Genomic DNA, 56831 nt, shown 5'->3' on the forward strand with positions numbered 1-56831 from the left:
CCCCCACCCCCCCCGGGCCCCCCCGCCCCCCCCCCCGGGGTCACCCCCCCCCCCCCCCCCCCCCCGGCCGGGGGGGGGGCCCCCCCCCCCCCCGCGCCGGGTTCCTGTACTCGTCTCAGATGTGCACGCCATAGTCGCGGGCGATACCCGCGAGACCGGACGCGTAGCCCTGGCCGATGGCGCGGAACTTCCATTCCGGGCCGTGCCGGTACAGCTCGCCGAACACCATCGCGGTCTCGGTCGACGCGTCCTCGGTGAGGTCGTAGCGAGCCAGCTCCGCGCCCGTGACGGCATCTATGACACGGATGTAGGCGTTGCGGATCTGCCCGAACGACTGCCCTCGGGCATCCGCGTCGTGGATCGAGACCGGGAAGAAGATATTGGTGATCGACGGCGGGGTCGCGGCCAGGTCGACGTTGATCGTCTCGTCGTCGCCGTCGCCCTCACCGGTCAGGTTGTCACCGGTGTGCTCGATGGTGCCCTCCGGCGAGCGCAGGTTGTTGTAGAAGATGAAGTGCTGGTCGGACAGCACCTTCTGATTCGCTCCGGTGGCGAGCGCGCTCGCATCGAGGTCGTAGTCGGCCCCGGTAGTGGTGCGCGTGTCCCAGCCGAGCCCCACCGAAACCTTGGTCAGGTTCGGGGCCTGCTTCGACAGCGAAACATTTCCGCCCTTGGCCAGTGTGACGCTCATGATCCCCTTCCGTTCGGCGCGTTCGCGCCGCCTTTCCGCACGATAAATATCGTAGTGGTCCCGATTATTGTTGCGCCGGCTTTCAATTGGTGGAGCACTGTTCGAGAAACCGGCTCATAGTTAATTCTCGGCCCATTCCCGCGAAGTCGCCACCCCGCGCCGCGACGCACGCGGTTCGCTCGCATCCGGTACGGCAAACGGGCGATCCGCCCGCCGGTCCTGTCGCGCCGGGTTCGCCTCGCCTGCCATCTCGTTCACCTCGTGGATCGCCGCGCGCGACGACCGTGCCGAGCGCTACCGCCAGTCTAAGGCGCTGAGGCGCCGCACCGCCCACACGCCGGGGTCGATCCTCAGGTGGTTATCAGGCGCGGACCCGCGCTCGGCGGTGGCGAACGCGCTCACTTCGCGCGCCACATCCCGCACCCGGACCTCGGTGGACGCGTCGCGGCGGGCGCGCACGCCGAACTGGTTCGCCCCGCGCGCGATCAGCTTTCCTGCCGCTATCTCGCCACCGCGATTAGCAGGTGACCCGAATCGCCGAGACCGAATACGGCAAAAGGCAATCCGGTCAGATCGGGCATCCGGCGATCGAGCGCATCGAAGAACGGTTCGGCGCCGGTCGGGAATTCGCCGTCGCCGTAGGTGCAGCGCGATGATGCGCGGAGCGCGCGCGTCGAGATCATCGACATCGAAATCGGACTTGTCGCACACCGACACATCCGAAAAACCGGACAATTCGTCCGCGATGCACTCGGCGGCCGATTCCGCGGTCCCCATACCGGAGAGGCGCGGTCACCGCCAGTGCGTGCGCCAGTCCGTCGCGGCGAGGGGCAGTCGAGCACCGCGCGCGGATTCGGCCGCGTCCTCGGCTTCTCGAATGCGAGCGGCGAAGGTCAGCGTGGCCTTGCGTAGGCGTTCCTCGGCGCTGTCCGCGCCGCCCAACCGGACCACCCGCAGATCGTCGGGCACAAGGTCGTCGGGCAAGCCCGCCTTGGTGGCGCGGGCGACGACCTTCTCGGCCAATGCCAGCGCGGGCTGCGCCACGGCGATGCCGTCCAGGCAGGAACGGCGCGCCTTCTCCGCGGACTTGCGCTGCTCCCACGCCGCCTCCTGGGCGGCGATCTTGTCGGCGACCGACGCGCTCACATCCGCGCCGGAGTCCGACAGATGCGGACTGCGGTGCACGAGCTTGGCGACGAGGGCGGCGGCCACGTCGTCGACGGTGAATTCACCTGCCGCCTCGGCGATCCTGGAGTGGAACAGCACCTGGAGCAACAGGTCGCCGAGTTCCTCCTTGATCGTCGCCGCGTCCTCGTGCTGGATGGCGTCGAGCAGCTCGTAGGTCTCCTCGAGCAGATACGGCCGCAGCGAATCATGAGTCTGGGTGACCTCCCAGCCGCCGAAATTCCACAACCGGTCCATCACATCGACGGCATCGGTCAGACTCGCCGCGAGCACAGCGGTATCCCGACCGCCGACCTCACCACGGTCCGCGCCGCGCACGTCCGGTGTGCGTCCCGACTCACCCGGTGCGCCCATCAGCTCGCGGACACCTCGGTCGCGACGGTCAAATCCACCGCGCCTTGCGCCTTACCGTCGAGGGCGAGCAGCAGATCGGCGACGTACTGCAGCAATCGCACGTCGCGTACGCGATCGGCGCCGACGCTGTCCTGCACACGCGGCAACGGCAGCTGCACCACGCCGCTGGCCGCCTTGTAGCCGGCGCTCGGGTAGATGCGCTTGAGCCGCAGCTGTTTGGAGTCGGGCAGGTTCAGCAGCGGCGAGATCTTCAATGTCGTTCCGGTGACGGCGATCTCGGTGACATCGTATTCGCGGGCGAGCAACCGGAGTTTCGCCACCGACACCAGGCGCCCGACCTCGACGGGCAGCGGGCCGTAGCGGTCAACGAGTTCATCGACCACCGCCGCGAGCGCCGAATCATGCTGTGCCGCCGCGAGTTTGCGATACGCCTCGAGCCGCAGCCGGTCGCTGGCGATGTAGTCGGGCGGGATGTGCGCGTCCACCGGGAGATCGATGCGGACCTCCTTGACCTCCTCGGTGGTGATCGGTTTTCCGTCGGCGGCAGCGCGATACGCCTCCACCGCCTCGCCGACCAGCCGCACATACAAGTCGAACCCGACACCGGCGACGTGCCCGGACTGTTCGGCGCCGAGCACGTTGCCCGCGCCGCGGATCTCCAGGTCCTTCATCGCCACGGCCATGCCGGCGCCGAGATCGGAGTTCTGGGCGATGGTCGCCAGCCGGTCGTAGGCGGTCTCGGTGAGCGGCTTCTCCGGCGGGTAAAGGAAGTAGGCGTATCCGCGTTCCCGACTGCGCCCGACCCGGCCGCGCAGCTGATGCAACTGCGAAAGACCGAGCGCGTCCGCGCGTTCCACGATCAGGGTGTTGGCGTTGGAGATGTCGAGTCCGGTCTCGATGATCGTCGTGCACACCAGCACGTCGAATTCGCGTTGCCAGAAGCCCTGCACGGTCTGCTCCAGCAGGTCCTCGTTCATCTGCCCGTGCGCGACCACCACCCGGGCCTCCGGCACCAGATCGCGAATCCGCTTGGCGGCCTTGTCGATCGAGGACACCCGGTTGTGCACGTAGAACACCTGGCCGTCACGCAGCAGTTCGCGCCGGATGGCCGCGGTGACCTGTTTGTCGTTGTACCCGCCGACATAGGTGAGCACCGGGTGGCGCTCCTCGGGCGGCGTCAGGATGGTCGACATCTCGCGGATGCCTGCCAAACTCATCTCCAGGGTGCGCGGAATCGGGGTCGCCGACATGGTCAGCACGTCCACGTGGGTGCGCAGCGCCTTGATGTGTTCCTTGTGCTCGACGCCGAAGCGCTGTTCCTCGTCCACGATCACCAGCCCGAGGTCCTTCCAGCGCACCCCGGTCTGCAACAGCCGGTGCGTGCCGACCACGATGTCGACCCCGCCCTCGGCCATGCCTTCGAGCACCTGGCGGGAGTCGCCCGGATCGGTGAACCGCGACAGTCCCTTCACGGTGACCGGGAACCCGGCGACCCGCTCGGTGAAGGTCTGCAGATGTTGCTGGGCCAGCAGGGTGGTCGGCACAAGGACAACCACCTGTTTGCCGTCCTGCACCGCCTTGAACGCCGCGCGCACCGCGATCTCGGTCTTGCCGTAACCGACGTCACCGCAGACCACACGGTCCATCGGCACCGCCTTCTCCATATCGGATTTGACCTCGGCGATGGCCGTCATCTGGTCGACGGTCTCGGTGAACGCGAACGCGTCCTCCATCTCCTGCTGCCACGGCGTGTCCGCTCCGAAGGCGTGCCCCGGCGCCGCCTGGCGCGCCGCGTACAGCTGCACCAGTTCACCGGCGATCTCACGAACCGCCTTGCGCGCCTTACGTTTCGTATTCGCCCAGTCCGAGCCGCCGAGCTTCGACAAACTCGGCATCTCGCCGCCGACGTAGCGGGAGAGCTGATCCAGCGACTCCATCGGCACGAACAGCCTGTCCCCCGGCTGCCCGCGTTTACCCGGCGCGTATTCGATGACCAGGTACTCCCGGCGCGCGCCGCCGACGGTGCGTTCGATCATCTCGACGAACTTGCCGATGCCGTGCTGATCGTGCACGACCATGTCGCCCGCGTGCAATGCCAGCGGGTCGACCTGATTGCGGCGTTTGGCGGGCAGCCGCTTGCCCTCGGCGGGCGCGGTGACCCGGTTTCCGGTGAGATCGGATTCCGCGACCACCACGAGTCCGGCGTCGTCGAAGACGAGTCCGTCGTGCAGCGACCCGCACAGGACCCCGACCACACCCGACTCCGGTTCCGCACCCGCCGCCAGCGTGCCCGCGGGCACTTCGGCGTCGGCGAGCCGTTCGAGAATGCGCTGCGCGGTGCCGTGACCGGCCACGACGACCACAGCGCGGCCGCCGGTGGCGACATGCGCGCGCAGCGAGGCGAAGATCGTCGCCACCAGCTCGTCGGACCCGCGCGCCGTCGGACCCGCCTGCACCGGCAATACGACTTCGGCGGGATCACCCGAGGTCAGCGGACTCAACGTCCACCACGGCAACCCGAGCCGGTCGGCGCTCTCGTGGATCTCGGACAGCCCGCGATATCCGGAAGCGGCCAGGTCGAGCCCGTGCCCGCCGAGCGGTGCGGCGCCACCGAAGGACGCGGCCGTCCACGACGCCTCGAGGAACTCCTCACCCGTGCGCACCAGGTCGGCGGCCCGAGTACGGATCTTCTCCGGATCACACAGCAGCAGATGCGCCCCGTGCGGCAGCACCTCGGTCAACAGGCACAGCTCACCCGGTTGCAGGACGGGCAGCAAAGCCTCCATCCCGTCCACCGGAATCCCCTCGGCGAGTTTCTCCAACATCTCCACCAACGCCGCGTCGGCGGCGTTGTCGGCGGCCACCGCGGCGGCCCGATCCCGCACCGCCGCCGTGAGCAGCAACTCCCGACACGGCGGCGCGACCACCACATCCACCGCGACATCGGTGAGCGACCGCTGATCCGCGACCCCGAACGGCCGCACCTCGCTGATCTCGTCCCCCCAGAACTCCACCCGCACCGGATGGTCGGCCGTCGGCGGAAAGAGATCGAGGATCCCGCCCCGCACCGCGAACTCCCCGCGCTTACCGACCATGTCGACCCGCGTATACGCGAATTCCACCAGCCGCGTGAGCAATTCGTCGAAGTCGAACTCCGCCCCCACCCGCAACACGATCGGCGCGATGTCCCCGAGGCCCGCCGCCATGGGCTGCATCAACGACCGAACGGTGGTCACCACCACCCGCAACGGCTCGGCGAAGACGGGGTCCTCAGGATGGGCCAACCGCCGCAAAACCTCGAGCCTGCGCCCCACCGTATCCGCACCCGGTGACAACCGCTCATGCGGCAACGTCTCCCACGACGGGAACTGAGCAACCCCCCCACCCACCATCTCGGTGAGCTCGACCACAAGATCGTCGGCCTCTCGCCCCGTGGCGGTGACCACAACCAACGGCTGCCGCCCCGCCACCGTCGCGGCGACGAACGCCCGCGCGGCCGAAGGCGCCACCAACTCGACCGACGACTTCCCCACCAACTCGGCGACAGTCCGCAAGCCGACGTCGGCGCAGGCCACCGCGGCCAGCCCGGCGAGAGGTGGACGGTGCGATGACATCGAAGACTCCTGCACTCAGGCGATGGTTGACAGCAAATCGAGTCTAAACACCGCCCTCACCCCACCTGGAGCCACCACCGCCACACCACCGAGGGTCACCTCACGAGCCCCGGCCAGACCACACCGCCATCCCTACGGCACATACCTCCGCAGCCGCCTCGCCGCGAATTCCCGAAAGTACGAAAGCTTCTCACCAGGCACAATCGACGGCAACAAAAAGTACCAAGCCCGCTCCATCCGAGTAGCCATCTGATCGATCGACTCGGTCCCCACCGCCACGATGTGCACTCCGGCGGTGATCTCCTGCAGCAAAGTCCCGATCGTCTCGGGCTCGAGCTCCGCGTCGAGATCCCCCTGCGCGATGGCCCGCTCGGCGAGCAACCGATAGGTGTCCCCCCCAGTTCTTGGCGATATTGTCGCCCTGGGCCCCACGGTAGTCGCCGATCTGATGCGTGAGCTTGAGCATCGCCCCGACCATCGGATCGTTCATGGATAGGTCCGCGACCACGTACGTGATCCCGATGCACGCCTCGAGCGCGGGCACTCGCGGGTCGAAGAACCCTTGGCACGAGCCGACGAGGCGTTCGTTGCCTTGGTCGACCACGGCGCGGGCGAGTTCTTCTTTCGACCCGAAGTGAAAGTACAAGGCGCCCTTGGTCACGTTCGACTGCGCGATGATCTCGCTCAGGCTCGCATTCGCATATCCCAAACGCAGAAAGACATCGGCAGCGCCCGCGAGGACGGAATCGCGCGTGATCTCCGCGCGCGCTTGCCTAGCCATCAGATCCGCCTGTCATTTCTTGAACCCAGCCATCCTGAAGTAGACCGACATCCCGAAGTAAGACCGACATACCGCCCGAACAGCACCCAGAGGATGCGTGAACGGTACCATCCGGTGGTCGTGCGTTAACCAATTCGAGCATTCGGCCGGGCCTCCATCGCAATTCGCTGGTTAACAAACTCGAGTCATTCGCTCGCGGCCGTCGGCCACTCCGAGCTCAGCTGCGGGTCCGCTTCGAGGTTGCTCAACCCGTTCCAGCACAGGTTCACCAAATGGGCTGCCACAACCTCTTTGGGCGGCGTGCGCACATCCAACCACCAGGTAGCCGCGGTGGACACCATGCCGACCAGGCCTTGTGCGTAAAGCGTGGCGAGGCTGGTGTCGAAGTCGCGGCGTTCGAAGTCGCCCGCCAGGATGTGCGCGACCTGGTTGACGGCCTCGTTGAGCAGGCTCGAGTAGCGCCCGTCGTCGGTTGCGGCGGGCTGGTCGCGCACCAGGATTCGGAATCCGTCGGTGCGTTCCTCGATGTAGGTCAGCAACGCGAGCGCGACTCGTTCGAGGCGCACTCTTGACCGGTTCTGCGTCAGCGAGGAGGTGATCATATCCAGCAGCATCGACATCTCGCGGTCGACCACCACCGCGTAGAGCCCTTCCTTGCCCCCGAAGTGTTCGTACACCACGGGTTTGGAGACTTGGGCGCGTTGGGCGATCTCTTCGATGGATGTGGCTTCGTAGCCGCGTTCGGCGAACAGTGCGCGACCGATCTCGATGAGTTGCTGGCGGCGCTGGGTGCCGGTCATCCTCGGCCGCGCCGGGCCTGCGCCGCGACGCGGTTTGTCGCCGGTCGGCAGTGTCTTGTCGCCGGTCGGCGACGGGTCGGCGTCGGATCGGTTGCGTGCCGCTCCCGGCGAGTTACGCATGTGCCTTCGGGGTCGACTGTGCTTCGAGGAAGTGTGGTGCGCGCATACTGTGCCTCCCTGCCCGGACGGTACGTTCGCGACAACTGTTCCAGACAGCTTCCGGCCGCGCCGCGCCGGCCCGTCGACTCACCGAATGCGCCAATCGATCTCGGCGGCGGCGCGCCTGTCGCGGGTCGGCCGCGCGGCGTGTGTGCGACGGCGGAATTCCGCCGGTGGGCGTGCTAGCTCGACGTGGAGCCCGGTCTCGTGCGAGGATTCATCCCGTGCCGTGGGCACAGCGGTGGATCATGCGATTCGCCGGTGTGACGATCCGCCGTAGTGTAATGGCAGCACCTCTGATTTTGGTTCAGATAGTTCAGGTTCGAGTCCTGGCGGCGGAGCACAGCGGCACGATGGCCTATCGTTGGCCGCGCACATCGCTGATCCACAGCACGGCGCCGTGGACTCGGCGCGCTGTGATCCAGTACAAGCGTGACCCAGTACGAAGCTGTGACTCAGTACGAAGTCGCCGAACGAACACGAAGCCGCCAACCACGATGTCAGGCAGCCGAGGGAGATCCATGCCACAGCAGACCGCCGTCGTCGTTCTCGCCGCCGGAGCCGGGACGCGAATGCGGTCGAAGACCCCGAAGGTGCTGCATTCGCTGGCCGGACGGAGCATGCTCGCGCACGCACTGCACGCGGCGAACGAGATCGACCCTTCGTATCTCATCACCGTCGTCGGGCACGACCGCGCACAAGTCGGCGCCGCGGTGAGCGCGGTGGCCGCCGATCTGGGGCGTGAGATCGTCCCCGCGTTGCAGGAGAAACAGCTCGGCACCGGCCACGCCGTGCAGTGCGCCCTGCGTTCGCTGCCGGAGGATTTCACCGGCGATCTGCTGGTCACCTCCGCCGACGTGCCGTTGCTCGACGGCCACACCCTGAGCGCGTTGCTCGATGAGCACCGCAGCTATTCCGAGCGGTCCGCGGTGACCGTGCTGACCTTCGTCCCCGACGACGCGAACGGGTACGGGCGCATCGTGCGCGATGCCGACGGCGGTGTCGCCGCGATCGTCGAACATGCCGACGCCACCCCGGAGCAGGCCGCGATCACCGAGGTGAATTCCGGTGTGTACGCGTTCGACGCACGGGTGCTGCGCGCCATGATCGGCCGGTTGTCGACCGCGAACGCCCAGCACGAGCTGTATCTGACCGATGTGCTGCGGCTGGCGCGGGAGGCGGGGCATCCCGTGCACGGCGCGCGCCTGGTCGACGCGGCGAAGGTCACCGGCGTCAACGACCGGGTACAGCTGTCCCAGGCGACCCGCACCCTCAATCGCTACATTCTCGAGCGGCACATGCGCGCGGGAGTGACGGTGATCGATCCGGCGAGCACCTGGGTGGACGCGGGCGTGCAGATCGGCCGCGACGCGGTGCTTCGTCCCGGTGTGCAACTGCTCGGCACCACGGTCGTCGGCGAGGACGCCGAGGTCGGTCCGGATTGCACACTCACCGACGTGATGGTCGGCGACGGCGCGAAGGTGGTGCGCACGCACGGCGAGGGCGCGTCGATCGGCCCCGGCGCGACCATCGGCCCCTACTCCTACCTGCGGCCGGGGACCGTGGTCGGCGAATCCGGCAAGCTCGGCGCCTTCGTCGAGACCAAGAACGCCTCCATCGGCGCGCACTCGAAGGTGCCGCATCTCACGTATGTCGGCGACGCCACCATCGGGGAGCACAGCAACATCGGCGCGTCCAGCGTTTTCGTCAACTACGACGGGGTACGCAAACATCACACGGTGGTCGGTTCACATGTGCGCACCGGAAGCGACACCATGTTCGTCGCGCCGGTGACCGTGGGTGACGGAGCGTACACGGCAGCGGGTACTGTACTGCGGAGAAGCGTTCCACCTGGAGCACTGGCGGTGTCCGGCGGACCGCAGAAGAACATCGAAGGCTGGGTACAGCGCAATCGTCCCGACACGGACGCGGCGCGTGCCGCTGCGGCCGCGACGGCAGTGACGCCCGCGGTCGACGACAATTCGGTTCGGGTAACAGAGCAAAAGGATGGCAAACAGTAGTGACCGCGTCATGGATCGACAACCAGAAGAACCTGATGCTCTTCTCGGGACGCGCTCATCCTGAGCTGGCCGAACAGGTCGCCAAGGAACTCGACGTCCACGTCACTCCGCAGGTCGCGCGCGAATTCGCCAACGGGGAGATCTTCGTTCGCTTCGAGGAGTCGGTGCGCGGCTCCGACGCCTTCGTCCTGCAGAGTTTCCCCGCGCCGCTGAACCAGTGGCTCATGGAACAGCTGATCATGATCGACGCGCTCAAGCGCGGTTCGGCCAAGCGGATCACCGCGGTCCTACCGTTCTACCCCTACGCGCGCCAGGACAAGAAGCACCGCGGGCGCGAGCCCATCTCGGCCCGCCTGGTCGCCGACCTGCTCAAGACCGCGGGCGCCGACCGCATCATCACCGTCGACCTGCACACCGATCAGATCCAGGGCTTCTTCGACGGACCGGTCGACCACATGCACGCGCAGTTGCAGCTCGCCGAGTACATCCGCACCAATTACAGCCTCGACAACATCACCGTGGTGTCCCCCGACGCCGGTCGCGTGCGCGTCGCGGAGAAGTGGGCGGATTCGCTCGGCGGCTCGCCGCTGGCGTTCATCCACAAGACGCGCGACCCGCTGGTCCCGAATCAGATCAAGGCCAACCGCGTGGTCGGCGAGGTCGAGGGCCGCACCTGCATCCTGATCGACGACATGATCGACACCGGCGGCACCATCGCGGGCGCGGTCAACGTGCTGAAGGCCGCGGGCGCCGGTGACGTGGTCATCGCCGCGACGCACGGCGTGCTCAGCGATCCGGCCGCCGAACGCCTCACGGCAAGCGGCGCCAAGGAGGTCGTGGTCACCAACACCCTGCCGCTGACCGAGGAGAAGAAGTTCCCGCAGCTCACGGTGCTTTCGATCGCGCCGCTGCTGGCTCGCACGATTCGCGAGGTCTTCGAGAACGGGTCCGTGACGGGTCTGTTCAACGGCAACGCCTGATATTTCGGCACAGCGCGCAGTCGGCTCGGACGCAGGTCCGGGCCGTCGGCGTGTCCGCCCCGGTCGACGGTCGTTTTCGCGGTCTTCCGCACGGCCGACGTAGCCGTATCGGGGATTTCTGGGAGGGGAGCACGATATGAGCACACCGAAGGACGACTGGCGTCCGAGTCTGGAGAAGGCGGACGCCGTCGATCCGGCGCGTGTCGAGGCGACGCGGGTTCATCAGCCCGGTGAGTCGGGGTGGGACGCGGTCCCGAACACGTGGGGAAGTCAGCCGGAACCGCAGGACGTGGTGGCGGAGACCACGGCCTTCCGTCCGTCGGGATCCGACTCGCCGCACTACACACCGCCCGGTGGGTATCCGGCCGCGGGGCCGACGAGTCATCCCGCCTATCCACAGGCGGGGGGATATCCACAATCACCGGCGTACGGGCAGCCGATGCCGGGATACGGGCCGCAGTCGGGGCCGATTCCTCCACAGCCCGCGCCGGGATATCCACAGCCGTATCCGCAACCGACGGCGTATCCCCAGCCGAGCCCTTATCCACAGGCGGGCCCTTATCCACAGGCGGGCCCTTATCCACAGGCGGGCAACTATCCCCAGCCCGGCCCTTATCCCCAAGCGAATCCCTATCCGCAACCGGCCTATCAACAGCCGTACGGACCACCACCGTATGCGCCGTACGGACCGCAGTCGGTGACACAGACCCAGACCTGGTCGATCGTGTCGTTCGTCTGCATCGGGTTGACGGTCGTCGGCGCGGTGGCCTTCTGCTTCCTGCCCTGCCTCATCACCGGACCGGCGGGCATCGTCCTCGGTTTCGTCGGCCATTCCAAGGGCGAACCGCTCGGGAAATGGGCGGCGATCGCGAACGGTGTGGTCCTGCTCGTCATGATCTTGTTGGTCGTGCTGGTGATCGGCATCGCCGGATTCGGCAGCAGCCTGTCCTAGATCGGGCGATTCCGTGCCGCCGAGCGGTGGCGATCCCCGACACCGGCCCGCTCGAGGGGAATACTCGAATCATGGACCGTGAACCGCTCGATATGGACATGGGGGACGACGAACAGGCCGACGAGATCCGCGAATACGAGAGCACCATCGAGGATCCGCCCAGTGACCTGCGCATTCGATATCACGAGAACGACGATGACGGCAGGCTCGGCATCGAAGAGGAACTCCGTCAGGAATGGACGCCACGCGCCAAGCGGGATGAGGACGCCGCGCAGGACGACCGACCCGCGGAGGCGGCCGCCATCGAAATCACCGACGATCCCGACCGGTAGCGGCGCGACTCGAGTAGCAGGCAGGCCACGGACGAGCGTGTACCCGACTCGAGATGGACGGTGTTCCCGAACCGACAGGAAGGCGCGATGACGACACCTCCGTATCCCGGCGATATCCCGCCCTCCCGACCGCCCGACCCGCCGACCCTGAGCATCGTCGCGTTCGTGTGCGCGGCACTGGCCCTGCTGCTGTGCCCGATACTGTTCGGGCCCGCCGGGATCGTCTTCGGCTACCTCGCCAACAACAAGGGTGAGAAGTACGGCAAATGGGCGGCGCTGGCGTCGGCGGTCGGCCTGATCCTCGGACTCGCGCTCAGTCTGGCCGTCTACAACCGGACCTGAAACGGCCCCGGTCAGGCCACGTGCACGGCGGTGGCCGCGCGCCGGAGTTTGCCCGACGAGGTCTTCGGCAGCGCGCCGGGCCCGAGCACGGCGACGGTGCGCGGACGCACGCCGACCTCGGCGAACACCTGGTGCACGATCTCGCGCTCGATGCGCTTGACCGCGTCCGGGTCGCGGTGTTCGTTGGATTCGACCACGACCGCGAAACTCTCCCGCTTCTGTCCGGCGTCCAGGCGGACCGCCACCGCGTTGCCCGGCCGCACACCCGCCACGCGCACGGCGGCCCGCTCGACATCGGTCGGATAGATATTGCGCCCGCCCATGATGATGACGTCCTTCTTGCGGCCGCAGACCACGACGAGACCCGCTTCGGTGAAGTAGCCGATATCGCCGGTGTCGAGCCAGCCGTCGGCGTCGAGAGCGTTATCGAACCCGTCGACGGTGACATAGCCCGCGGTGACCGCGGGACCGCGCAATTCGATCACTCCCACCGACCGGATCGGCAACGGCTGCCGCTCCGCGTCGACCACCCGACCCTCCAGGTTGTCGACCAGATGACCCAAGGTCGGCAGTCTGCGCACGGTGGCGTGATGGTTGTGGTCGTCGGTGACGGGAACGGCCTTCCCGATCGCCTCGAGCAGTTCGGCGTCGACCGCGTCGATCACCTGACCGAGGCCGGGATCCGGGATGGAAACCGCCAAGGTGGTCTCGGCCATGCCGTAGACCGGGGTGAGGGCGGCGGCGTCGAGTCCGAACCGCCGACCCGCCGCGCCGAGTCGGTCCATGGTGTCCGGGTCCACCGGTTCCGCGCCGTTCCACATGTAGCGGACGCTGCTCAGGTCGAATGCGCCGTCCGGCGCCTGTTCGAGCCGCCGGGCCAGCAGCGAGTAGGCAAAATTCGGTGCGGCGGTGACGGTTCCGCGATACTTGCCGATCAGCTCGGCCCACAGCAGCGGCCTGGTCAGGAAGTCGATCGGGGTCACGCACACCACCTCGGCACCCAATTGCATAGGGACACTCAGGAATCCGACCATGCCCATATCGTGGAACAGCGGCAGCCAGCTGATCATCACGTCCTGGTCCAGCTGGAATTTCACCCGGTCGAACATGGCGTAGGCGTTGACCCAGAAGTTCTCGTGCGTGATCCGCACCGCCTTCGGCGATCCCGTCGAGCCCGAAGTGAGTTGCTGCAGAGCGATATCGGATTCGACGGTTGGCACCGGGTCGATCTCGGGACCGTCCCCGAGCAGGTCGATGCGCACGACGGTGATCCCGCGCTCGCGCAACAGCGGTTCGGCGGCCTCGAACGGCGCGCCGAGCACGACCGCCCGCGCGTCGATCATGCGCAGCACGGTCTCGGTGTCACGCGCCCACACCACGAGATCGGTGCGCGGCGTCGGCTGATGCAGCATGGTGATCGAGCCCCCGCGCATCCAGATGGCCTGGCAGGCGGGGGCGATATCGGCGGGCATCCCCGCCAGCACGCCCACCGCGTCACCGTGCCCGATCCCCGCTTCGACGAGTCCGCCCGCCATGCGCCTGGCCAGCGTGTGGATCTCACCCCAGCTCCGGCGCACGGGCGCACCGGGTTCACCGGTGACCAGACCCCGCGTGGTGGACCGCGCCGTCGCGTACATCTCGTCGGTGAACCTACTCACGTTCCACTCCTCTACCGCTAACCCCGCGCCGGGACCCGCTCACCGTCCCGACCTGTATCAATAATCCCGCTGATCAGGCCCGGTGTTAACCACCGCAAACGATTGAAGTCGAAACCACGACGGACCCCTCCGCGAATCCCGCCACGCCCCCGCCGGCAATTTCCAACGAAAACTTCTGTGTTGCAACCATTCCCATAGAGTGAGACCACACATTCCAGTTCGGAGATATCACTCCAACTCACACCCACCATTTCAATTGGGTATCGAAATATATTGTTCCAGAACATATTTCATCTTCGCCGCCATCAAGGCCATCGGTGGCGGAAGGGCGACGCTGTACCATGACATCGTCTTCTCGAGGCTGCCCCACGCAACTCGACAAACTTGGGAGGCACTTATGACCGCCGGACTCCAGGGCTACGAATACCAGACCGAATTCGCCCGGAGGTACCACTCCGAGGGCAAAGCCGAAGGCAAAGCCGAGGGGCGACTCGAAGGAAGAGTCGAAGGCAGGCTCGAAGCAGGAATCGAGATCGTGCTCATGCTGCTCGCCGCGAACGGCATCGAAATCACTCCCGCCGGCCGGCGACGAATCACCGATTGCACCGACATCGAGCAGATCGAGAGCTGGGCGATCCGCGCCGGAACTATCGGACGCATCGAGGAACTGTTCGACTGACAGGGATGGTCACAGGCGGGGTGGGAGTGGGATTCTGGCCAGGTCCTCGGCTATGACTATCTCGCCCGAGAAGTGGCGGGCGGCTTCGGTGCGGTGGCCGTCGAGGGTGCGGTAGCGCTGGGAGAAGTGGGTCAGGACGAGGGTTCGGGCTCCGGCCTTGGCGGCTGCTCGGGCGGCTTGGGCGGCGGTGAGGTGGCCGTGTTCGGCGGCCAGGTCGGACTCGTCGTCGAGGAAGGTGGCTTCGATGACGAGCATGTCGACGCCCGCGGCCAGTTCGTGGACGCCGTCGCAGAGCCGGGTGTCCATGACGAAGGCCATGCTCTGGCCCGGGCGGGGTTCGCCGACTTCGCCGAGGGTGACGGTGCGGCCTTCGTGCTCGATTCGGCCCGAGCGCTGCAATTCACCGACGGCGGGGCCGCGTAAACCCAACGCGCGCAGGCGTTCCGGGTTCAGGCGGAAGCCATCGGGTTCGGTGACGCGGTAACCGTACGCGTCCACCGGGTGCGAGAGACGCACCGCGGTGAGGCCGAAGGGCGCGCCGGGGGCTTGCAGGGGGCCGGGGGCGGCGATGGGGTGTGCGCGCATCTCGACCGTGCGGTGGTAGGCGGTGGCGTTGCAGAGCCGCTGGTAGTAGATCTCCCCGGACGCGGGGTAGTACACGTCCACCGGGTGCGGCACGCGGTCGAGGTTGATGCGCTGCACGATGCCGGGCAGCCCGAGGCAGTGGTCGCCGTGGAAGTGGGTGAGCGCGATCCGGGTGATGTCGGTGGCCGAGACACCGGCGTAGGTCATCTGCCGCTGGGTGCCTTCGCCCGGATCGAACAGGATGCCTTCGTTGCCCCACCGCAGCAGGTAACCGTTGTGGTTGCGGAGTTTCGTCGGCACCTGGCTCGCGGTGCCGAGAACCACCAGTTCACGCTGTGACATGCCGCTACAGCGCCGCGAGGGCGGCGACGAACCGGTCGAGTTCGTCGTATCCGACGAAGCAGTGCGGTGAGGCGCGGACCACGGAGGTGAGTCCGCGCGCGGTCATGTCGAGCAGGGTCGAGCTCGCGTGGCTCACGGTGACGGTGATGTCCTGTTCGGCGAGCCGGTCGCGCACCGCGACGGAGTCGACGCCGTCGACGGTGAAGGACACGATCCCGCTGTGGCGGATGCCTAGGTCACGCACCGTGACCCCGGAGATCTGCGGCAGCGTTTTACGCAGGTGTTCGGCGCGGGCGGCGATGGCCGCGTACACGTTCTCGGGGCCGAGGTCGAGCAGGTAGCGCACGGCGGCGCCGAGTCCGAGCCGGGCCGCGACGTCGCATTCCCAGAATTCGAAGCGGGTGGCGTCGGGAGCGAGCCGATAGCGGTCCGGCGCGTCCCAGACACCGCTGTGCAGGTCAAGTCGCTGCGGTTCCATCGCGGCGGCGAGTTCGGGGCGCACGTACAGGAATCCGGTGCCGCGCGGCCCGCGCAGCCACTTGCGCCCGGTGACCGACAGCGCGTCCACGTCGAGCTCGGCGACATCGAGCGGTATCTGCCCGGCCGACTGGCAGGCGTCGAGCAGGACCAGCGCGCCGACCGAATGCGCGATCACGGTGGCCTCGGCGGCCGGGTTGACCAGTCCGCCGTTGGTCGGCGCGTGCAGTACCGAGACCAACTTGACGCGTTCGTCGACCATCGCGGCCAGCGCGTCGGTGTCGAGTTGCCCGCTGCCGTCGCTGGGAATCTTCTCCACGGTGGCGCCGACCGCGCGAGCCCGCTGCAGCGCGGCGATGGCGTTGCTGGCGTAGTCGGCCTCGGAGATGAGAACGCGGTCGCCCTCGGCCAGCGGAACCGAGTAGAAGAAATCGCTCCACGACCGGCTTGCGCTGTCGCTGAGCGCGATACTGCTCGCGGGTGCGTTGATCAGCGCGCCGATGGCGGTCTTGATCGCGGCGAGGTCGTCGAGCCGTTCATTCGCGGCGCGATAACCGCCGACCTCTGCTTCCCGGCGCAGGTGGCCGACGACCGTATCGAGGACCACGCGGGGCGGCAGCGACGAGCCGGCGCTGTCGAGAAAGACCAGACCCGAATCGGCGTCGTAACCAGGGGTGTCGGCCCGTACGCGCGTCACGTCAAGCATGGATCCGACCCTAGCCTGTTCCATGGCGGAGCACCTCGAGGCGGGCGCGGTCACGGCCCTGGTTCGCTTCTCCGGCGGTTTTTGTCGGTCCCCCTCGCTAGGCTGGATTGGCCGGTGTGTGTCGCACCGTGCACCCGGACGACAACGCACCAGCAAACAACGGCGAACCAGCAACAGAACGACAGCGCGAAGGACGATCACCGAGTGCTCGGAGCACATCCGGCCGTTCGAACCCGACGGTACGACCCACTCGGTACGAGTATTCGGAGTCGGTGTTTTCCGGACCACCCGTCCGGCGGCACCGGACCACGGTGGAGGTTGGCATGGCGGTCACACTCGAACATCCGGAATCGGCAGGCGCGGCCCCACCCTCGGAACAACTGTCCTCGCGCGCCGCGGCCGAAGCCTATGTGGGCGGTGTTTGTTTCAAACTGGGACCACCCGCGCTGATCGGCGCGGAAATAGAATGGCTCACGGTCTACGGTGAGCATTCCGCGCCGGGCGATCCACGCCCAGGATCGGCCGCCCTGGCCGCGGCACTCGGACCGTACGCGCCGCGGTCCATCGCCGTCGACTCGCCCGAGTTGTCCCTGCCGGGTGGCAGCCGGGTCACCATGGAACCCGGCGGCCAGATCGAACTCTCCAGTGCACCGTTCCCCTCCGCCGCCGAGCTCTGCGAGCGGCTCGCCGAGGACACGCGCCTCCTGCGTGACCTGCTCGGCGCCCGATCCATCCGCATGATCTCCGCGTCCGCGGATACCGCGCGCCCTCCCGAGCGCGTGCTGCCACTGCCCCGCTACCGCGCGATGGAGAAATCCTTCGACGGTATCGGCCCCTTCGGCAGGTTGATGATGTGCAATACCGCCGCGACGCAGGTCAGCGTGGACGCGGGCGCCGATGCCGCGCAGGTGGCCGCCCGCTGGCGCGCGGCGCACGTCTTCGGTCCTGCGCTGGTGGCCGCGTTCGCGTGCTCGCCCGTCCTGTTCGGCGCCCCCGCAGGGGAGTGGGCTTCGCAGCGGATGCGAACGTGGTTGCGCCTGGACAACGCCCGCGCCCGACCACCCGCCGAGGACTGGGACGATCCGGTCTCCGCCTATGCCCGCTGGGCGCTGGACGTGCCACTACTGTGCGTGCGTCGCGCCGAGTCCGTCGCCGACTGGACGCCGCCGCCGTGCGCCACCTTCGCCGACTGGCTCGCGGGCGCACTCGACGACGAGGTCGGCCGCCGTCCCGCCGTCGCCGACCTCGACTATCACCTCACCACCCTCTTCCCGCCGATCCGCGCCTCCGGCCACTTGGAGATCCGCTATCTGGACGCGCAACCCGCCGACGTGTGGGCCGTTCCGATCCACGCCGTCGACGCTCTGTTGTCGAGCCCGCGAGTCGCGGCGGAGGCCACCGCGCTCGCCGCGCCGCTGACCGGCCGGTGGGTGGAAGCCGCGCGACACGGACTCGCCGACCCGCAGATCCGTGCCATCGCCTCGGATCTGCTCGCGCTGGCAGCCGCAAACGCCCCGACAGACTCCGCTCGGACCGAACTCGACGCCGCCGCGAACCGATGCCTGGCCGGTCGGACCCCCACCGGAGAACCGACATGACCCGCGGCTCGACACGACCGCAAACCGCCCCCCGGCTGGTCGCACCCCGCCCGGCAACCGAGATGACCCGCACTCGGCACCACCGCGAACCATCGCCGGAGCTGGTCGCATCCCGCCGGGTCATCGACCTGCTCCACGCTCGGCACCGCGACGAACCGTCCCTGGCCGGTCGCACCCCACCGGGAACAGACATGACCCGCCGCTGATCCGCACCCCCGACACCGACCGCTCTTCACGGAACGATTCATTTCGAACGACGCTCGGAGACACCTCTCGTGACAATCAGTCCAGCCACCGACCACACCGAAGTGGAACGACTACGCGGGCACATCGCCACCGTGCTCACCAGGGCACGCGCCCGCACCACCGCCCTGACCGACGCGGTGGACGAAGCCGATCTTGTGGCTCAGCATTCGCGGTTGATGAGCCCGCTCGTCTGGGATCTCGCGCACATCGGCAATCAGGAAGAATTGTGGCTGGTCCGCGACGTGGGCGGCCGCGAACCGGTGCGCGCCGATATCGATGAACTCTACGACGCATTCAAACACGCCCGCGCGAACCGGCCCGCGCTGCCGCTGCTCGACCCGAACCAGGCCCGCGACTATGTCGGCGTCGTCCGCGACAAGGTGTGGGATGTGCTCGACCGCAGCATATTACGAGGAAGCCCGCTGCTCGACGGCGGTTTCGCCTTCGGCATGATCGCCCAGCACGAACAGCAGCACGACGAGACCATGCTCGCCACCCATCAACTGCGTTCCGGGCCCGCGGTACTGACCGCGCCCGCACCGCCCGCCTCCGGTACGCCCGTCGGCGGAGAAGTACTCATCCCCGCGGGCGAGTTCACGATGGGCACCTCGACCGACCCGTGGGCGCTGGACAACGAGCGGCCCGCGCACCCGGTTCGATTGCCCGCGTTCGTGATCGACGCGACCCCGGTCACCAACGAGCAGTACGCGGCCTTCATCGCCGACGGCGGCTACCACCGCCGTGACCTGTGGTCCGAGCGCGGCTGGGCGCATCGCACGGAATCCGAGCTGACGGCGCCGCAGTTCTGGGAGTCCGATCCGGCCGGGAACTGGTGGCGGCGCATCTTCGGTGTGATGACACCCTTACGTCCCCATCAGCCGGTGGTGCACGTGTGCTGGTTCGAGGCCGAGGCATACGCCGCCTGGGCGGGTAAGCGGCTGCCCAGCGAGGCGGAGTGGGAGAAGGCCGCCCGTTTCGACCCGACCACCGGCGTCTCCCGCCGCTACCCGTGGGGCGACGCCGAACCCGAAGCCGACACCGCGAATCTGGGGCAACGCCATCTGGAACCCGCCGATGTCGGCGCCTATCCGAAGGGTGCGTCGCCCGCGGGCGTGCATCAGCTCATCGGCGACGTGTGGGAGTGGACGTCATCCGGGTTCGAGGCGTATCCCGGTTTCCGCCCCTTCCCCTACCCCGAATACTCCGACGTGTTCTTCGGCGGCGACTACCGGGTGCTGCGCGGCGGTAGTTTCGGCACCGACCCGGTCGCCTGCCGCGGCACGTTCCGCAACTGGGATCATCCGATCCGGCGGCAGATCTTCGCCGGATTCCGACTGGCGCGTGATCCGCGTCCCGAGGAACTGTGATGCGCGGTCACCGGCCGGTACTCGGGTCGGGGCGGATGCGCTGATGTGCCGACATCTGGGGTACGTCGGTCCTCGGGTCCGGGTCGGCGACATGCTCACCCTCGGCGCGCATTCGCTGCGCACGCAGGCGTGGGCGCCGCGCGACATGCGACGCGGCGGCACCATCAACGCCGACGGTTTCGGCGTGGCGTGGTGGCGCGAGGACGACGAGGGCGCGATCACCGTGAGCCGCTACCGGAATCCGGCCCCGATCTGGACCGATCCCGCGGTAGAGGAGGTACTGCCGCAACTGGAGTCGTGGGCCGTGCTCGGCGCGGTGCGCTCGGCCACGGTCGGCATGCCGGTGCAGCTCTCGGCGTGCGCACCGTTCACCCACGGCCGGTGGGCGTTCAGCCACAACGGCGTCGTGCCGGACTGGCGCACCGCACTCACCACCGTGGCATCCGAATTCTCCTCGACCGCGAACGAACTCGGCGCGGGCGCGCTGTTCGACGCGTCCCGGCTGCTCGAAGCCGAGGCCGCGACCGACTCGGCGACGCTCTGGGTGCTGCTGCGCGGACTGCTCGCCACCGACCAACCCGACGGCGACTGGTCGGCAGCGCCCGCCGCGCTGCGCCTGCTGATGGCCGCCGTCCTCGCGCAGGCGCCGAAGGCACGGCTGAACCTGCTGCTCGGCGACGGCGCGCAACTGTGGGCGACCACATGGGACCACGCGCTGTCGGCCTTGGTCACCGACACCTTCGCGATCCTCTGTTCCGAACCCTTCGACGACGATCCGCGCTGGCAGTCCGTTCCCGACCGCAGTCTGGTGACCGCGCGCCCGAATCATCTTCTCGTCGAACCACTGCTTCCCGTCGACCCGCCGCCTCCCGGCAAACCGCCGCTGCCCGGCAAACCGCCGCTGCCCGGCAAAACACTGTCCGATCCCGAAAGGCTTGTGCAATGACCGCACCGACCGTGGAGATCCACCTATCCGACGCCGACCTGACCACCGCGCTGCGTTCCGACGCCACCCGAGGCCTCACCGCGGACCCGAAATGGTTGCCGCCGAAGTGGTTCTACGACGCGCGCGGCAGCGAATTGTTCGAGCGGATCACCGAACTCCCCGAGTACTACCCGACCCGCACCGAGCGTGCGCTGCTGGAGCGGGTGGTCGGCGAGATCGCCCGCGACGCGCGCGCCGAGGTGCTGGTGGAACTCGGCGCGGGTTCGGCCGCGAAGACCCGACTGCTGCTGTCCGCGTTGACCGCCGACGGACCGCTGAAAACCTATGTCCCGCAGGATGTCTCCGCGACCGCCCTGCGCGAGGCGGCGGACCGGGTTGCCGCGGAGTTCCCCACGCTCGGCGTGCACGGCGTGGTCAGCGATTTCACCGATACCCTACAGAACCTGCCGCGTGGCGGACGCCGCATGATCGCCTTCCTCGGCGGGACCATCGGCAATCTGGTCCCGGCCGAACGCGCGGAATTCCTGGCGGGCATCCGCGATGTGCTCGAACCCGGCGAACAGTTGCTGATCGGTGCGGGCCTGGTGATCGCCCCGGAAATACTGGTGCCCGCCTACGACGACGCGGCGGGTGTCACCGCCGAGTTCAACCGGAATGTGCTGCATGTGTTGAACGCTCGCCTCGACGCCGATTTCGAGCCGGAGAAATTCGAGCACATCGCGCGCTGGGACACCGAACACGAGTGGATCGAGATGCGTCTGGCCGCGACCGAGGACATGGCGGTCCGGGTGCGGGAACTGGACCTGACGGTGCGATTCGATCGAGGCGAACAGATCCTCACCGAGATCTCCGCCAAATTCCACGTCGATGGTCTGCGCGCCGAACTGGCCGCCGCCGGATTCGAGACCGAGCGGGTGTGGACCGATCCCGACGACCGGTTCGCGCTGGTGCTGGCGGCACGGACCTGAGGCAGGGCCGCAGCGGAATTCGTCACCCGCACCGGTCGGGACGCGCCGCGCGAACAGCGTGGCGGCCGATCGGTGTGCCCGCCGACCCGACCGTATGCCCTACATCCGACGGCCCTGTCGTAAGTTGATGAGGTGATGAAGGTTGGCAGGCGATTTCGCGGACTGTTCCTGACGGCGGCGATCGGCGTCGGTATCGCGGTCGCGCCGACGGCGACGGCGGAACCTGCGCCGGGCTGCTCGGGCTGGCAGGTCGATACCGTGGCATCGGACCTGGAAGAGTTGGAGAACCTCGAACCCGACGGCCAGGGCGGTTTCTACCTGTCCGGCAGGTCGCGTGTCTACCACATCGACGCCGCCGGGGAGGTCACCACGGTCCTCGAGAACCTGCGCTTTCCGCGCGGCCTGCAATTGGTCGGCACCGACCTGTACGTGGTCACCGGAAGCGACGGCGCACTGTCGCGCTACGACACCGGCACCGGTGAACTGACCTACCTCGCGACGATGACCGTCCCCAACGGCCTGCTGCGGCTACCAGACGGCGACTTCCTCACCACTTGGATCGGCACCGACTTCGGCGTGCCGCACACCGGTGTGACCAGGTACCGGCACGAGACCGGCGCCGTCGAAACGAAATGGTCGCCGATTCCGCGTTCGGAAGGGCTGGCGCTCAGCCTCGACCGACAGTCCGTCTACACCGACGACCTCTTCACCGGCCAGGTCATCAACATTCCTCTCGCCACCCCCGACCGTTGGACCGTCGTCGCCACGGTTCCCGGCCTGTTCCCCGGGCTCGACGATCTGACCATCACGAACTCCGGAGAGCTCTACGTCGCCGCGCACGTGGAGGGCGCGATCCACCGGGTCGACCCCGTCACCGGAGCCACCTGCCGCATCGCCTCGGGACTCTCCTCCGGCTGGACCGGTCCGAGTTCGGTCCGCATCGGCCCCGACGGCGCGGGTTTCGCCCTGTACGTCACCGTTTTCGACGGCACCCTGCGCCGCCTGCGCCCGCCTCCCGGCACCGACCTCACCCCCGTCCACACGGCCTGAGGCACTTTTTCCGCCGCGTTCAGCCGGTGATCGCGACCACCGCTGTCAGCCAGTCGATGAACGGCCGCATGGTTTCCCACGTCTTGCGCACTTCTTTCGCGGTGCGCGCGGTCGGCAGCCAGTCGGGGGCGCCGAGTTCCTTGCGGGCGGTGATGGACTTGTGCCGGAGCAAGTCGATGCGTGGATGGTCGGCCTCGTAGCCCTTCGGTTTCGTCTTCAATTTCTCCCCGCCGATCTCGAATCCCGACTTGCCGAGTTTCGCGAGGATCGCCATCAGCTCCGCGCCGCGCACGTCGTCATCGATGGCGGCTCGCAACTGCGCCACCTGCGCGGGGGTACCCGAATAGAATCCCCCGCCGACGAACAATCCCGCCGCGCTGATCTGCACATACCAGCCCGTGCCAGGCGCCGTGCTCACCACCGCGCCCTGTGCCGTCTTGTACGGGGCCTTGTCCTTGGAGAACCGCACGTCACGATAGGGGCGGAAGATCTTGGCGGCGCCGAACTCCGCCTCGAGTTCCGCCGTCAACGCCACCATCGGCGCCTTCACGGCCTCCTCGTAGACATCCTTGCGCGCCGTCCAGAACGTCTTCGAGTTGTCGGCCTCCAAGTCCTCGTAGAAGTCCAGTCCCGCCAGCGGGAACCCGGTGAATCCGCTCATGCGTCGAACCTACGCCGAACCTCCGACATCCCGCGCGACCACGCGCCCTACCTGAAGCACACGGCGTCGCCCCCGTGGTGTCCGCGAATCAAGCGACCTGCTCGATCCACGGGTGTCCCGGATGCACCCGCGTCAACCACTCCGCCAATCGCGCACGCCGGTCCGAATTCAGCGCGGGCAGCACCCGCCGAAAATCCTCCGAATCCTTGTCGCGCAATGCTTTCGCCTTGAACAACAGCGCGACCTCGGGGCACGAATACGGTATGCCGTCCTCGGTCCGCAAAATCAATTCCGAATAGGGCAGCGTGACAGCGGAATCCCGCCTACACACCCACCGATCCCCGTGCCGCGGTTCCCGGAACACATCGACGCGATAGAGCCCCGACTCCGGTTCCCGCAACCACGTCTGATGATGCTCCCCCGCTTCCTCCGGCCAGGCCCAGACCCGCCCATCCCCGACGACTTCCCACTCCCATCCGGCGAATACCGACTCGATCTCCCGGAAGTCCTCTCGCGCAACCCCGATCTCGAGATCCGAATGCGCCCGCGCCCCGCCTCCGGTGAACAGATCCAACGCCCACCCCGCCGCCACATACCAACTCACCCCGACCCCGGCCATCCGTTCCGCGAACTCACCGGGAGTCCAAGCTGCCCAGAGTTTGTCGGCCTCTTCCGCCGACATGACCCGTCCCGCCACGCCACCCTCCTCGACCGATGCACCAAGTCCCCGAACGAACCTCTACATCGAGTACACCAACGAACCCACTGTGACTGTCCCATTTCGACCGAACCATGACGTTCGATACACCCGCCAACCGGGCAATCGATGTCCCGCGTACCCGCGAATCCAGACAGCGGGGAGGCCCACATTCGGCGGGTAACCTGCCCTCATGTCCGAACCGCCGCCCTTCAGCCCGACGATCATGCTGCTGACGGTGAGCCGAGTGTGGGACGCCGCGTTGACCGACGCTTTGAAGCCGCTCGGCCTGACCACCCGGAAGTACGGGTTGCTGGGACACATCAGGGGGAATCCGGGCATCTCGTTCAGTGAGCTCGGTCGGCGTTCGCGCATCACCGCGCAGAGCGCGCACACCGCGGTCGCGGCCCTCGCGGCGGCGGGACTGGTCGATGACGGCACCGCACACGCCGGGGCCGCTTCGACGCTGCGGGTGACAGCGGCGGGCAACGCGCTGCTGGACCGGGCAGCCGAGGCCGTGGTTCGCCTCGACGCCGAGTTCGCGGCGCAGCATCCCGAGTTGCGCGAGGCGTTGCGCACGCTCATGGATCGAGTGATGCCGGGCTCATGACGGCGGCATCCGACTAACCTTCAGTTAAACTGAAGGTTATGGAATCCCTGTTGCTGTCCGTCCACGTCGTGGCGGGCATCCTCTTCGTCGGCCCGGTCGCGGTCGCCACCAGCCTCTTCCCTCGATACGCGCCGGTGACAGCGAGAGAGGCGCGAATCGCATGAGCCTGCGGCACTACTTGAAGAGACCACCGGCCGTCGGCGCCGCGGAGGCGATCGGGTTGGTCGCGAAGGGCGCGCTCGTCGTGGATGTGCGGCGCGAATTCGAATGGAATCGTGTGCATATTCCGGTGGCCGTGCACCTGCCGCTGGAGAATCTGCTCGAACGCTGCGCGGAACTGCCCGACGACCGGCTGCTCATCACCTTCTGCACCGGCGGCCTGCGCTCGGCGGGCGCGGCGAATCTGCTGGTGGAGAATGGTTTCGAAGCCGTGAACATGAGCGGCGGCCTGATCCAGTGGCGAGCCGCGGGCGGGGCGCTCACCGCGCGCTGAAGAGCACTCGGTGGCCGAGGTCACTCAGTGCAGGCGGTTCTGCGCCGGTTCCAGACCGACCTTCAGCAGCAGTTCCACGGCGTCGGCGGCTTGTTCGACGATCACCGGAACCTCTTTGCGTTCCGGGGTCGAGAAGGGTTTCAGGACGTAATCGGCGGGATCCTGGCGACCGGGCGGCCGACCGATCCCGAGTCGGACCCGGAGATAGTCCTTGGTGGTCAGCGCGCTGGAAATCGAACGCAGGCCGTTGTGACCGCCTTCGCCGCCGCCGCGTTTGAGTTTGATCTCCCCGAAGGGCAGGTCGAGTTCGTCGTGGACGACGATGACCTCGGTGGCGGGCACCGAGAAGAACTTCGCCAGCGCCGCGACGGGGCGACCGGACAGATTCATGAACGACCGGGGTTTGGCGAGCAGCACCTGACGCCCGTCGAGACGGGCTTGCAGCAGGTCGGCGCCGGATTTCTTGTGCACGGTGAAACGACCGCCGACGCGCTCGGCGAGCACGTCGGCGACCAGGAAACCGATATTGTGCCGGGTGCGTTCGTATTCGGAACCGGGATTACCCAGTCCGACCACGAGCGCGGGGCCGGTCACGGAGTCCGTCATGGAGACGAAGGTTATTCGGCGGCCTCGGCGGCCTCGCCCGCACCCTCGGCCGAGGCCTCGGGCTCGGCGGCGGGCGCGACGATGACGTTGACGATCAGGGTTTCGGCGTCGACGGCCAGGGTGACGCCCGCGGGCAGGGTGGCCTGGCCCGCGGTGAACTGGGTGCCCGGCTCGGCGCCTTCGATGGAGATCTCGATGGACTCGGGCAGGTTCAGCGCGTCGGCCTCGATGGAGATGGTGGTGGTTTCCTGGGTGACCAGGGTGCCGGAGGCGGCCTCACCGGTGACGTTGACGGGCACGTCGGCGGTGACCTTCTCGCCGCGCTTGACCACGAGCAGGTCGGCGTGCTCGATGTAGCGGCGGATCGGGTGCACCACAACGGATTTGGTGAGCGCGAGCTGCTGCTGGCCGTCGATGACGAGATTGAGCACCGCGTTGGTGCCGTGCTCGCGCAGGATGGCGGCGAACGCCTGGGCGTTCAGCGACAGGTGCCTCGGATCGGACTGGTGGCCGTACAGCACGGCGGGAACATTGCCTGCACGACGGGTGCGACGGGCGGCGCCTTTACCGAACTCGGTGCGTACGGCGGCTTCGAGTACGTTGACGTCGGACATGACTGGATCTACTCCTACGGCTCATCCGGGCTGTGGTCTGCCAGCGATCCTCGGCAGCGGAAAGCTGTTGCCGAAACACTGGCGCGGTGGTCTACTCGTCGGGCGAAGACCGAACGGGGACGGCCGGACAGCCGAGCCGCGTCGATCACGGTGAACGCACAAGGTCTGCGGTCACCCTCGCCGAGACAACCCGAACACCATACCCCAGCGCGGCGACCCGCTTCGAACCGGGTGGTCAGCGGCACAGCCGCGCGGCGGCCCGCACCCGGTCACGTACCCTGGACAGGTTGCCGCCCGGTTGTCGTGAAAGGTTGACTCGTGACCGCCCCTGAGGATGTCGTCGCTCCCACTCCGCGCGGACTGGTCGCCGAGACCGCACGGCGTCGCACGTTCGCGGTCATCTCCCACCCCGACGCGGGCAAGTCGACGCTCACCGAGGCGCTCGCGCTGCACGCGCGGATGATCTCCGAGGCGGGCGCCATCCACGGCAAGGCCGGACGCAAGTCGACGGTCTCGGACTGGATGGAGATGGAGAAGGCGAGGGGCATCTCGGTCAGCTCCACCGCCTTGCAGTTCAACTACCGCGCGGCGGGCGCCGACACCGACACCGTCATCAACCTGGTCGACACCCCCGGCCACTCGGATTTCTCCGAGGACACCTACCGGGTGCTCACCGCCGTCGACGCGGCGGTGATGCTGATCGACGCGGCCAAGGGCCTCGAACCGCAGACGTTGAAGCTGTTCCAGGTGTGCCGCCACCGCGGCATCCCGGTGATCACCGTGATCAACAAGTGGGACCGGCCCGGCCGCGCGCCGCTGGAACTGCTCGACGAGATCAACGAGCGCATCGGCCTGATTCCGACGCCGCTGTTCCTCCCGGTCGGCATCGCGGGCGATTTCCGCGGCCTGCTGCGCCGCGGCGAGGACGGCGCGGCCACCGAGTACATCCATTTCACCCGCACGGCGGGCGGCGCGACCATCGCGCCGGAGGAATCGCTGCGTCCCGAGCAGGCCGAGGCGCGCGAGGGCGAGGCGTGGGCCACCGCCGCCGAGGAGAGCGAACTGCTGTCGGCGACCGGTCAGGACCACGATCAGGAACTGTTCCTCGCGGGGCAGACCTCACCTGTCATCTACGCCTCCGCCATGCTGAACTTCGGCGTCCGGCAACTGCTCGAGACCTTGGTCGCACTGGCGCCGCCGCCCGCCGCGCGCCTTGACGTGGAAGGCCGGTCGCGCGAGACAACGGCCCCGTTCAGCGCGGTGGTGTTCAAGGTGCAGGCAGGCATGGACACCGCGCACCGCGACCGACTGGCGTTCATGCGGATCGTGTCGGGGGAATTCGAACGCGGCATGGTGGTCACGCACGCGCAGACCGGGCGCCCCTTCGCCACCAAATACGCGCTGACGGTCTTCGGCCGGGAGCGTTCCACCGTGGACACCGCCTATCCGGGCGATGTGGTCGGCCTGGTGAACGCCACCGCGCTCGCCCCCGGTCACACCCTGTTCGTGGACAAGAAGGTGGAGTACCCGCCCATCCCGTCGTTCGCGCCGGAGCATTTCGCCGCGCTGCGTGCGCAGAGCGCGGGCAAGTACAAGCAGTTCCGCAAGGCCATCGACCAGCTCGACTCCGAGGGCGTGGTACAGGTGCTGCGCAACGACGCGCGCGGTGACGCATCCCCGGTGCTGGCCGCCGTCGGACCCATGCAGTTCGAGGTGGTCACGGCCAGGATGCTGGCGGAATTCAATGTCGAGACGACGATGGATTTCCTGGCCTATTCGCTGGCGCGGCGCACCGACGCGGAATCGGCGGCCGAACTCGACCGGCAGCGCGGGGTCGAAGTGTTCACCCGCAGCGACGGGGTGCTGCTCGCGCTGTTCAGCGACAAGTGGCGGTTGCAGTACATCGAGAAGGAACATCCGGCCCTGACCTTGGAACCGCTGGTCGCGACCGCGGACTGACGCTCATTCGGGTTCGCGGCGCACCGGGGTCGTGCCCGGATCCATCTCCACGGGCGCGATGCCGTCCTCGCGGGCGATCAGACCCCAGCGGCTCGAGGTCAGCCGCAGGCTCGGCAGGTCGCTGAGGGAGAGCACCACCTCGTAGGTGCGTTCGTAGCCGGTGTGCGAGATCCGCCAGTTGCCGTCCTCGCAGCGCACGTAGCGGTCGTGGTAGAAGGCCGCGCCGCGCAGCAGCATGTTGTGCGCGGGGATGAGCACGGTGTCGGCGAGGTACCAGGTGCCGCTCGCGGTGTCGCCGTCGATGTCGACCTCGGGGTGGTCGCAGCGGTGTTCGGTGATGACGTGCGGCCCGAGGGTGTTGCGCATGAAGGCGAGGAAGGCGTCGCGCGATTCGAATTGCAGATATTCGCTGTAGGTCGCGGTCGCCTCGGGAATCATCGTGTCGGCGAACTCGTCCCATGATTTCGTGTCGAGGGTGCGCAGGTAACGAAATTTGAGCCTGCTGATCGCGGTCATGTCGTCGACGTCGCGGTCGTCACGCCGCGGCGGGGCCGAATGTACGCGCGGATCGTCCTCGGCGGCGTCGCGAGCGTCGTCGGGCACGGTCGGACCGACCTCGACCCCGTCGTCCAGCTCCTGTTCGGCGGTGTGCACGCCGGGGTCGCCACGCTCCCGACCACCGTTGTCCTGGTCCATGGTTCCAACAATCCCATCCGCGCGGACCGCGCTTCGCGAATGCGGAAGATTTGTATCAGATCGCTATAACCCTCGCCGGGGGGAATTCAGTTCCCGATGGTGAAGCAGGTGCGGCAGAAATCCTCGCCGAACTCGGTAAGGCGCAGACTCTTGCGGACGATCTTGGGCGCGCGACCGGCCTTCTTCAGCGCCGCCTCGACCACCGGCTGCACCTCGAGCACCATGTAGCGGCTCAGCACCACCGGATCGTCGGAGGTCAGGGCGAGGCCGAGCCGCTTGAGGTTGATGAGGTAGGGGCGGGCGCGGTCCGGGTAGCGCACGCCGGCCTGCTCGGGCACCGAGGTCAGGTCGCCCTGTACCAATTCGGAACCGATACCGAGCGGACGGTTCGTGCGCACGTCCACCGCGGGCTGCGGACCGTTGAGCGCCATGAAGCGCAGAATGCGGGCTTCGTCGGGGGCGAGTTCGTCGAGGATGCGGTCGTAGGCCGGATGCACGTCCTCGGTGAAGTAGACATCGGCGGAGCGGGCGAGCAGCGCGTCGCCGCGACGGCGCAACTCCTGCGTGGTCGCCGAGCGCAGGTGCGGGCCGATGGCGACCGGTTGCTGCTGACCCGACCCGTTGCCCGCCGGAGTCGGTACGTAACTGACGATTTCGCGCACCGAACCCTCGGTGACGCCGAGGGCGCTGCGCGCGATCGACCGCAGCGCGTTCCCGGTGCGTTCGGCGATATCGGCGGAGGACTCGCCGTCCAGGGCGGCCTTGGTGATCTCCCTGGTGACCTCGTAGGAAGTGTTGACCGCCCACTGACTGCCGCGCACCGCGGTGCCCGCCGCGAGCCCGGCCGCGCGGAACACGCCGCGGATCAACCTGGCCTCATTGCTGATCTGGCGCTGCTCCACATCCGAGCCGCGCTCCACGGAACGGGAACCGGCTCGGGTGATGTCCTGTCCGGTCCTGTCGTCTGTCACGTCTACTCCGATGTATTGCCAAAGTGAACAAGTGAACGAGCGTCTGCCCCCACAGATTATTGTCCGCCAGCCTTCCAGGTGCGCCGAACCACACCTTCCCCAGGGCCGCCGCGCGCGTCCGGCCGCCGCCCATGGTGATCCAGGCCACCGCGCGCACGCGGTATTCGACGCGTGATCCACGGCATCACGGAGCGACACGACCGGACGGCTCACAATGGGGTCCGCGCCGCGACGGGGTGCTAGTTTGGGGTGCCGGTGCGGCGGCGACCACCGGTGTATCGGCAGGAGGATGTCGTGTTAGAGAGCTTTTTCGGAATCCATCCGACGATCCTCCTCGAACTCCTGACAATTCCTCTGTTCACCGGCGTGATCGGCTACATCACCAACTGGACCGGCATCCTCATGCTGTTCAAGCCGATCGCCTTCCACGGTGTCCGCCTGCCCGGTCTGCGAGCCCTTTTCCCGTTCCTGCCCAAACGAATTCAGATACTGCCGCTGCTCAGCTACGACGGACGTATCGGCTGGCAGGGCATCGTTCCCTCGCGCGCCGACAAAATGGCGAGCATCGCCGTCGACAAAGGTCTGGCCAAGCTCGGCAGCGTCGCCGACTTCTATCGCGAACTCGAGCCGGACAAACTCGCCGAACATCTGACCGTTATCGCCGACGCGCAGATCAAGGACATCGTCGAGGAAATCCTGCGGCGCGAGCATCCACAACTCTGGTACAACCTGCCGACCCAGGTGCGCGAGATGGTGCACGCGCGCGTCCGGCAGCAACTCCCCGACATTCTTCGGGAACTGACCGTTGAACTCGGCGCGAATATCGATCAACTGATCGACGTCAAACAAATGGTGATCCGCTACTTTCAGGCCCGCCCGCATCTGTTGAACACCCTGTTCCAGGTGCTCGGCGCCAAGGAACTGCGGTTCATGCAGAACTTCGGCTTCTACTTCGGCGCGCCCATGGGTGTGGTGCTGGTCGCTCTGCTGCACCTGACCGGCTTGTCGACGCTGGTGGTGCTTCCGGTCGGCGGCGTGATCATCGGGTGGGTGGTGAACTGGGTCGGGCTGAACATGATCTTCGCCCCCGCCTACCCCAAGTGGTGGTGCCCGTGGCGGCAGGGACTGCTCATCAAACGCCAGGACGAGATCACCGCGGGCTACGCCGAACTGGTCTCCAGCCAGGTCATCACCGTTGCCAATATCGGCGACGAACTGCTCAACGGCCCGCGCTCGGACCGCACCATGCAGATGCTCGAGGACACCCTGCGCCCGGCCGCCGACCGTGCGCTCGGCCCCGCGCGCTCCGCCGTCAAATTCGTGCTCGGCAGCCGCGAGTACGACAGCCTGCAATCCACCCTCACCACCGAGGCCATGTCCATCGCGCCCATCGCCTTCGCCGATCCCGAGTTCAACGTCCGCCAGGGCAAGCAGATCAACGACTACATCGCCAAACAGATGGCGGCGCTGTCGCCCAACGACTTCGTCGACATGCTCCGTGCCGCCATCAAACAGGACGAATGGCTTCTTTTTCTGCATGGCGGCGTACTCGGACTGTTCGCCGGATACGCTCATATCCTGATCTTCGGAACGGGAGTGGCGACGACATGGCTGTGACGGATGCGGGCGGCGACGACAACGACACCGCCGAATCCTCCGATCCGGTGACCCGTCCCGACACCGAAGGGCCGTCCACCGAACTCAGCCGCAGGCCGGCCGAGGCCGTGGTCGCGGCCCCGAACAAGCGAAGCCGCCCCAGCGCGCTCGACACCGTTCGCGCCGCGACCGGCGTCGCCAAGGTCGCCGTCACGGCGGCGGGCGCGGTCACCGCGTGGAGCGTCGACACCGCGATCGGCGTCGGCGCCACCGTGGTGCGCGGCAGCCTGGCGGGCACACCGACGCGCGAAGTGCTCGCCGAGGCGGAATCGGAGTTCAGGGGCGCGCTGCGCCGCGCGCTCGGATTGCCGTCACCGGCCGCGCGTCCCGAAGCCGACGGGGTGCCGACACTGCGCGAACAGGGCGCGGCGCTGCTGCGGCTCTCGTCGAGCCCGCACGCCGAAGCGCACGAGATCCACCCGGCCTTCGCGCGCATGCTGGCCGACCTCACCCCCGACGAGGCGCGCATCCTGCGTTTCCTGCACATGGACGGCGCGCAGCCCGCGATCGACATCCGCACCGGCCGCCCGCGCGGCATCGGCGCCGAGCGGGTCGTCTCCGGCATCAACCTCATCGGCGAACACGCCGGATTGCGCTTCCCCAACCGGATTTCGCAATACCTGCCCAACCTACGCAGGCTCGGCCTGATCGACAACGCGGGCGAACCGGTCGGGAACCCGAACCGCTACCAGATCCTCGAGGCCCAGCCGCCGGTGCGAGAAGTGCTCAAGCGCTCCGGATTCGGCACCAAGGTGTACTACCGCAGCATCACGCTCACCGAATTCGGCGCGGATTTCGTGCAGACCTGCCTGCCGGTGGTCGTGCCCGACGGCCGAGCCTCGGGAACCAGCTGACCCGTCGAACGCCCCGGCCAGTTCCAGCAGGCACTCCTCTTCTCAGCGCGGATTTCGCGCGGACCAGCCTGCCGACGATCGCGCCCGACAGCCGCGCCCGCAGAACCAGCTGACCCGTCAGGCGCCCTCGGCCAATTCCAGCCAGCGCTCCTCGGCGGTCTCCTTCTCGGCGCGGACCTGTTTGAGTTCGGCGCCGAGGGTCACGAGTTTGTCCGGATCGGTGGCCGCGTCGGCAAGTGCCGCGTGCAGCTTCTGTTCGCGCTCGGTGAGTTTGTCGATGGAGCGCTCGAGTTTCGCGAGTTCCTTGCGCGCGGCCCGGTAGGCGGCGGCATCGGTGGCCGGAGCCGCCGCGGTGTCCTTGGCGGGCGCGGTGACCGTCGCCGCGCGTTTCGCCAGGTACTCGTCGATGCCGCCGGGCAGGTTGGTCAGTTTGCCGTCGCCGAACAGCGCCCAGGTGGAATCGGCGATGCGCTCGATCAGGTAGCGGTCGTGGCTGATGACGACCAGCGTGCCCGCCCAGTTGTCGAGCAGGTCCTCCAACTGCTGGAGGGTATCGATGTCGAGGTCGTTGGTCGGCTCGTCCAGCAGCAGCACGTTCGGTTCCGCCATGAGGATGCGGGTCAGCTGCAGGCGGCGCCGTTCGCCGCCGGACAGGTCCCCGACCGGGGTGCGTTGGCGCGCGGGCGCGAAACCGAGCCGCTCGGCCAACTGACCTGCGGAAATCTCCTTGTCTCCCAACATGATTCGCTGCGCGACCTGCTGCACGGCCTCCAGCACGCGCATATCGGTCGGCAGGTCGTCCAATTCCTGGCGCAGCCAACCGATCTGTACGGTCTGGCCCTGTATCCGCTTGCCCGCGGCCGGTTCCGCGTCGCCCGCGAGCGCGCGCAGCAGTGTGGTCTTGCCCGAACCGTTCACCCCGACCAGGCCGACCCGCTCGCCCGGCGCGAGTCGCCAGGTCAGGTCGTCGACGAGGGTGCGGCCGTCGGGCGTGGCCAGTGTCACGTTCTCGAGTTCGACCACCACCCGCCCGAGCCGTTTGCGGGCGAACGCGGCCAGCGACACGCTGTCGCGCGGCGGCGGCACATCGGCGATGAGCGCCTCGGCCGCCTCGACCCGATAACGCGGCTTCGAGGTGCGTGCCCGCGCGCCGCGGCGCAGCCAGGCCAATTCCTTCCTGGCCAGATTCGCCCGCCGCGACTCGCTCGCGTCGGCCTGCCTGGCGCGTTCGGCCCTGGCGAAGATCCAGTCGCCGTAACCGCCCTCGTAGCTCTCGACCTTGCCGCCGACGACCTCCCAGGTATTCGTGGCAACGGTGTCGAGGAACCAGCGGTCGTGGGTGACGACAACCAACGCGCTGCGCCGCTCCAGCAGGTGCCCGGCCAGCCACTGCACGCCCTCGACGTCGAGGTGGTTGGTCGGTTCGTCCAGGACGAGCAGGTCGAGCTCGCGCACCAGCGCCGCGGCCAGCGCGACGCGGCGGCGCTCACCACCGGACAGATTGTCGACGCCCGCGTCCATGCCGAGGCCGTCGATGCCGATGCCCTCCAGCACCGAGCGGATACGCGGATTCGACGCCCACTCGTGTTCGGCCAGATCGTGGTCGTCGCCGAAACCGCGTCGATCGTCGGCCAGGCCCGCGAGCACCACCGAGCCGACCGTCGCACCCTTCGGCAGCACCCCGCGCTGGGTCACCACCGCCATGCGCAGCCCGTTGACCCGGCTGACCCGCCCCGAATCGGGCGGCTCGAGTCCGGTCAGCACCTCGAGCAGGGTGGTCTTGCCGCCGCCGTTGAGACCGACGACGCCGATGCGCTCACCGGCGTGCACGCCGAGCGATACGCCGTCGAGCAGGGGTTTGACACCGAAGCTCTTGGATACCTGTTCGAGGTTGATCAGGTTGGACATGGATCCTTCCGAAGGTCACGCAGGCGGTGCGATACCTGCCGAGCAAGCCTAGCTCGCGGGTGGAACCCGATATTTCCCCCGGGTTCACCGCTACTCGCGTTCACCGCCACCCGAGCTCAGCGCCACCCGGACCCTGCGCCACCCGAGCTCAGCGCCACCCGGACCCTGCGCCCCCGAGCTCAGCGCCACCCGAGCTCAGGGCAGGCCGAGCTCAGGGCAGGCCGGGTTCAGCGTTTGGCCTGCGGCTCCCCGCCGACCACGCGCGCACCGGGCACCGGACCGCTCGCGGTGCGGACACTGCGCGCCACGCCCGCCCCCGCGAGTTCGGCGGCGACGGCGATGGCGGATTCCTCGCTCTCGCAGAGGAAGGCGCAGGTGGGTCCGGAACCGGAGACCAGTCCGGTGAGCGCGCCCGCGCCGACGCCCGCGCGCAGGGTGCGGCGCAGCTCGGGTTTCAGCGACAGCGCCGCAGCCTGCATGTCGTTGCCGAGCAGCGGCGCAAGCTGTTTCGGGTCACCGGCGGCCAGCGCCTGCATGAGCCGCTGCGGTTCGCCGAGGCGCGGCGGCGCACCGTGCTCGCGCAGATGATCCAGTTCCGCGAAGACCGAAGGGGTGGAAAGTCCGCCCTTGGCGAGGGCGAGCACCCAGTGAAAGGTGTTGCGCGACAATACCGGAAGCAGGCGTTCACCGCGACCGGTGCCGAGCGCGGTGCCGCCGTGCAGGGCGAAGGGGACGTCGCTGCCCAATTCGGCGGCGATCGTGGACAACTCGTCGCGGCTCAGACTCAGATCCCACAGTTCGTTGAGGCCGACCAGCGCGGCGGCGGCGTCGGCGCTGCCGCCTGCCATGCCTCCCGCCACCGGAATGCCCTTGGTGATGGCGATCTCAACCAGCGGGGCGCGGCCCGCGAGATGGGCAAGGCGCACGGCCGCCTTCCACACCAGATTGCCGCGATCGGTGGGCACCTCGGCCGCGCCTTCGCCGCTGACCCGCACCGTCAACGCGCTCGACGGCGCGATGCGGACGTCGTCGCTGAGCGAGAGTGCCTGGAATACGGTTGTCAGATCGTGGTAGCCGTCCGCGCGCAGGTCGCCGACTCCGAGGTGGAGGTTCACCTTCGACGGCGCGCGCACGGTGACGGGGCTTGGGACTACTGACAACACGATGCTCAAGCCTAACCGGTGGGTACGACACCCGCGCCCCCGACGGATGCCATTCACCTGTTGGGCGCGATTCGTTATGGAGCGGCGATCGGCCGCTTGCCAGCTATACCCCTCAGGGGTATGTTGAAGGCATAAGGACTACGAAGGAGTCGACCATGGCCACGTCCACCTACACCGTCAAGGGTATGACCTGCGGCCACTGCGCCGGTTCGGTGCGCGAGGAGATCGGCAGGATCGCGGGGGTGACCGGCGTCGAGGTCGATCTCGACACCGGCGCGGTCCGCGTGGAGAGCACCGCACCGGTCTCCGACGCCGAGATCGCCGCCGCCGTCGACGAGGCGGGCTACGAGGTCGCCGTCTGATGTCGCTCCGGCCGAGATTCGTCGCGGCGGGGGTACTGGTCGCGCTGTTCGGCGTCGCACTCGGCATCGGAGCCCTGGTTGGCGATCCGGACGAGCGTGCGCCGGGCGACACCGGAACACCGGCGGCGAGCGGACTATCCGCCGCCGCGTCCGGCTACCGCCTCACCGATCTGACCGCACCCGCCGCGCCGAATGAGGCAGGCACACTGCGCCTGCGCGTCCTCGGACCCGACGGCGCACCGCTGACCCGCTTCGCCACCCAGCACGAGAAGAAACTACACCTGATCGTGGTCCGCTCGGACACCACCGAGTACCGGCACGCCCATCCGAGGATGGACGCCGACGGACTCTGGTCGGTCGACTGGACCTGGGCGGCTCCCGGCACATATCGCGTCTTCGCCGACTTCGTGCCCGAAACACCCGACTCCCCCGGCGATCTGGTGCTCAGCGAGACGGTCACGGTCACCGGGGATGCGACGCCGCGACCGCTCGCCCCGATCTCCGAGACCGCGAGCGTGGACGGCTACCAGGTGACCCGCCACGGCGAACTCGACACCCGCGGTGGCGAACTGCGATTCACCGTCTCCCGCGGCGGCTTCCCGGTGTCGGATCTGGAACCGTATCTCGGCGCGAACGGCCACCTGGTCGCGCTGCGCGCCGAGGACCTCGCCTACCTGCACGTCCATCCGCAAACCGATGGCAGCCGCGGTCCCGATGTGACTTTTCACGCGAAGGCGCTCGGCGCCGGGCGCTACCGCCTGTATCTGGACTTCGCCCATGGGGGTTCGGTGCACACGGCGGAGTTCACCGTCGATGCCCGAGTACTCACAGATTCATCCACAGGCGGTGACGGAGTTCACACAGGCGGTGGACACCCATGAGCGAACCGAATCGGCCCGTTCGGACGCACGTCGAAATATGCACGCTGAACTGCGCTTTCCCTGAGCGCGATGGCGGCATCACAGCCGAAGACGCTGAATGACGGCAGCTCTCGCGCGAGCATTACCAGCACAAATGAAAAAGTTGACTATTCACACTCGCGCTCGTTATCCACCGGACTTCTCCACAGGTCGGAGACCGTGCAGCACAACGGGAACCGGCGGGTCGAGCCACAGGAAGCCCCCGCCACCGTGTTTCGCCACCGGCAACCGGTCGGCACCACTCGGGTTGCCGCCGAACACCGCCCGAACGTGATCAGGCGTGGCCGCCGATACTAGCGCCGATTCCCGCGAACCCGCAAATCCGGTGCCGACTTTCGGTACCGCACGGGTGCGCGCGGCTCAATCCGTCTGCGCCAGCCGGACGAACGCCGCGGTGTCCAAGGTCTCCCCGCGCGCCGTCGGATCGATGCCCGCCGCGATCAGTCGACGTTCGGCCGCCACCGCCGACCCGGCCCAGCCCGCCAAGGCCGCGCGCAAGGTCTTGCGCCGCTGGGCGAACGCCGCATCGATCACCTCGAACACCCGGCGGCGGAACGGGTCGTCGGTCGGCCACGGCGCGCGGGCGTACCGCTCGATCCTGACCAGACCCGAATCCACCCGAGGCACCGGCCAGAAGACCTGGGTGCCCACCGCGCCCGCCCGGCGCACCGTGCCGAAGAAGCCCGCCTTGACACTGGGCACGCCGTACACCCGATTGCCCGGCTCGGCCGCGAGCCGATCCGCCACCTCGGCCTGCACCATGACCAAAGACGTTGCCAACGTGGGGATCTCGGCGAGCAGATGCAGGAGCACCGGAACCGCCACGTTGTAGGGGAGATTCGCGACCAGCGCCGTCGGGGTTGCGGGCAGATCCGTCGCCGCGATCCGCAGCGCGTCCGCCTCGACCACTTGGAGCCTGCCGACCAGTTCCGGCGCGCGGTCGGAGACCGTCGCGGGCAGGAAACGCGCGAGCAGCGGGTCGATCTCCACCGCGACCACCGAATCCACCACGTCCAGCAGCGCGAGGGTCAGCGAGCCGAGGCCGGGACCGACCTCGAGCACCGTATCCGCGCCACCGACGCCTGCCGCGGCGACGATGCGCCGCACGGTGTTGGCGTCGTGGACGAAGTTCTGCCCGAGCTGTTTGGTGGGTCGGATGCCGAACCGCTCGGCCAGCGTCCGCACCTCGGCGGGGCCGAGCAGCGCCGCACCGCCCCTGGTAGCGCCGGGACCGCGCACGGAGTTATCGGGTTCGGACACCGGACGAACCTATCAAGCCTCGAATACGGCACGGCACCGACTCGTACCCCGAACCGACGCGACGCACCGGTTCGATGCTCAACCGAGCCCGAGTCGACTCGTGCAGGCGGGCCACGCGCCCCAGCCCTGCCTGGCTCGAGTGACCTCGGCGATCGCGATCTGCTCCTCGCGGGTGGCCAGATCGGCGCGCGGCGCGTACCGCGTACCGCCCTGCCGCTCCCAGGTGCTCTGGTCGAATTGGATGCCGCCGTAATACCCGTTGCCGGTGTTGATGGCCCAGTTGCCGGTGGATTCGCAGCGGGCAAGCGCGTCCCAGATCGCGCCGTCGCGCACCGGCGGCACCTCGGTGCCCGGCTTCGCGCCCTTGCGGACCGTCTTGGGCTGGGCGGGCGTGGTGACCGTGCTCGCGACCGGCTCGCGGGCGATCTCCTGACCGTTGAGCACGGTGACGGCGAAGGTGACGTCCTGCACACCCGGCGCGCCCGTGCTCTCCACCACGCTGCGGCTCATGTTCATGGTGACGTCCTCGATGACGTTCTCCGGCGGGTCGAGCGGCATGGTCTCGACGCGCTTCTCCACCCGCTTGCGGGTGACGACCACCTTGATGCCGTCGGTGAGCGGCGTTTCGGCGGCCGGTTCGACGCTGTCCTGCTCGATCAGCGGGATGCCCGCCGTCTTCAGGAACTCGCCGACCGTCGGCGCGGCCAATCGGACGTCGACGAAGGCGCCGATACCGTCGAGCAGGGACACCGTGCGGGCGGTGGAGACCTGCAGGGCCGCACCGATCAGCGGGATCCGCTGGTCGCGGCCGGGCGAGACGAAGGTGTCGGCGGGGATCTTCAGCTGTTCGAGCGCTTCGCCCGCGGTGATGCCGGTGGTCCACACCTTGCGCTGGGCGCCGTCGATCGTGAGGGTGATCTCGCGCGCCCGGTTGAAGACGATGGTCGCGCCGTCGACCAGCGCCGTGGCGGGCGTCGGCCGCACGAGGTCGCGATCGGTGACGTAGAGCCCAGCGGCGCGCAGCACGCCCGCGACATTGCGCGACATGGTGGTCTGGGTGGATTGCTCGCCGTCGACCACGACCGTGACCGTCTTGCGGTTCACGATCGCCATCGCCGCGCCCACGATCAACGTGATCAACAACATCGCGACCGCCGCGTAGAGCAGCGGCGATCGGGACTGGTTGATACGCACGAAGTGGGACATGGTCACAGCACGATAACGAAGCGGTACGGGCTCGACAAGCCGTACGGGCGGGAACGGCGTCATTTCATATCACGAACAGATCTCGATGCCGCAGGTAAATCACGGAATAGCAGCGTCGAGTGACCTATCCCACAATTTGTGTATCGGAAGATCATCGGGGTTACGCGCGTGCGCGGTCAGATTCCGTAGACCCGCCTCGCGTTCGCCGTCGTGATCCGCGCGAGTTCCACCGGATCCTGATTCCGCAATTCCGCCAGCGCGCGCACGGTGTACGGCAGGCAATACGGCTCGTTCGGCGCGCCGCGGAACGGATGCGGGGTCAGATACGGCGCGTCGGTCTCCACCAGGATCTGGTCGTCGGGCACCACCTGAGCCGCCTCGCGCAGATCGTGCGCGTTCTTGAAGCTCACCGTGCCCGAGAAACTCAGCACATAGCCCTCGTCGACGCACGACAACGCCATATTGGTGTCGGAGGAGAAGCAGTGGAAGATCACCTTCGACGGCGCGCCCTCGTCGAGCAGCACCGTCAGCAGGTCGTGGTCGGCCTCGCGGTTGTGGATCATCAGCGGCTTGCGCACCCGCTTGGCCAGGTCGATATGCCAGCGGAACCCCTCGATCTGGGTCTCGATATCCGCGCAGCCATCCAGCTTGCCCGGCCAGTAGTAGTCGAGTCCGGTCTCGCCGACCGCCACCACGCGTGGGTCGCCCGCCAACTCCTCCAGCTCCGCCTTCGCCGCGTCGTCGAGGGCGTTCGCGCGGGTCGGGTGCAGGGCGACGGCCGCGTAGACCCGGTGGTCCCAGTGCGCCGCGCGCACCGCCCACCGCGCGGCGGCCAGATCGTCGGCGACCGTCACGATCGTGCCGACGCCGACCGCGGCCGCGCGGTCGACGACCACCGCGACCGAATCGGCGTCGCTCGCGCCGCAGGAGTCGAGATGGGTGTGCGCGTCCACCAGCGGCGTGAGCGGTTCGGGCGGCGCGGGGGCCTCCCGCTTCGCGCTCACCGGCCCGCCTCGGCGACCACGGCGGTTGCCACAGGGATATTCGTTCGAACGACTCGAAGCACGCGCACTACAGTAGACACACCATGAGCGCAGCCGACCGCACAGCACCCACCGGTGCCGAGGCACCAGCCTTCTACATCACCACGGCCATCGCGTACCCCAACGGTGCGCCGCACATCGGGCATGCCTACGAGTACATCTCTTCGGATGCCATCGCCCGGTTCAAGCGGCTCGACGGGTACGACGTGTTCTTCATGACCGGCACCGACGAGCACGGTCAGAAGATGCAGCAGACCGCGGCGGCCGAGGGCATTCCGGTCGAGGAACTGGCGACGCGCAACTCCGACGTGTTCGAGGCGATGGACAAGAGCCTCGACATCTCCTTCGACCGCTTCATCCGCACCACCGACGAGGACCACCAGCGCGCGAGTTTCGCGATCTGGGAGCGGATGCTCGCCAACGGCGACATCTACCTCGGGAACTACTCGGGCTGGTATTCGGTGCGCGACGAGGCGTTCTACACCGACGAGGAGACTACCCTCCTCGACGACGGTTCCCGGATCTCGACCGAATCGAAGACGCCGGTGGTGTGGACCGAGGAGTCCAACTACTTCTTCCGCCTATCCGCCTACCAGGACAAGCTGCTCGCGCTCTACGAGGAGCATCCGGAATTCATCGCGCCCGCAACGCGGCGCAACGAAATCGTCAGTTACGTCAAAGCGGGACTGAAGGATCTGTCGATCTCCCGCACCACCTTCGACTGGGGTGTGCCGGTGCCTGACCACCCCGATCACGTCATGTACGTGTGGGTGGACGCGCTCACCAACTACCTCACCGGCGTCGGTTTCCCCGACACGGAATCGGCCGCCTTCCGGAAATACTGGCCCGCCGATGTGCACATCATCGGTAAGGACATCACCCGTTTCCACACCGTCTACTGGCCCGCGTTCCTGCTGTCGGCGGGCGTGGAATTGCCGAAACGCGTTTTCGTGCACGGCTTCCTGTACAACAAGGGCGAGAAGATGTCGAAGTCGGTCGGCAATGTCGTCGACCCGCTCGCGCTGGTCGAGACGTACGGATTGGACGCGCTGCGTTTCTTCCTCCTGCGCGAGATCTCCTACGGCCAGGACGGCAGCTACAGCCACGAGGCCATCGTCGGCCGCATCAATGCCGACCTGGCCAACGAATTCGGCAACCTGGTGCAGCGCAGTCTCACGATGGTGAACAAGAATTGCGACGCCGCCGTGCCGACCCCCGGCGAATTCACCCCCGAGGACCGGGAACTGCTCGATCGCGCGGCCGCGCTGCTCGACCGCTGCCGAACCGAATTCGACGGCCAGCAGATCCATCTGGCGTTGGAAGCGCTCTGGCTCACCCTCGGCGAGACCAACCGGTACTTCTCCGCGCAGCAGCCGTGGGCCCTGCGCAAGTCGGGTACCGAGACGGATCTGACGCGCATGGCGACGGTGCTCTACGTCACGCTCGAGGTGGTGCGCATCGTCGCGATCCTGGTGCAGCCGGTAATGCCCGACTCCGCCGCCAAGATCCTCGACCTGCTCGCCCAGCCCGGCCGCACCTTCGCCGACATCGGCACGCCACTGGTGGCGGGCACGCCGCTGCCCGCGCCGGAGCCGGTCTACCCGAGGTACGTTGAACCCAAAGAGGCGTAACGGTTTCCGGCGGGATGCCGCCGGAAACCGATGCCGCCCTTGTTACTTCCAGCGATCGAGCAGGCGGTTGGCCTCCTCGGCCAGCGCGAACTGGAGGTAGGGCCCGAAGCTGACCCGCGCCACACCCTGCGCGGCCAGCGTCGCCTTGTCCGAGAGACCGGGCAGGCCGATCGCGTTGACCGGCAGCGGCAGTTCGGAGGTCAAGCGACGCATATCCGCGTCCTCGTGCCTGCCGACCGGGTACAGCACGTCGGCGCCCGCGGCCGCGGCCAGCTTCAGCCGGGCGATGGCGCGGTCGACGCGGTCGGATTCGTCGCCGTCCTGACGCAGGAACAGGTCGGTGCGGGCATTGACGACCACGTGCACCCCGGCGGCATCGGCGAATTCGCGCAGCCCGCGCACGAAATCGGCGTGCTCCTCCGGTGTGCGCAGACGCTTGCCCTCGCTGTGCACGGTGTCCTCGATATTCAGGCCGACCGCGCCCGCATCGAGCAGCCCCTCGATGAGCTGCGCCGGTTCCAGGCCGTATCCGGATTCGATGTCGACGGACACCGGCGCCTGCACCGCCTCGGTGACCTGCTTCACCCTGGTCAGCAGTTCCAGGAAGGTCATGCCTTCGCCGTCGGCGCGCCCCACCGAGTCCGCGACCGGGTGACTGCCCATCGTCAGGCCCGAAAAGCCCGCCGACACCGCGAGATTCGCCGACCACGCGTCCCAGACCGTTGGCAGGACGGCCGGATCGCCCGGACGGTGGAGTTCGAGAAGTGCCTTGGCCTTGTGCTCCAAAGAGGTCATATCCCGATCATTCCCTACCCGGCGGTCGCCTACGCATCCGCGCGGGCGGCGAGTACATACACCGCGGCGCCGATGTTCATCGACCTACCTCGACCGCACCGGCAGCGAGTACACGCACCCCGCCATCGGTGCTCACCGATCTACTCCACCGCGCGTGCGGCGAGCACGGCGTCGTACAGTTCGCGCCGGGACACGCCCGCCTCGGCCGCGACCTCACCGCACGCGTCCTTGAGCCGCATGCCCTCGGCGGTGCGCAGCTCCACCGCGTCGACCAGATCCGCCGGATCCGCCGAAGCAGGTTCGGCCCCCGCGAGCACCACGGTGATCTCGCCGCGCGCGCCGTCCACCGCCCACGCCGCGAGTTCGCCCAGGCTGCCGCGCACGACCTCCTCGTAGGTCTTGGTCAGTTCGCGGCACACCGCGGCCCGCCGATCGGGACCGAGCACCGCGACCGCGTCGGCCAGGCAGTCCGCCAGCCGGTGCGGCGCCTCGAAGAACACACACGCGCGCTGTTCGTTCGCCAACCCGGCGAGCCAGGTGCGACGCTGCCCCGATTTACGCGGCGCGAACCCGTCGAAGCAGAACCGTTCCACAGGTAGCGCCGACAGCGCCAGCGCCGTGGTCACCGCGGACGGGCCGGGCAAACAGGTGACCGGCAGCTCGCGTTCGACACAGGCCGCCACCATCCGGTAACCGGGATCACTCACCGACGGCATGCCCGCGTCGGTGACCAACAGCACGGTATGCCCGGCCTCGATCTCCTCGAGCAGCACCGGAATGCGCGCGGCCTCGACATGGTCGTAGAAGCTCACCACCCGACCGGAGATCTCCACCCCGAGCGCCTTGGCGAGCGCCCGCGTGCGGCGGGTGTCCTCAGCGGCGACGACCTCAGCGCGCCCCAACGCGTCGCGCAACCGCTGAGAGGCGTCACCGACATCCCCCATCGGAGTCGCCGCGAGCACCAGCCGCCCACGCACCTCCCGATCCGCCTCCCGCGCCACCGCACTCCCATCCGTAGTGGATTCGGCCCGGCCGCTCACCGAACCCGCTGTGCAGCCTAGTTGCGCGCCGCAAGCAGTCGCGCGGCCCACCGCCGTGCTCGTCGACGGTCCACTGCTACACCCGACGCGCAGCCGCTGCGCCATGAGCGCCTCGTGCCGTACCTACCAAGCAGCCCGTCGCCGCAATGACGAGCGGCCGACCACTGCGCACACACCCAACCCATCGCTTCGCTCTACCCTCGCGAGCAGCCGACCATCGCACTCACGAGCAGCCAACCACCGTGCCGACGAGCAGCCACCGCACCCACAAGCAACCCTCCACGGTGTATATGAGCAGGCCCCCGTTGTACTCACGAGCAGCCAACCACTACACCTACGAGCGGTCCATCGCCGCAATGACGTACGGCCGACCACTGTGTACACACCCAACCCATCGCTACCCTCGCGAGCAGCCCATCGCTTCCCCCGCGGGCGGCTCACCGCCGCACTCACAGGCGGCTCACCGCTGTGCGACCGACGGCGCGCGAACGCATACGATCGGAGCGTGACCCAGGTGACCCCACGCGCGACCGCACCGTTCGGGTCCGTGCCATCCTGGTCGAAACCCGCGTGGTCGAGTCCGGCGCCTACGCGCCCGTCCGCCGATTTCGGCCCCCTCGACACCATGCGCGGTTGGCTGGTCACCGGATTTCTGACCCTGATCGCCGCGGTGACGCGGTTCATGCGACTCAACTACCCCACCGAAGCGCGCACGCCCGTTTTCGACGAGAAGCACTACGCGCCGCAGGCGTGGCAGATGGTGACCGGCGGCGGTGTCGAGGACAACCCGGGGTTCGGGCTGGTGGTGCATCCGCCGGTCGGCAAGCAGATGATCGCGATCGGCGAGGCACTGTTCGGCTACAACGGCTGGGGTTGGCGTTTCACGGCGGCGCTCGCGGGCACGGTGCTCGTGCTGCTGGTGATCCGCATCGTGCGGCGGATGGCGCGGTCCACCCTGATCGGCGCGATCGCGGGCATCCTGCTCATCGCGGACGGGCTCACCTTCGTCTCCTCGCGCATCGGCATGCTCGACATCTTCATGGCGTTGTTCGTCACCGCCGCGTTCGGCTGCCTGATCGTCGACCGCGACGAGATGCGGGAGCGTATGGCGCGCGTCGATCTCGAGGGCCGCACGGGGGTCACCGCGTGGGGGCCGCGGTTCGGGGTGCGCTGGTGGCGTTTCGGCGCGGGCGTCCTACTCGGTCTCACCTGCGGCACCAAATGGTCCGGCATCTATTTCGTGGTCGCGTTCGGCCTGCTCAGCGTGTTCTTCGACGTGTCGACGCGCCGCGCGTACGGGGTGCGACGGCCGTGGACCGGCACGATCGTGCGCGATGTGGGTCCCGCGCTGTACGCGTTGATCGTGATCCCGGTCGTGGTCTATCTCGCGAGCTACTGGGCCTGGTTCGCCAGTGAGACCGGCGTGTATCGGTACATGGCGGGCAATCCGTCGGCCCCCGAGGACCCGATCGGCACCGGCGGATTCTGGTCGCATCTCGTCCCCGACGCGCTGCGCTCACTCTGGTACTACAGCGCGCGTTCGATGGAATTCCACACCGAGCTCACCAATTCCGCGGGCAATCACCACCCGTGGGAGTCCAAGCCGTGGACGTGGCCGATGGGGCTGCGGCCGATGCTCTACTACTACGCCGACGGCGGCGTGCGCGGCTGCGGGGAGTCCCAGTGCGTGAAGGCGGTGCTGCTGGTCGGCACGCCAGCGATCTGGTGGATCGCGCTTCCGGTGCTCGCGTGGATGCTGTGGCGCGTCGTGACCAGGCGCGACTGGCGTTATGCCGCGGTGCTCACCGGTTACGCGGCGGGCCTGCTGCCCTGGTTCCTCACCCTTGACCGGCAGATGTACTACTTCTACGCGGTCCCGCTCGCCCCGTTCCTGGTGATGGGCGTCGCGCTGGTACTCGGCGACATACTCGGCCAAGGCACCGATTTCCGAAGACGGCACGAGGACGACGCCTTCCTGGATGGGCCGCCCAGCGAGCGCCGAAGCCTCAACCTGCTGGTCGTCTGCCTCTACCTGGGCGTCGTCGTGGTCAACTTCGCCTGGCTGTGGCCGATTCTCACCGCATTGCCCATCAGCGTCTCGACCTGGCAGAACCACCTGTGGCTGCCCAGTTGGCGCTGAACCTCGAACGCCGCCCGCCAGAGCACCGCTCACCGGAGCGCCGCCGACCCGCACGCTGCCCACCGAAACTCAGCGCGCCTCCAGCGCCGAGCGCACGAAGCGCAGCGCGGTCGCGTCATCGAGCCCGAACCGCAGCATCACGGCCACGTCCTCGGCGGCCATGCGGACGCCGCCAACCACAGCACCGCTGACCCGGACGCTGCCCACTTCAGCGCTGCCCGCTCGAAACGACACGGACACCACCACCGGAACTCAGCGCGCCTCCAGCGCCGAGCGCACGAAGCGCAGCGCGGTCGCGTCGTCGAGTCCGAGCCGCCGGATCGCGGCGACGTACTCCGTGGCCGCGCGACCGGCCGCGTCCGTGGTCGGGTCACCGGAGGAGGCGATGAACGAACCCTGCCTGCCCCTGGTCTCCAGTACACCGTCGGCTTCCAGTTCGCGGTAGGCGCGCGCCACCGTGTTCGGGGCGAGGCCGAGGTCGGCGGCCAGCGCGCGCACCGTGGGGATCTTGGTGCCCGCGGTCAACCGACCCGCGCGCACCATGGCGATGATGGCCTGCCGCAACTGCTCGTACGGCGGCACCGGGGAATCGTGGTCGATCGTCACCGGGAACATGGCGCTCACGTGTCGTCGCGGGCGAGTGGGCAGGACAGGCAGCGCGGTCCGCCTCGGCCCGAACCCAATTCGGATCCGGGGATGGGCAGCACTTCGATACCCGCGTCGCGCAGTCGCGCGTTGGTCATCTCGTTGCGTTCGTAGGCAACGACCACACCGGGCGCCAATGCCAGGGTGTTGTTGCCGTCGTCCCACTGTTCGCGTTCGGCGGTGACCCCGTCCAGGCCGGTGTCGATGACCCGCAGTTTCCCGATGCCCATGGCCTCGGCGGCGGCGGGCAGGAACGGTTCGGGCCCGCGCATGCTCACCCCACCGGAGCCGTGCCGCCCACTGTAGTCGTCCTCGCGGCGAATGGTGAACGCGCTCAACGTGTCACGCATCGCGGAGTACATGACAACAGCATCGGTGTCGACCATGGTGCACACGGTGTCCAGGTGCATGGTGGCGCGACTCTGCGCGATCGGCACGACCAGGACGGTGTGGGCGAGTTCGTCGTCGAACAGGCTGCGCGCGAGCGCTTCCGCGCCCGCGGGCGAGGTGCGCTCACCGACGCCGACCGCGACCACGCCGGGCGCGAGCAGCAGCACGTCACCGCCCTCGATGGGCGCGGTATGGGATTCGTAGGCGCGGCGCACCCCGAGGAAGCGCGGATGGAAGGCGTAGATCAGGTCGGTGAGCGAGGTCTCACGCATGCGGGCGGGCAACGCGAGTGAGGTGATCGCCACTCGCGGCCCGATCCAGAACGAGGAATCCCTGGTGAACAGCAGATTCGGCAGCGGGTCCACGACGAAGTCGCCGCCCTGGTGCATGCGCCGCACCAGCGACGCCGCGTCGGGGGCGAACGGCAGTTCGTCGAAGGTCATGCCTGCCATCAGGATGTCGGCGAGTTCGGGCGCGGGCGTGCCGCGCAGGTAGGCGGCGAGTTCGTCGGCGAGGTGGTGGCCGAGCCTGCGCGCGTCGACGGCGCCGGAGATGCCCTGGACGCGCGCGGCGCCGCTGACCGCGAGCGTCTCGGTGAGCAGGTCGGCGAGCAGCATGACCTCGACGCCGCGTTCGCGCAGCACGCCCGCGAAGATGTCGTGTTCCTGCTGGGCGCGTTCCACCCACGGGATGCCGTCGAAGAGCAGCTGATCGTTGTTGCGCGGGGTCAGTCGGCGCAGTTCGGCGCCGGGGCGGTGTAGCAGGACCGCGCGTAAGGTCGCTACCTCCGAGGTGACTCCGAGGCGTGTGTCCACGCCACCGGACCGGTCGTCGGTCGGATGCGCGCCGTTCCCCCCGGAACCAGTGTCTGCTCCCATGACCCCGACCGTAGTTCGCCGAGGGCCCTCGAGTACGGAAATCCACGCCCCCAATGCTGGTGTCCGATTCCCACCCGCGTGCCGGACAACCTGAAGTATTGTTGAGGTGAATGGAGGAGCGTGCATGTCGAATGCCGATTGGCGAGCGAAGGAACTGACCCCCGGTCAACTTTCCGAGCGTAGCGGAGTGGCCGTTTCCGCGTTGCACTTCTACGAACGCGAAGGCCTCATCACCAGCCGCCGCACCAGCGGAAATCAACGCCGCTATACGCGCGAGACCTTGCGCCGGGTCGCCTTCATCAGAATCTCGCAGCGGGTCGGCATACCGCTCAGCGAGATTCGCGCGGCATTGGACAAACTCCCCGAAGGGCGAACACCGACCAGACGCGACTGGGAAACGCTGTCCACCACATGGCGCGGCGACCTCGACGACCGCATCAACCAGCTGATTCGCCTGCGCGACAACCTCACCGGCTGTATCGGCTGCGGCTGCCTGTCACTCGGCAGCTGCAAACTCGTCAACGAATACGACCGCCTCGGCACCGAAGGCCCCGGCGCGCGCGTCCTGGACACCCACCTCAACTGCCCTTCGAAACCAGCAGCCTGCTGAACCTTTCGCTCAACCGTCGCATGAGGAATTCGTAGGGGAAGGCGAATTTCCGGGCCCACCAATAGCCGAATCGAATATCGAACGAACTGTAGACGATGAACCGATTCCGTTCGACGCCGCGCAGAATGGCCGAAGCCACCCGTTCCGGCGCGACCGCGTGCCGGGTGAACGCGGTGGTGATCCGGCGCACCCTCGGATCCTGCTTGTCCACGCCGACGAGATCGAAACTGTGCACCAGCGGCGTGTCCACCGCGCCCGGCGCGACCAGGTGCACCGAAATGCCGTGCGGGCGCAGATCGAACCGCAGCACCTCGGAGACGCCCCTGATCCCGAACTTTGCCGCGCTGTAGGCCGCGTGCCACGGCAGTGCCAGCAATCCGGCCGCCGAGGACACGTTGACCAGCGCGCCGCCGCGTCCGGCACGCACCATGGGCGGCACGAAACTCTCGATCACATGGATCGGCCCCATCAGATTGACCTCGACCATCTTCCGCCAGTGGCGGTGCTCGAGATTCTCGACGGTGCCCCAGGTCGAGGTGCCCGCGACATTCATCACGATATCCAGCGCCTCGTGCTCGGCGTGCACCTCGGCGGCGAACCCGGCGACCGCCTCGTGATCGGTGATGTCGAAGGCGCGCGCGCAGAGAACCGAACCTCCCGCGGCACGGATATCGGAGGCCGTCTTCTCGAGTCCGTCGGCGTCGATATCGGTGAGCACGAGCAGCGCGCCGGATTCGGCCGCGGCCAGCGCCGTCGCCCGTCCGATACCGCTCGCCGCACCGGTCACCAGGGTTTTCGCCCCGCGCACCGTCCTGCGTCCAACGCCCACCGCGATCCCCATCTCCGCTCGGCCGAATCGTCACCGCAGCGTACTCGCCGCGCGCGACCGTGCGACGCGCTACCGGCCCATCACGTCGAGCATGCCAGCGACCGCGCGGGTCCAGGTGAACTGTTCGGCGCGGGTGCGCGCGGCCCGGCGGCGGTGCGCGGCGGGCCTGGCCAGTACGTCGGTGACGGCGTGCGCGAAGGCCGACGGGTGGTCGGCGGCGACCGCGCCGCATTCCTCGGTCACGATGTCGACCAGCGCCGAGGACCGGCTCGCCACCACCGGCGTGCCCGCGGCCAGCGCCTCCAGCGCGGCGAGCCCGAAGGTCTCGTGCGGTCCGGGCGCCAGCGAGACATCGGCCGTGGCAAGCAGTTTCGCGACCATGGTGCGATCGGTGATGAATCCGGTGAAATGCACCGCCGCGCTGCCGTCCGGCAGATTCGGCAGCGAACGCGCCCGGCGTTCCAGCGCGTCGCGGCGCGGACCGTCGCCCGCGACCACCAGCCGCGCACGCACGCCCGCCTTGCGCAGCTCCCCGATCGCCTCGATGCTGCGGTCGACCCGCTTCTCCACCGAAAGCCGCCCGCAGTGCACGAGCAGCGGATCACCGGGCGACCCGAGATCGGCGCGCAGCCGGTCGTCGCGACGGCGCGGGCTGAACAGGTCGAGGTCGACGCCGAGCGGGACCAGCTCCACATTCGGCGCCCCGATGCGCGAGAACTCCGCCCGCGCGAATTCGGTGGTGCAGACGACGATGTCGTAGTCGGCCGCGGTCCGGCGATTGGCCACGTCGGCGCAGCGCCTGGCCGCCGACCTCGGCATGACCTGCCCGAGCAGCCGATCGAGCCGCTCGTGCGAGATCATCAGCGAGGCCACGTCGCGGCGGCGCGCCCAGCGTCCGAATCCGCGCAGCGTGAGCCGGTCGGAGACTTCGAGGACATCCGGTCGCAGACCGGCGAGAACATCGGCGACCCGGCGCGGATCGGCCGCGCGGTAACCGCCGGTCCACGGGATCGCGAGGGCGGGCAGTGTGATTCGCACCGCACCGGTCGGCAGCACCTGCTCGTCGCGGCGCGGCCCCGGCACGATCAGCACCACCTCGTGCCCCGCCGCCGCGTAGCCCTCGCCGAGGTGATGCAGAGCGGTGCGTAGACCACCGGACCGCGGACCGTAGAAGTTCGCAAGCTGCACGATGCGCACCCCGCCGATCGTGCAGCGGATCAGGTTACCGCCGGGTCCCTAGCCCTCAACGGGACGTGAACAGCAGTGAAAGAACGGGATGAACGGCGAAGAAATCCCGGTCAGCGCGCGGACTGGGCCCGCCCGACCCTCGGCAGATCCAGGTCGAGCGGAATTCTTCCGAGCGCGAGATGCTCTTCCACGTTGTCGGCGGGCATCGGCCGCGCGATGAGGAAGCCCTGCGCGCGGTAGCAGCCGAGCCCGACCAGCGTGCGCGCGGCCACGGCGGTCTCGACGCCTTCGCCGACCACTCCGAGACCGAAGGATCCGGCCAGGCTGATGATGGATTTCACGATCGCCAGATCGTCGGTGCTCGCCCCGAGCCGCTGCACGAAACCGCGGTCGATCTTCACCGCGTCGACCGGCAGCGCCTTCAGGTGCGACAGCGAGCTGTAGCCGGTGCCGAAATCGTCGATGGCGATCTGCACGCCCATGCGCTTGAGCCCACGCAACGTGACCTGGGTGCGCGCCAGATCCTGGACCACGACGTGTTCGGTGATCTCCAGGCACACCGAACTGCCGTCGATGCCGAACAGTCGCAGGATGTCCTCGATGCGTTCCACGAAATCCAGGCTGACCAGCTGTACCGGCGAGACGTTGATGCGCATCACCACATTGCCCGCGAGGCCGCGCCGCCGCCACTCGGCGAACTGGGCGCACGCCGAGCGGATCACCCAGCGCCCGAGTTCACCCGCCAGGTTGGTGGCTTCGGCGACGCTGACGAAGGCCGCGGGCGGCAGCAGCCCTCGGGTGGGATGCATCCAGCGGACCAGCGCCTCCAACGCCACGATCCGGCCCGTGCGCAGGTCGACCTCGGGCTGGTAGTGCAGCAGCAGCGAACCGTCGGACACCGCGCCGCGCAGGTTCAGTTCGACATCGTCCTGCAACTCGAATTGCGCGCGCATGGCGTCGGTGAACACGGCCACCCCGTTGCCGCCGCCGGATTTGGCCGAGAGCAGCGCGTGATCGGCGCGGCGCAGCACGTCGGCGACGGTGGTCTCGCCCGGTATGCCCACCGCGACCCCGACGCTCGCCCCTCGGCTCACCGATTCACCGCCGACGGTCACCCGCCTGCCGATCAACTGCTGGATGCGGGTGGCCTCGTATTCGGCGGCGACCGCGTCCATCGGCTTGGCGGGCACGATCACGAATTCGTCGCCGCCGAGGCGGGCGATCATGTCGTTGGGGTCGAGGTGTTCGCGCAGCCGCGACGACAGCGTCCTGATGAAGTTGTCGCCCGCGGTGTGTCCGAGGAAGTCGTTGAGCGCCTTGAGCCGGTCGAGGTCGAGGAAGAAGGCCGCCACCGGGCCGGGGGCGCCCGCCTGCAGACGTTCCTCCATGTGCTCGAGCAGCGCGCGGCGGTTGGCAAGGCCGGTCAGGTCGTCGTGCAGTGCGATGTAGCGCAGCCGCTCCTCGGCGACCACGCGGGCCTGCAGCTGCGAGAACAGCGCCGCGATGGCCTTGAGGACGTTGAGCTCGCGAGTGCTCCACTCGCGGTCGCCCTCCTTGACGAAGCCGAGCACACCGGTGGACTCGCCGCGCGAGAGCAACGGCACCGCCGCCGAGGTCACCTGCCCGACGCCCGACCCGCGTTCCACCGTCTCCTGGTAGTCGGCGAATTCCGGAGTCGGGCGCGCCACCAGCGGCTCGAGCGAATATTCGATCTGCTGGAACACGGTGTCGGCGTTCTCGAAGTAGATGACGCCGAGCGGATCGGGATCGGGCACGTGGCTGCGGCGCGGCCATTCCGCGATCAGCACGGTGGCCCGGCGATCGCGATCGGTGTGCCGGACATAGCTGAAGTCGACGTCGAAGTATTCGACCAGTTGCGCGAGTACGCGTTCGGTCGCCGCCACCATGGTCGTGGCATCGACACCCATCAGCTCGGAGGCGACCTGGGTCACCAGTGAGTCGAGTGTCCGCCGAGGCACCTTTTCTCCGATCGCGCTAGCTACGGGTGTCAACGCCCGGCACCGGACGCCGCCTGCTCCGCACCGTGGCAGCGGCCGCGTAGCTCAGGCGCAGAACCAATGCCATGGTCTCATGCCTTGGCACTTCCAGGAGGTCCGGGAAACGGCTCTGAAGTGACGCTAGTGTATCCGCGTGGCCGGGGGAAATCTCAGCCAGTTCGCCAGAACTTTGCGCGCGGAGGTGTATCGACGGGCTGGACCGCACCGCCGGTCCGGGTCGCCGCGCACCGATCCGCACCCGCCGCACCGGCGCTACCACCCGAGCGCAGCAGGCGCGTGCCAGCTCGGACCCGAAGGCGACGGCAATGCGAGCGACAGAGAAGACCATTAGGTCTCTTTTGAATGAGTCGAGGCCAACGCCACTGTCCCGCGATCGCAACCGAGCGATCACCTCGGCGCGTCGCACGATCCCGAGCCCCACGCGGTCCACCGGCGCCGACCCTGCCGCCGTCGCGCCCGCGACGAGACGCGGCGCCGCGAAGAGCGAAATCGCCCCGTCGGATTCCCGGATTCGGACCGCCGCCGGCAAACCATGAGCAGCCGTCGCAGCCCCGGCGTCGCGAACCGCGGCCGCGAGCGCGACCGCACCGCCGCGTCGACTCACATCCATCGCCGCGGCCCGCTCGGGCGCGAGTTCCGCAGTGATCGAATCGGATTCGGCACGCGACCGCCGCGCCCGCACCTCGCCGCCCGTTCGCGCGCGCCGCACTGCCGTCGACACGACATCGGCCGGATCGGCCGGATCGACCCGCTCGAAGCCGGCGTCCCAGACAGGGCCGTCGACGCGCTGCGCGCACTCGACTTCAGGCCGTTCACCACCGGAGTGGCATCGTTCGACCCGCGACCGCGGAATTCCCCCGCCGTGAAAATCTCCCGGAACGACCGCAATCGCTTCGACAGTCATCGGTTTCCCACTCCGTAGCTCCGCACGCGCGCACGGTTGTCCTGCTTCGATCGGCGATTCCGCGTCGAACGGCCGAACCGTCCGACGCCGTCGCCAAACGCAGTATCCGCCATACAACCGGAATTCTCCAGGCGTCCCGCTAATTCCCCGAAAACATTACGGTAAGGTCCGAATCATCACAGTTCAAGACCTTTATTTCATCGTAGCGAGACAGCATCGAGACCAGTTGGTACCTAAACGGCTATCGAGTGGCAATCAAACGAGGATCGAGATGAAGAGTTCCACCGAATCCACACCGCGCCAGATCTCGATCTCCTCGCGGTACGCGCGGGTTATCTCGGCCGATGCGGTCGCGTCGTCCACCTGTGCCCACACGTCCTCGACCGGATCGTGGTAGTCACCGTTCGGCGCGAACCGGGCATATACCCCCTTCGGCACCCGCACGAGCAGATCGCCCACCGGCACCTCCGGCGGCGTCGCGTACTCGTAACACACCATCGCGTTGTAATTGCCCGCCGGATCGGGGACATAGACGGTGTACAGCGGGTCCTCCGAACCCGGCCGATCACGCAGCCGGTCCTTGAGGAACTCGATCAGATCGCTGTTGCTCACCTTGAAACTCGGCCGCACCCTCGGGACGACCAATCCGCCGTAGATCGCTTCGTTGCGAACGACGATCGCATAACTCATGTCCGTGCCTCACCCGCATCCGACGTCGTCGCGTCGCCCACCCGTATCGGGTCGGTCATCACGCTTCCACCGCCAGGTAGAGATCGATCTTGTACGCGTGCGGATAGCACTCGAAATCACCGGTATAGGTTCGTTTGATCTGCTTGTGTTCCTCGGCATAGGCGATCTGTGTCCACAGGTCGGTCATCACCTGCGGAAAGTTACCCACCGAGGAGAATCGCGCATAAGCGCCGGGCCGTAAACGCGCCACCAGATGACCGCGCGTGACCTCGTCGAAACCCGCGCACTGATAGCCGACGATCTGCGTGTGATAGGTGCCGAGTTCACCGCTGTAGTCGGTGTACGCGCTGGCCAGCGGCCCACCGAGCTCCTGGTGCAGCACCGCGGCCCACGCGGCCTCGAGGTCGTGGTCACGCAGTTCACCGAGCGCACGTTTCGGGCTGCGCACCGGGAGCCCGGCAACCCATGTCTCGTTCCGCTCGATGATTTCAAACTGCATGAATTGGCTCTTTCGAGGTGCATCCGGGGGCGGCGCCCGCATCCGGTCGGCTAGAAAGGCCATGCTATCAACACGGCCCGTTGTCAACGATCACACATCCGTCGCGCGGCGCGCTGTGCCGGGCGAGCTGAACTGGACGGATGCCCGTCAAGGAGGCTTACGTATTCGGTGCGGCGGCGACCGGACGAATGAGACAGGTCAGGAATCGCGGCCCGCCCCTCGGCAGCCGGATGCAGGACAACTCGACCGGACGCCAGCCGCGTTCCAGCGTCCGCAGCCGCACCACCAGACGCGCCGTCTCCACCCGGTACCGCGCGAGTTCGGACAGGGCGTGCAGGTAATCCGCCTGATCGTCGGGATGCACCAGATCCGCGGTGGCCACCGTGCAGTCCTCCGCACCCGGCGGGTCGACGTCGCGCGTAGCCGGGTGGTGGCGCCAGGCGATATCGGGCAGCGGCGGCGTCAGCCACTCGATGATCCGCATCGTCTGGATATCGATCAGCGCCGTGGTGCTGCTGAGCAGCGCGGCGGCGGCGTCGCGATGATAGGTCGGCGCGATCAGGCCGGGCTCGAGCGTCGGCCCGACCTGCAACAGCAGACCGCGCATCGTGTCGGGAGCGTGATAGCGGAGGAACCCGAAGACCCGCGCGCTGCGATCGTCGGCGGTGAGCACCCGCATGGTGCCCTGCCATTCGACGCCCGGCCGCACATCGAGGACCGCGGCCATCAGCCGGTCACGCTCCTCGCACTCGAGGATCCTGGACAGCAACCACGCGCCGTGCAGCTTCGGATGCCCCGCGGGCAGCACCGCGCCGCCCGCACCGTGACTCAGCACCGTCCACCGCGCACCGTCCCAGACGAACACGTCGATGGCGGGCGGATCCTCGCGCCGATGCTGTCCGACCCACAGCCGGACCGCGAGCGGCTTGCCCTCCGGCCCCGGCACCGGCTCGGCGAGGACCGTGTGCGGGTCGCCGCGCACGAGAACCTCACGGACACAACGGTCGTTCGCGTCGATGGCCTGGCTCACCACCGAACTCACCACGCCGGACAGCGAACTCGGCCGCACCAGCCGGTGCAGGGACCGCTCGCGCGCCATCCCCTCCTCCGGCACCTGCCGAATGGCTCGATCCGGTTCCGCCGCGTCGATCAGATACCACATACGTCCCGCCCCTTGCCTCGGTCTGCTACTGCCCCTGGCGGATTGCGCCTCCGGCGACTGCTGCCATGCCCCTGGACAGTCCCGCGCGTGCGCCTCGATCCCCGCGCACGCCGCGTCCGACTCTACGGCCATCGACGAATGCCGTCACGGCCGACCGGATTCCGCGCGCGAACCCCGCTCGTGCGACATTCGCGCCCATCGGCCGCCGGACCGGCGAATTCGGCGCGGTCCCCAGGGTTTCGGACGCGACGAACCCGACTGGCCGACGAAATCCGATCCACACCATAGCGATTCGGCTGCCGCCTGCGCTCAGCGACGGGTGACCGGCCCGTCGGGGGTGAGCTCCTGCTGATCGACGACCGCCGCGAACGCGCGCAGACGCGCACGGAACTCGGTCAGCTCCTCGGTATCCCAGCCGATCGCGCAGGCCAACTGCCGGGGGATGCCCCGCGCGCGATCACGCAGCGCGGCCCCGGCCGCGGTGAGTCCGACCCGCACCGAACGTTCGTCCTCGGCGGCGCGGCCTCGGGTCAGCAGACCGTTGGCTTCCAGCCGTTTGAGCAGCGGGGACAGCGTGCCCGAGTCGAGTTCGAGCGCGGCGCCGAGATCCTTCACCGACACCGGGCCGTGTTCCCAGAGCACCAGCATCACCAGGTACTGCGGGTAGGTGAGGCCGAGTTCGTCGAGTAAGGGGCGATAGAGTCGGGTGACGGCGCGCGAGGCCGCGTACAGCGCGAAACACACCTGGTTGTCGAGTCGCAATTCCTCGGCTGACGGCATTTCCTCGGCTGTCATCGTCACACCTCCTCCTCAAACGGTAGCGGGCAATTCAATTGCACACAATAACCGCTGGTGCAACCGGCACTTCTCGGTAGCCGCACCATTGCCCCGAAACCCGGA

General features: G+C 68.1%; 54 protein-coding genes, 1 tRNA gene and 1 pseudogene. 23 read left to right on the forward strand and 33 right to left on the reverse strand.

Going from position 1 to position 56831, the window contains the following annotated elements:
• Positions 1-115: 115 nt before the first annotated feature.
• The 6 genes and pseudogenes from IT779_RS07200 to IT779_RS07225 form a co-directional block, all read right to left on the reverse strand.
• Positions 116-691 carry a TerD family protein gene (locus IT779_RS07200; RefSeq protein WP_196148355.1) on the reverse strand — a complete coding sequence of 192 codons (576 nt, stop codon included), beginning with the start codon at positions 689-691 and terminating at the stop codon, positions 116-118.
• A gap of 500 nt (positions 692-1191) precedes the next feature.
• A complete protein-coding gene (locus IT779_RS38710) occupies positions 1192-1410 on the reverse strand; it encodes a flavodoxin domain-containing protein (protein ID WP_332838697.1) in 219 nt (72 codons plus the stop codon).
• A gap of 73 nt (positions 1411-1483) precedes the next feature.
• Entirely contained in the window at positions 1484-2113 is a 630-nt protein-coding gene (locus tag IT779_RS07210) for a MazG family protein (RefSeq protein WP_232541544.1), read from the reverse strand.
• A gap of 116 nt (positions 2114-2229) precedes the next feature.
• Entirely contained in the window at positions 2230-5844 is a 3615-nt protein-coding gene (gene mfd / locus IT779_RS07215) for a transcription-repair coupling factor (protein ID WP_196148357.1), read from the reverse strand.
• A gap of 132 nt (positions 5845-5976) precedes the next feature.
• A pseudogene (locus IT779_RS07220) lies at positions 5977-6625 on the reverse strand (TetR family transcriptional regulator).
• A 185-nt stretch (positions 6626-6810) separates the two neighbouring features.
• Entirely contained in the window at positions 6811-7425 is a 615-nt protein-coding gene (locus IT779_RS07225; RefSeq protein WP_196148565.1) for a TetR/AcrR family transcriptional regulator, read from the reverse strand.
• Between the two features lie 429 nt (positions 7426-7854).
• On the opposite strand from IT779_RS07225, the gene IT779_RS07230 reads away from it, so the two are divergent.
• The 6 genes from IT779_RS07230 to IT779_RS07255 all read left to right on the forward strand — a co-directional run bounded on the left by IT779_RS07230 (position 7855) and on the right by IT779_RS07255 (position 12211).
• Positions 7855-7925: transfer RNA gene (locus IT779_RS07230), tRNA-Gln, on the forward strand.
• Positions 7926-8105: 180 nt separating this feature from the next.
• Positions 8106-9605 (forward strand): bifunctional UDP-N-acetylglucosamine diphosphorylase/glucosamine-1-phosphate N-acetyltransferase GlmU, encoded by a 1500-nt coding sequence (glmU, locus tag IT779_RS07235; protein WP_196148358.1) that lies wholly within the window; start codon positions 8106-8108, stop codon positions 9603-9605.
• Positions 9605-10585 (forward strand): ribose-phosphate diphosphokinase, encoded by a 981-nt coding sequence (locus IT779_RS07240; RefSeq protein WP_196148359.1) that lies wholly within the window; start codon positions 9605-9607, stop codon positions 10583-10585. Before glmU ends, IT779_RS07240 begins: the two co-directional genes overlap by 1 nt.
• Before the next feature lie 136 nt (positions 10586-10721).
• On the forward strand, positions 10722-11537 hold the full coding sequence (locus IT779_RS07245) for a hypothetical protein (protein WP_196148360.1): 816 nt from the start codon (positions 10722-10724) through the stop codon (positions 11535-11537).
• 71 nt (positions 11538-11608) lie between these two features.
• The gene (locus IT779_RS07250; protein WP_196148361.1) at positions 11609-11869 is read left to right on the forward strand and encodes a hypothetical protein; all 261 of its coding nucleotides are present in this window, start codon (positions 11609-11611) and stop codon (positions 11867-11869) included.
• A gap of 87 nt (positions 11870-11956) precedes the next feature.
• Entirely contained in the window at positions 11957-12211 is a 255-nt protein-coding gene (locus tag IT779_RS07255; RefSeq protein ID WP_198428217.1) for a hypothetical protein, read from the forward strand.
• An 11-nt stretch (positions 12212-12222) separates the two neighbouring features.
• On the opposite strand, the gene IT779_RS07260 is transcribed toward IT779_RS07255, so the two are convergent.
• Positions 12223-13869 carry a fatty acyl-AMP ligase gene (locus IT779_RS07260; protein WP_196148362.1) on the reverse strand — a complete coding sequence of 549 codons (1647 nt, stop codon included), beginning with the start codon at positions 13867-13869 and terminating at the stop codon, positions 12223-12225.
• A 397-nt stretch (positions 13870-14266) separates the two neighbouring features.
• On the opposite strand from IT779_RS07260, the gene IT779_RS07265 reads away from it, so the two are divergent.
• Positions 14267-14548 carry an RpnC/YadD family protein gene (locus IT779_RS07265; RefSeq protein ID WP_196148363.1) on the forward strand — a complete coding sequence of 94 codons (282 nt, stop codon included), beginning with the start codon at positions 14267-14269 and terminating at the stop codon, positions 14546-14548.
• A gap of 9 nt (positions 14549-14557) precedes the next feature.
• Here the strand turns inward: IT779_RS07265 and IT779_RS07270 are convergent, their stop codons facing one another.
• Together IT779_RS07270 and IT779_RS07275 are read right to left on the reverse strand one after the other, a co-directional pair.
• Entirely contained in the window at positions 14558-15475 is a 918-nt protein-coding gene (locus IT779_RS07270; protein WP_196148364.1) for a ribonuclease Z, read from the reverse strand.
• A gap of 4 nt (positions 15476-15479) precedes the next feature.
• Positions 15480-16658, reverse strand: a complete 1179-nt coding sequence (locus IT779_RS07275; protein WP_196148365.1) for an aminotransferase class V-fold PLP-dependent enzyme — start codon at positions 16656-16658, stop codon at positions 15480-15482.
• A gap of 323 nt (positions 16659-16981) precedes the next feature.
• Here IT779_RS07275 and egtA point away from each other — a divergent pair, with 323 nt between their 5' ends.
• The 5 genes from egtA (at position 16982) to IT779_RS07300 (ending at position 22833) form a co-directional block, all read left to right on the forward strand.
• A complete protein-coding gene (gene egtA, locus IT779_RS07280; protein ID WP_196148366.1) occupies positions 16982-18256 on the forward strand; it encodes an ergothioneine biosynthesis glutamate--cysteine ligase EgtA in 1275 nt (424 codons plus the stop codon).
• A 275-nt stretch (positions 18257-18531) separates the two neighbouring features.
• Positions 18532-19869, forward strand: a complete 1338-nt coding sequence (egtB, locus tag IT779_RS07285; RefSeq protein WP_196148367.1) for an ergothioneine biosynthesis protein EgtB — start codon at positions 18532-18534, stop codon at positions 19867-19869.
• A gap of 43 nt (positions 19870-19912) precedes the next feature.
• A complete protein-coding gene (gene egtC, locus IT779_RS07290) occupies positions 19913-20815 on the forward strand; it encodes an ergothioneine biosynthesis protein EgtC (RefSeq protein WP_196148368.1) in 903 nt (300 codons plus the stop codon).
• On the forward strand, positions 20812-21783 hold the full coding sequence (egtD, locus tag IT779_RS07295) for an L-histidine N(alpha)-methyltransferase (RefSeq protein WP_196148369.1): 972 nt from the start codon (positions 20812-20814) through the stop codon (positions 21781-21783). Before egtC ends, egtD begins: the two co-directional genes overlap by 4 nt.
• A gap of 135 nt (positions 21784-21918) precedes the next feature.
• Positions 21919-22833 (forward strand): SMP-30/gluconolactonase/LRE family protein, encoded by a 915-nt coding sequence (locus IT779_RS07300; RefSeq protein WP_196148567.1) that lies wholly within the window; start codon positions 21919-21921, stop codon positions 22831-22833.
• Between the two features lie 19 nt (positions 22834-22852).
• Here the strand turns inward: IT779_RS07300 and IT779_RS07305 are convergent, their stop codons facing one another.
• A complete protein-coding gene (locus IT779_RS07305; protein WP_196148370.1) occupies positions 22853-23494 on the reverse strand; it encodes a DUF2461 domain-containing protein in 642 nt (213 codons plus the stop codon).
• A gap of 88 nt (positions 23495-23582) precedes the next feature.
• A complete protein-coding gene (locus IT779_RS07310; RefSeq protein ID WP_332838698.1) occupies positions 23583-24191 on the reverse strand; it encodes a hypothetical protein in 609 nt (202 codons plus the stop codon).
• A gap of 193 nt (positions 24192-24384) precedes the next feature.
• Here IT779_RS07310 and IT779_RS07315 point away from each other — a divergent pair, with 193 nt between their 5' ends.
• From IT779_RS07315 to IT779_RS07320, 3 genes are read left to right on the forward strand one after another with little or no spacing between them, the layout of a single operon-like run.
• Positions 24385-24801, forward strand: coding sequence for a MarR family winged helix-turn-helix transcriptional regulator (locus IT779_RS07315; RefSeq protein ID WP_196148371.1), 417 nt, complete (start codon positions 24385-24387; stop codon positions 24799-24801).
• 38 nt (positions 24802-24839) lie between these two features.
• On the forward strand, positions 24840-24965 hold the full coding sequence (locus IT779_RS38445) for a hypothetical protein (RefSeq protein ID WP_269781556.1): 126 nt from the start codon (positions 24840-24842) through the stop codon (positions 24963-24965).
• The gene (locus tag IT779_RS07320) at positions 24962-25294 is read left to right on the forward strand and encodes a rhodanese-like domain-containing protein (RefSeq protein ID WP_196148372.1); all 333 of its coding nucleotides are present in this window, start codon (positions 24962-24964) and stop codon (positions 25292-25294) included. The genes IT779_RS38445 and IT779_RS07320 overlap by 4 nt, the downstream gene beginning before the upstream one ends.
• Before the next feature lie 24 nt (positions 25295-25318).
• On the opposite strand, the gene pth is transcribed toward IT779_RS07320, so the two are convergent.
• Positions 25319-25900 carry an aminoacyl-tRNA hydrolase gene (gene pth, locus IT779_RS07325; RefSeq protein WP_196148373.1) on the reverse strand — a complete coding sequence of 194 codons (582 nt, stop codon included), beginning with the start codon at positions 25898-25900 and terminating at the stop codon, positions 25319-25321.
• An 11-nt stretch (positions 25901-25911) separates the two neighbouring features.
• Positions 25912-26514, reverse strand: coding sequence for a 50S ribosomal protein L25/general stress protein Ctc (locus tag IT779_RS07330; RefSeq protein WP_196148374.1), 603 nt, complete (start codon positions 26512-26514; stop codon positions 25912-25914).
• Between the two features lie 318 nt (positions 26515-26832).
• Between IT779_RS07330 and IT779_RS07335 the strand changes: the two genes are divergently transcribed.
• Positions 26833-28473, forward strand: a complete 1641-nt coding sequence (locus IT779_RS07335) for a peptide chain release factor 3 (RefSeq protein ID WP_196148375.1) — start codon at positions 26833-26835, stop codon at positions 28471-28473.
• Positions 28474-28476: 3 nt separating this feature from the next.
• On the opposite strand, the gene IT779_RS07340 is transcribed toward IT779_RS07335, so the two are convergent.
• Both IT779_RS07340 and IT779_RS37530 read right to left on the reverse strand, forming a co-directional pair.
• Positions 28477-28989 carry a nuclear transport factor 2 family protein gene (locus tag IT779_RS07340; RefSeq protein WP_196148569.1) on the reverse strand — a complete coding sequence of 171 codons (513 nt, stop codon included), beginning with the start codon at positions 28987-28989 and terminating at the stop codon, positions 28477-28479.
• 266 nt (positions 28990-29255) lie between these two features.
• Positions 29256-30140: an Abi-alpha family protein gene (locus IT779_RS37530; RefSeq protein ID WP_332838699.1), complete on the reverse strand. Its 885-nt coding sequence runs from the start codon at positions 30138-30140 to the stop codon at positions 29256-29258.
• 294 nt (positions 30141-30434) lie between these two features.
• On the opposite strand from IT779_RS37530, the gene IT779_RS07350 reads away from it, so the two are divergent.
• Together IT779_RS07350 and IT779_RS07355 are read left to right on the forward strand one after the other, a co-directional pair.
• Positions 30435-31757 carry a DUF445 domain-containing protein gene (locus tag IT779_RS07350; RefSeq protein WP_196148376.1) on the forward strand — a complete coding sequence of 441 codons (1323 nt, stop codon included), beginning with the start codon at positions 30435-30437 and terminating at the stop codon, positions 31755-31757.
• On the forward strand, positions 31748-32650 hold the full coding sequence (locus tag IT779_RS07355; RefSeq protein WP_196148377.1) for an Abi-alpha family protein: 903 nt from the start codon (positions 31748-31750) through the stop codon (positions 32648-32650). The genes IT779_RS07350 and IT779_RS07355 overlap by 10 nt, the downstream gene beginning before the upstream one ends.
• 117 nt (positions 32651-32767) lie before the next feature.
• Here the strand turns inward: IT779_RS07355 and IT779_RS07360 are convergent, their stop codons facing one another.
• Both IT779_RS07360 and IT779_RS07365 read right to left on the reverse strand, forming a co-directional pair.
• Positions 32768-34558 carry an ABC-F family ATP-binding cassette domain-containing protein gene (locus IT779_RS07360; RefSeq protein ID WP_196148378.1) on the reverse strand — a complete coding sequence of 597 codons (1791 nt, stop codon included), beginning with the start codon at positions 34556-34558 and terminating at the stop codon, positions 32768-32770.
• 227 nt (positions 34559-34785) lie between these two features.
• On the reverse strand, positions 34786-35721 hold the full coding sequence (locus IT779_RS07365) for a 4-(cytidine 5'-diphospho)-2-C-methyl-D-erythritol kinase (RefSeq protein WP_196148379.1): 936 nt from the start codon (positions 35719-35721) through the stop codon (positions 34786-34788).
• Positions 35722-35876: 155 nt separating this feature from the next.
• Between IT779_RS07365 and IT779_RS07370 the strand changes: the two genes are divergently transcribed.
• Together IT779_RS07370 and IT779_RS07375 are read left to right on the forward strand one after the other, a co-directional pair.
• Positions 35877-36083 carry a heavy-metal-associated domain-containing protein gene (locus IT779_RS07370; protein ID WP_196148380.1) on the forward strand — a complete coding sequence of 69 codons (207 nt, stop codon included), beginning with the start codon at positions 35877-35879 and terminating at the stop codon, positions 36081-36083.
• Positions 36083-36964: a hypothetical protein gene (locus IT779_RS07375; RefSeq protein WP_196148381.1), complete on the forward strand. Its 882-nt coding sequence runs from the start codon at positions 36083-36085 to the stop codon at positions 36962-36964. Before IT779_RS07370 ends, IT779_RS07375 begins: the two co-directional genes overlap by 1 nt.
• A 399-nt stretch (positions 36965-37363) precedes the next feature.
• Here the strand turns inward: IT779_RS07375 and rsmA are convergent, their stop codons facing one another.
• The 3 genes from rsmA to IT779_RS07390 all read right to left on the reverse strand — a co-directional run bounded on the left by rsmA (position 37364) and on the right by IT779_RS07390 (position 40473).
• Entirely contained in the window at positions 37364-38242 is an 879-nt protein-coding gene (gene rsmA, locus IT779_RS07380; RefSeq protein ID WP_196148571.1) for a 16S rRNA (adenine(1518)-N(6)/adenine(1519)-N(6))-dimethyltransferase RsmA, read from the reverse strand.
• Positions 38243-38341: 99 nt separating this feature from the next.
• On the reverse strand, positions 38342-39469 hold the full coding sequence (locus IT779_RS07385; RefSeq protein WP_196148382.1) for a resuscitation-promoting factor: 1128 nt from the start codon (positions 39467-39469) through the stop codon (positions 38342-38344).
• A 176-nt stretch (positions 39470-39645) separates the two neighbouring features.
• Positions 39646-40473, reverse strand: a complete 828-nt coding sequence (locus IT779_RS07390) for a TatD family hydrolase (RefSeq protein ID WP_196148383.1) — start codon at positions 40471-40473, stop codon at positions 39646-39648.
• Between the two features lie 83 nt (positions 40474-40556).
• On the opposite strand from IT779_RS07390, the gene metG reads away from it, so the two are divergent.
• A complete protein-coding gene (gene metG / locus IT779_RS07395) occupies positions 40557-42143 on the forward strand; it encodes a methionine--tRNA ligase (protein ID WP_196148384.1) in 1587 nt (528 codons plus the stop codon).
• Positions 42144-42185: 42 nt separating this feature from the next.
• Here the strand turns inward: metG and IT779_RS07400 are convergent, their stop codons facing one another.
• A complete protein-coding gene (locus IT779_RS07400) occupies positions 42186-42938 on the reverse strand; it encodes an isocitrate lyase/PEP mutase family protein (protein ID WP_196148385.1) in 753 nt (250 codons plus the stop codon).
• 140 nt (positions 42939-43078) lie between these two features.
• A complete protein-coding gene (rsmI, locus tag IT779_RS07405; protein ID WP_196148572.1) occupies positions 43079-43915 on the reverse strand; it encodes a 16S rRNA (cytidine(1402)-2'-O)-methyltransferase in 837 nt (278 codons plus the stop codon).
• Between the two features lie 688 nt (positions 43916-44603).
• On the opposite strand from rsmI, the gene IT779_RS07410 reads away from it, so the two are divergent.
• Complete coding sequence (locus tag IT779_RS07410) at positions 44604-46118, forward strand: dolichyl-phosphate-mannose--protein mannosyltransferase (RefSeq protein WP_196148573.1); 1515 nt, start codon at positions 44604-44606, stop codon at positions 46116-46118.
• A gap of 69 nt (positions 46119-46187) precedes the next feature.
• Here the strand turns inward: IT779_RS07410 and IT779_RS07415 are convergent, their stop codons facing one another.
• The 3 genes from IT779_RS07415 to IT779_RS07425 are packed head-to-tail and all read right to left on the reverse strand — an operon-like array spanning position 46188 to position 48031.
• Positions 46188-46352 (reverse strand): hypothetical protein, encoded by a 165-nt coding sequence (locus tag IT779_RS07415; RefSeq protein ID WP_196148386.1) that lies wholly within the window; start codon positions 46350-46352, stop codon positions 46188-46190.
• A gap of 18 nt (positions 46353-46370) precedes the next feature.
• Complete coding sequence (locus IT779_RS07420; RefSeq protein ID WP_196148387.1) at positions 46371-46733, reverse strand: GntR family transcriptional regulator; 363 nt, start codon at positions 46731-46733, stop codon at positions 46371-46373.
• Positions 46734-46738: 5 nt separating this feature from the next.
• The gene (locus IT779_RS07425) at positions 46739-48031 is read right to left on the reverse strand and encodes an arginine deiminase (protein ID WP_232541477.1); all 1293 of its coding nucleotides are present in this window, start codon (positions 48029-48031) and stop codon (positions 46739-46741) included.
• A 124-nt stretch (positions 48032-48155) separates the two neighbouring features.
• Between IT779_RS07425 and soxR the strand changes: the two genes are divergently transcribed.
• Positions 48156-48641 carry a redox-sensitive transcriptional activator SoxR gene (gene soxR, locus IT779_RS07430; RefSeq protein WP_196148388.1) on the forward strand — a complete coding sequence of 162 codons (486 nt, stop codon included), beginning with the start codon at positions 48156-48158 and terminating at the stop codon, positions 48639-48641.
• Here soxR and IT779_RS07435 read toward each other — a convergent pair.
• The 8 genes from IT779_RS07435 to IT779_RS07470 form a co-directional block, all read right to left on the reverse strand.
• Positions 48610-49482, reverse strand: a complete 873-nt coding sequence (locus IT779_RS07435) for an SDR family oxidoreductase (RefSeq protein ID WP_196148389.1) — start codon at positions 49480-49482, stop codon at positions 48610-48612. The genes soxR and IT779_RS07435 overlap by 32 nt on opposite strands.
• Before the next feature lie 57 nt (positions 49483-49539).
• Complete coding sequence (locus IT779_RS07440; RefSeq protein ID WP_196148390.1) at positions 49540-50667, reverse strand: glycosyltransferase; 1128 nt, start codon at positions 50665-50667, stop codon at positions 49540-49542.
• Positions 50668-50768: 101 nt separating this feature from the next.
• Positions 50769-52586: a putative bifunctional diguanylate cyclase/phosphodiesterase gene (locus IT779_RS07445; RefSeq protein WP_196148575.1), complete on the reverse strand. Its 1818-nt coding sequence runs from the start codon at positions 52584-52586 to the stop codon at positions 50769-50771.
• Positions 52587-52653: 67 nt separating this feature from the next.
• Complete coding sequence (locus IT779_RS07450; protein ID WP_196148391.1) at positions 52654-53580, reverse strand: nitroreductase family protein; 927 nt, start codon at positions 53578-53580, stop codon at positions 52654-52656.
• A 255-nt stretch (positions 53581-53835) separates the two neighbouring features.
• Positions 53836-54270, reverse strand: coding sequence for a GyrI-like domain-containing protein (locus tag IT779_RS07455; RefSeq protein ID WP_196148392.1), 435 nt, complete (start codon positions 54268-54270; stop codon positions 53836-53838).
• A 58-nt stretch (positions 54271-54328) separates the two neighbouring features.
• A complete protein-coding gene (locus tag IT779_RS07460) occupies positions 54329-54769 on the reverse strand; it encodes a GyrI-like domain-containing protein (RefSeq protein WP_196148576.1) in 441 nt (146 codons plus the stop codon).
• Positions 54770-54926: 157 nt separating this feature from the next.
• Complete coding sequence (locus IT779_RS07465; protein WP_196148393.1) at positions 54927-55931, reverse strand: GAF domain-containing protein; 1005 nt, start codon at positions 55929-55931, stop codon at positions 54927-54929.
• Positions 55932-56240: 309 nt separating this feature from the next.
• Positions 56241-56726, reverse strand: coding sequence for a MarR family winged helix-turn-helix transcriptional regulator (locus IT779_RS07470; protein ID WP_232541478.1), 486 nt, complete (start codon positions 56724-56726; stop codon positions 56241-56243).
• Positions 56727-56831: the final 105 nt, after the last annotated feature.

This window comes from Nocardia bovistercoris (assembly GCF_015674855.1).
Lineage (GTDB): Bacteria > Actinomycetota > Actinomycetes > Mycobacteriales > Mycobacteriaceae > Nocardia > Nocardia bovistercoris.

Bases quoted from the DNA above. Each gene is read 5' to 3' on its own strand.
- pth (WP_196148373.1), bottom strand. From the start codon at position 25,900: ATGACGGACTCCGTGACCGGCCCCGCGCTCGTGGTCGGACTGGGTAAT.
- IT779_RS07410 (WP_196148573.1), top strand. From the start codon at position 44,604: ATGCGCGGTTGGCTGGTCACCGGATTTCTGACCCTGATCGCCGCGGTG.
- IT779_RS07320 (WP_196148372.1), top strand. From the start codon at position 24,962: ATGAGCCTGCGGCACTACTTGAAGAGACCACCGGCCGTCGGCGCCGCG.
- IT779_RS07455 (WP_196148392.1), bottom strand. From the start codon at position 54,270: ATGAGTTATGCGATCGTCGTTCGCAACGAAGCGATCTACGGCGGATTG.
- IT779_RS07265 (WP_196148363.1), top strand. From the start codon at position 14,267: ATGACCGCCGGACTCCAGGGCTACGAATACCAGACCGAATTCGCCCGG.
- IT779_RS07385 (WP_196148382.1), bottom strand. From the start codon at position 39,469: ATGTCCCACTTCGTGCGTATCAACCAGTCCCGATCGCCGCTGCTCTAC.
- IT779_RS07355 (WP_196148377.1), top strand. From the start codon at position 31,748: ATGGCTGTGACGGATGCGGGCGGCGACGACAACGACACCGCCGAATCC.
- IT779_RS07330 (WP_196148374.1), bottom strand. From the start codon at position 26,514: ATGTCCGACGTCAACGTACTCGAAGCCGCCGTACGCACCGAGTTCGGT.
- glmU (WP_196148358.1), top strand. From the start codon at position 8,106: ATGCCACAGCAGACCGCCGTCGTCGTTCTCGCCGCCGGAGCCGGGACG.
- mfd (WP_196148357.1), bottom strand. From the start codon at position 5,844: ATGTCATCGCACCGTCCACCTCTCGCCGGGCTGGCCGCGGTGGCCTGC.
- IT779_RS07340 (WP_196148569.1), bottom strand. From the start codon at position 28,989: ATGACCGCGATCAGCAGGCTCAAATTTCGTTACCTGCGCACCCTCGAC.
- IT779_RS07305 (WP_196148370.1), bottom strand. From the start codon at position 23,494: ATGAGCGGATTCACCGGGTTCCCGCTGGCGGGACTGGACTTCTACGAG.
- IT779_RS07300 (WP_196148567.1), top strand. From the start codon at position 21,919: ATGAAGGTTGGCAGGCGATTTCGCGGACTGTTCCTGACGGCGGCGATC.
- IT779_RS07210 (WP_232541544.1), bottom strand. From the start codon at position 2,113: ATGGACCGGTTGTGGAATTTCGGCGGCTGGGAGGTCACCCAGACTCAT.
- IT779_RS07225 (WP_196148565.1), bottom strand. From the start codon at position 7,425: ATGACCGGCACCCAGCGCCGCCAGCAACTCATCGAGATCGGTCGCGCA.
- IT779_RS07375 (WP_196148381.1), top strand. From the start codon at position 36,083: ATGTCGCTCCGGCCGAGATTCGTCGCGGCGGGGGTACTGGTCGCGCTG.
- IT779_RS38710 (WP_332838697.1), bottom strand. From the start codon at position 1,410: ATGTGTCGGTGTGCGACAAGTCCGATTTCGATGTCGATGATCTCGACG.
- IT779_RS07420 (WP_196148387.1), bottom strand. From the start codon at position 46,733: ATGTTCCCGGTGACGATCGACCACGATTCCCCGGTGCCGCCGTACGAG.
- IT779_RS07250 (WP_196148361.1), top strand. From the start codon at position 11,609: ATGGACCGTGAACCGCTCGATATGGACATGGGGGACGACGAACAGGCC.
- IT779_RS07450 (WP_196148391.1), bottom strand. From the start codon at position 53,580: ATGACTGTCGAAGCGATTGCGGTCGTTCCGGGAGATTTTCACGGCGGG.
- IT779_RS07445 (WP_196148575.1), bottom strand. From the start codon at position 52,586: ATGGGTGTCGATGCCACGACCATGGTGGCGGCGACCGAACGCGTACTC.
- IT779_RS07200 (WP_196148355.1), bottom strand. From the start codon at position 691: ATGAGCGTCACACTGGCCAAGGGCGGAAATGTTTCGCTGTCGAAGCAG.
- egtC (WP_196148368.1), top strand. From the start codon at position 19,913: ATGTGCCGACATCTGGGGTACGTCGGTCCTCGGGTCCGGGTCGGCGAC.
- metG (WP_196148384.1), top strand. From the start codon at position 40,557: ATGAGCGCAGCCGACCGCACAGCACCCACCGGTGCCGAGGCACCAGCC.
- IT779_RS07470 (WP_232541478.1), bottom strand. From the start codon at position 56,726: ATGACAGCCGAGGAAATGCCGTCAGCCGAGGAATTGCGACTCGACAAC.
- IT779_RS07425 (WP_232541477.1), bottom strand. From the start codon at position 48,031: ATGGGAGCAGACACTGGTTCCGGGGGGAACGGCGCGCATCCGACCGAC.
- IT779_RS07370 (WP_196148380.1), top strand. From the start codon at position 35,877: ATGGCCACGTCCACCTACACCGTCAAGGGTATGACCTGCGGCCACTGC.
- IT779_RS07270 (WP_196148364.1), bottom strand. From the start codon at position 15,475: ATGTCACAGCGTGAACTGGTGGTTCTCGGCACCGCGAGCCAGGTGCCG.
- IT779_RS07245 (WP_196148360.1), top strand. From the start codon at position 10,722: ATGAGCACACCGAAGGACGACTGGCGTCCGAGTCTGGAGAAGGCGGAC.
- IT779_RS07255 (WP_198428217.1), top strand. From the start codon at position 11,957: ATGACGACACCTCCGTATCCCGGCGATATCCCGCCCTCCCGACCGCCC.
- IT779_RS07360 (WP_196148378.1), bottom strand. From the start codon at position 34,558: ATGTCCAACCTGATCAACCTCGAACAGGTATCCAAGAGCTTCGGTGTC.
- IT779_RS07315 (WP_196148371.1), top strand. From the start codon at position 24,385: ATGTCCGAACCGCCGCCCTTCAGCCCGACGATCATGCTGCTGACGGTG.
- IT779_RS07400 (WP_196148385.1), bottom strand. From the start codon at position 42,938: ATGACCTCTTTGGAGCACAAGGCCAAGGCACTTCTCGAACTCCACCGT.
- IT779_RS07275 (WP_196148365.1), bottom strand. From the start codon at position 16,658: ATGCTTGACGTGACGCGCGTACGGGCCGACACCCCTGGTTACGACGCC.
- IT779_RS07435 (WP_196148389.1), bottom strand. From the start codon at position 49,482: ATGGGGATCGCGGTGGGCGTTGGACGCAGGACGGTGCGCGGGGCGAAA.
- soxR (WP_196148388.1), top strand. From the start codon at position 48,156: ATGTCGAATGCCGATTGGCGAGCGAAGGAACTGACCCCCGGTCAACTT.
- egtD (WP_196148369.1), top strand. From the start codon at position 20,812: ATGACCGCACCGACCGTGGAGATCCACCTATCCGACGCCGACCTGACC.
- IT779_RS38445 (WP_269781556.1), top strand. From the start codon at position 24,840: ATGGAATCCCTGTTGCTGTCCGTCCACGTCGTGGCGGGCATCCTCTTC.
- IT779_RS07465 (WP_196148393.1), bottom strand. From the start codon at position 55,931: ATGTGGTATCTGATCGACGCGGCGGAACCGGATCGAGCCATTCGGCAG.
- egtA (WP_196148366.1), top strand. From the start codon at position 16,982: ATGGCGGTCACACTCGAACATCCGGAATCGGCAGGCGCGGCCCCACCC.
- IT779_RS07460 (WP_196148576.1), bottom strand. From the start codon at position 54,769: ATGCAGTTTGAAATCATCGAGCGGAACGAGACATGGGTTGCCGGGCTC.